The organism is Bacillus sp. FJAT-27001 (genome assembly GCF_019039175.1).
In the GTDB taxonomy this organism is placed as follows: domain Bacteria; phylum Bacillota; class Bacilli; order Bacillales; family Bacillaceae; genus Bacillus; species Bacillus velezensis.
In genome coordinates, this window is record NZ_JAHOAA010000003.1 from 17701 (window position 1) to 75371 (window position 57671).

Genomic DNA, 57671 nt, shown 5'->3' on the forward strand with positions numbered 1-57671 from the left:
TTACCCAAACGCATCTGCAATAGTAGGTGCGTTTTTTCTTTTGTTATAAAAAAGGGAGAGCCGGCTTTTCAGCCGGCCCAGAAGAAGACGTCAAACACTAGACGGCGTTTTTTTTCGTGAGGTTTCAAAAAAATATTATTTTTTAAAAGAAAATAAAAAACATGACAAAAGGATGGCAGTTCAATACGTTTTTGCGCTGTTCTCTTTAATTTTTTTATCTTTTGACCTGAAACCGTTATAATAGACGGGGAACGTTTTTCACGATCCGAATTGTGATCATCATGAAACATCAATAGATGAAATGAAGTCATTCTGGCAGGAGGAAAATCAAGATGATGGATAAGAAAATCCTTGTAGTCGATGATGAAAAACCGATTGCAGATATATTAGAGTTTAATTTAAGAAAAGAAGGCTATGACGTGCATTGTGCGTACGACGGAAACGAAGCCGTGGAAATGGTGGAGGAGCTTCAGCCTGATTTAATTCTTTTAGATATTATGCTTCCGAATAAAGACGGAGTTGAAGTGTGCCGGGAAGTCCGGAAAAAATATGATATGCCGATTATTATGCTGACGGCAAAAGACTCGGAGATTGACAAGGTCATCGGGCTTGAAATCGGAGCGGATGACTATGTCACGAAGCCTTTCAGCACGCGTGAGCTTCTGGCCCGCGTCAAAGCGAACCTGCGCCGCCAGCTTACGGTTGCGCCGGCTGAGGAAGAATCAGCTTCTAATGACATTCATATCGGTTCTCTCGTCATCTTCCCTGACGCTTATGTCGTATCAAAAAGAGAAGAAACGATCGAGCTGACTCATCGTGAGTTTGAATTGCTTCATTACTTAGCCAAACATATCGGACAGGTTATGACGCGTGAGCATCTGCTGCAGACTGTGTGGGGCTATGACTATTTCGGTGATGTGAGAACGGTGGATGTAACAGTGCGCCGTCTCCGTGAGAAAATCGAGGATAATCCGAGCCATCCGAACTGGATCGTCACAAGACGGGGTGTCGGTTATTACTTGAGAAACCCTGAACAGGACTAACCGGCGATGAATAAGGTTGGTTTTTTTCGGTCGATTCAGTTTAAGATCACGCTGATCTATGTGCTTCTCATTATCATCGCCATGCAGATTATCGGCGTGTACTTTGTGAAACAGGTGGAGAATTCTCTTCTCAAGTCCTATGAATTATCGTTAAATCAGCGCATTGACAATCTATCCTATTATATTGAGCAGGAATATAAAGGAGATAATGACAGCACCGTCATTAAAGATGACGTCAAACGGATTTTGAATGATTTTACGAAGAATAATGAAATACGGGAAATTACATTTGTTGATAAAAGCTATGAGGTCGTCGGTTCTTCGAGGCCTTATGGCGAGGAAATAGCGGGGAAACAGACGACTGACCCGATTTTTAAACGGATTTTCTCAACAAAACAGGCCTATTCAAAAAAATATTATGATCCTAAAAGTAAAAACAGAGTGCTGATTTCAGCAAAACCTGTCGTCACAGAGAATCAGGAAGTTGTCGGCGCGATTTATGTCGTGGCCAGTATGGAAGATACCTTTAACCAGATGAAAACCGTCAACTCGATTCTTGCTTCAGGAACAGGCTTAGCCCTTGTTCTGACGGCTCTTCTCGGTATATTTCTCGCCCGCACCATTACCCATCCGCTGTCGGATATGCGTAAGCAGGCGATGGAACTGGCAAAAGGGAATTTCTCCAGAAAGGTGCGGAAATACGGGCATGATGAAATCGGTCAGCTCGCAACGACGTTCAACCATCTGACGAGAGAGCTTGAAGATGCCCAAGCCATGACGGAAGGGGAGAGAAGAAAGCTTTCTTCCGTTATCGCGTATATGACGGACGGTGTCATCGCTACGAATCGCAACGGGGCTATTATTCTTTTAAACAGCCCTGCGCTTGAGCTGCTGAATGTTTCACGTGAAACGGCTTTAGAGATGCCGATTACGTCTTTATTGGGCATAAAAGAGAACTTTACATTTGAGGATTTAGTAGAACAGCAGGATTCAATGCTGCTGGAGATCGAACGTGACGATGAAACGACTGTACTGCGGGTGAATTTTTCCGTTATTCAGAGAGAGCACGGAAAAATCGACGGTTTAATCGCGGTTCTTTATGATGTCACCGAACAGGAAAAACTCGATCGGGAACGCAGAGAGTTCGTTGCCAACGTGTCTCATGAGCTGCGGACACCGCTGACGACCATGCGAAGCTATTTAGAGGCGCTTGCAGAAGGCGCGTGGGAAAATAAAGATATCGCTCCGCGTTTCCTAATGGTGACCCAAAATGAGACTGAGCGCATGATCAGATTGGTGAACGACCTGCTTCAGCTTTCTAAATTCGACAGCAAAGATTATCAGTTTAATCGAGAGTGGATTCATATGATCCGCTTTATGTCACTGATTATCGATCGTTTTGAAATGACAAAAGAACAGCATGTCGAATTTATCCGCGAGCTGCCGGACAGAAATCTGTACGTGGAGATTGATCAGGATAAAGTGACGCAGGTTCTCGATAATATCATTTCTAACGCACTGAAATACTCACCGGAAGGCGGACATGTCACTTTCTCAGTCGATGTGAATGAGAAAGAAGAGCTGCTTTATATCAGCGTAAAAGATGAAGGTATCGGCATTCCGAAAAAAGATGTGGAAAAAGTCTTTGACCGTTTCTACAGAGTGGATAAAGCGCGCACGAGAAAACTCGGCGGCACCGGACTCGGCCTTGCGATTGCAAAAGAGATGGTTCAGGCGCACGGCGGAGACATTTGGGCCGACAGTGTAGAAGGCAAAGGAACGAAGATTACATTTACTCTTCCATATAAAGAAGAGCAAGAGGATGATTGGGATGAGGCGTGAAAATATAAAAACAGTCATACTGTCAGTGCTGGTCGTCATTAGTCTTGTTTTAACATGGGGAATTTGGACATTCCAGCCCAATTTTTCAGAAGGCACGGCCTCAACCAAATCGACTGTCCGGGAAAAGCATAAAATTGATAAAACGAGCCAAAAAGTGTCGCAAACGGTAAAACCCCGGGATATGTTTATTCATACAAACGGCTCTCATTATAAAGTGGATGATGAGACGCTCTTTAATGACCTGTGGGCGGATTTGCCGCAATGGGAAGTAAAAGGGATGAAGGATATTTCCGATCAATACGACAAGCTCGGTTTTAAAAATTGGCTTTACGGCAGAAACGGCAATTCGGCAAAGCTCGATCTGCAATTCAATGACACCATTCCGATTGATTTCTTCCAAACAATGTTTAAATGGTCGAATCCGTCAATGGAATACAGCTCATTTGACCATATTGTCATTCCGTTTAATGAGAATAAGACGAATAAGAAGATTTACATGGTCTCGTACAGCAAGCAGCTGATTTTGGAAGTGACTGTGGAATCGGCGAATTACCGCAATCTGATGAATGAGCTGTACAGCAAAAAGTCGAGTATGCCGTTATACCACCTCTATTCGGTCGGAAAAAGCAAAGAATTTCTCATGCCGAATGCGCGGTTTAATATGAAGGAAAAAGAATTTATCACTGAAACCATTAAGACGAACCTGTTTAAGCAGACGCTTTTTAATGATCCGAGCACGGTCAGAGAAGACCCGAATTACAATCGGAATGTGCTGACTGACGGAATCAGCCGTCTGGAAATCAATTCGACACAGCGGCAGATTCAATTCCAGCATCGGAACCTGGCACAAAGCGCTTCTTACCAAACGGGTGAGCTGATTAAGAAAAGCTATAAATATTTAGAGGATACGGGAAGCTGGACGGATCATTATCAATTTTTCAATGTGAGTGATAACCAGCAGCTGAGTTTCTACATGTTTAAAGACCAAATGCCTGTGATCAACAGCACGTCTAAGCCTTTCGGATCCGGACCTGTTTTGACCCTGCAATGGGCCAATGACGAGGTTCTCAGCTACAAGCGGCCGAACTATGTTCTCGGACCGAATCCGATTAAAACAAAAGACGTGAAAATGATGAGCGGCAATGAGGTTGTGTCTTTGCTGGAGCAGCAGGTTAAATACGACGTGAATAAAATCGACCAGATCTTCCTGTCCTATCAAATGGTATCTTCGTCAACGAATGATCTTGTTGAACTGGAACCCGTCTGGAGTATGAAAATCAACGGGAAGATCGTCCCGATTACGAAAGATCTGCTGGGGAAGGAGGAGGACGATAATGGAGTGGAATAAGACAAAAACAATCTTCATCATTGCCTTCCTCATCCTCGATATTTTTCTCGGCTATCAGTTTTTTGAAAAACGCTCGAGCAGTGAATACGAAGTGATTAAAAATTCAAATGTGGAAAAAGACATGGAGATGGATCATATCACATTCGGCAACCTGTCTTCTGATTCCGCGACGGGCTACCGGCTGACGGCGGGCCAAAAGGTATTTACCGCTGAAGATATTGATGCTTTGAAAGATCAAAAGCCTTTAATGGAGATGCCGGCGGAGGATCACAAGGTTACCACACTGAAAATGAAATTTACCGATCCGGTCGGTTTATCGAAGCAAAAACCGCAGGAGGATGCGGAATCGCTCGTCAGCTCTAAAATAACCGGCGGTGAAAAATATAAACTGTGGAAAGTCGACAAGGATCAAAAACAGATCATTTTTTACCAGATGTATGACGGCCAGTTGATTTATCAGGATTTTGACTCGTCCACGGATGCGATCGGACAGGTGATTCTGCATCTGAACGATAAAAACGAGGTCGTATCTTACGAGCAGACCATGCTGGAGTCATTCAAGCGGATCCAGACGGAGAGCCTGATTCCTGAGCTGGATGCGGTCGAATTATTGTATTCTCAAAATTACTTAAAAGCGAATTGCGCCGTTAAAAGCGTCAAGTTCGGCTATATTGCCCAATACCCGCTGACAAGTACGCAGGTGCTGGCGCCGGTATGGAGAATTACAATTGAAGATAAGTCAAAAGGGACGAAGAAAAAGACACAGCAAACGTACACTGTGAATGCATTGGAAAGCACAGTCATTGATAACAATCAAAATAAATAATGGAGTGAGACACAATGGGCTTGCAATTTAGCGTGCTTGCGAGCGGGAGTACCGGAAACGCGTTTTATCTGGAGACAGAGGAGCACTCTTTTCTGGTGGATGCCGGCCTGAGCGGTAAAGCGATGGACGGGCTGATGGAGAAAATCGGCCGCAAGATAGACGACGTCGACGGCATCTTTGTCACTCACGAGCACAGCGACCATATTAAAGGGCTCGGCGTCATTGCGAGAAAGTACGGACTTCCCGTCTACGCCAATGAAAAGACGTGGAAAGCGATGGAGAATCAGATCGGCAAGCTGGATACCGGACAAAAGTTTTTGTTCCCGATGGAAAGCGTAAAATCCTTCGGCGGGCTTGATGTTGAGTCATTCGGCGTCTCTCATGACGCGGCCGAGCCGATGTTTTATGTTTTCCATTACCAAGGCAGAAAGCTCGCGCTGATGACGGACACCGGATATGTGAGCGACAGAATGAAAGGCATTATCCGTTCGGCCAATGTATTTGTGTTTGAAAGCAACCATGATGTCGGCATGCTGCAAATGGGCAGATACCCTTGGAGCATTAAGCGGCGGATTTTAAGCGATGTCGGCCACGTCTCGAATGAAGATGCGGCGCTCGCCATGACTGATGTCATCGGCGACGGCACATCGCGCATCTATTTGGCGCATCTGAGCCAAGACAACAATATGAAGGAACTGGCGAGAATGTCCGTGCAGCAGACATTGGCTGCGAAAGGATTTGTCGCCGGGGAAACGTTTCAGTTATTTGATACCGATCCGAAAATTCCGACGCCGCTGTGCGCCGTGTAATTTTTCCAAATGAATCATGATTATTAATCCGCGATCTGACCCACACTATAAGCAAATCGAGTACTCTTGAAAGGATTTGAGATAGGGTGGATTATAATCGCGATGATGAACAGTACGCCTCCGAACAGCCCCGCCGCAGCAAGAGAGGGTACTTTCTATCAAGTCTGATCGGCGTCATCGTCGGGGCCGCGCTCATGGCTTTCCTGCTGCCGTACTGGACAGGCGGAGACCATGGAGAAAGCAGCAAAAGCACCAGCCAGCGTCTCGGCAGCGAACAGGTGAAAACAGTCAACGTAAATGTCAATGACGCTGTCACGAATATGGTCAGCCGTGTATCAGATTCGGTAGTCGGTGTTCTCAATATCCAAAAGACCGATATTTGGGGAGAGGGCGGCGAAGCGGGAAGCGGGTCGGGCGTCATTTACAAAAAGAACGGAAACACTTCTTATATCGTAACCAATCACCATGTCATTGAAGGTGCGACTGAGATTGAGATCAGCCTGAAGGATGGCTCACGCGTGCCTGCTGAGCTGATCGGGAGCGACCGTCTGATGGATCTCGCCGTGCTGAAGGTGAAGTCTGATAAAATCAAATCGGCCGCCCAGTTCGGCAATTCTGATCAGGTCAAAGTCGGAGAACCGGTCATTGCGATCGGAAATCCGCTCGGGCTTGAATTTGCGGGATCAGTGACACAGGGGATCATTTCAGGCACGGAAAGGGCGGTGCCCGTTGACTCAAACGGCGACGGACAGCCGGATTGGAATGCGGAAGTGCTGCAGACCGATGCCGCGATTAATCCCGGCAACAGCGGCGGCGCTTTGATGGATATATCGGGCAAGGTGGTCGGCATCAACTCAATGAAGATCGCTGAATCCGCCGTTGAAGGCATCGGCCTGTCCATCCCGTCAAAGCTTGTCATTCCCGTTATTCAGGATTTAGAAAAATACGGAGAAGTCAGACGGCCTTTCCTCGGTATTGAGATGAAATCCTTAACGGATATTGCGAGCTACCATTGGAGCCAGACGCTGAAACTTCCGAAAGGCATTAAAACCGGGGCGGTCATTATGGGTGTCGACGCGTTTTCACCGGCCGGAAAAGCGGGTTTGAAAAAGCTCGACGTGATCACCGGGTTCGACGGACATAAGGTCAATGACGTTGTGGATCTCCGTGAGCGCCTGTATCGCAAAAAGATCGGTGACCGTGTGAACATCACGTTCTACCGTTCGGGAAAGAAAAAAACAGCGGAAGTCAAACTGACAGAAGCGGATCGATTACAGAAATAAAAAAACAGCCCGGACAACCGGGCTGTTTTTTATTGATTTATTTGTTAATATTATACTATTATGAAAACGGGAGGTGACACACATGAAAACGGCTGATGTGATCATCGTATTGAATGAAATTGAAGGTGAATGTGAAGGAAGAATTATTTTAGAATGCAGAATTTAAGAACATGAAACATGTCATATCAAACGTCCTTTTTCAGGGCGCTTTTTTTATGCCTTTTTTCAGAAGCCATAAAAAAAGAACTGAACGCGGGTCACAACACGTTCAGTTAAAAATGGGTATATTTAGAAAAAGGCAGACATGAACTTAGAACTGGTGCTGCTGAATTGAAGCGGCAGATAATGATTTTTATTTGCAGATGGCTCCGTTTTCAGCGTTTCCTTTCACCAATTCAGCTTAGATTCCGTTTTGTTTCAGATAAAAGCGAATAATAGAAGGGGAAGCGAAAAAAATAAACACAGGCTGATACATCTAAGGAGAGACTGCATCATGGAAAAGTTGAAAGGCATCAAGCTGAGTGCAGACGGCGAGTCTGCACTCATTGATTCTTTAACGATGGGGCTTCATTACGGAACGGTCCTTAGGGAAGACAATATCGTCGAGGTGTACATCCGTTCTCTGCGCGAAAAGCTGAAGGACAAAGAGCACAAGGTGATTCGCACGGTTCGGGGCGCCGGGTACAGGATGAATCTGGCATGAAACGGCTGTACAGAACCCTGCGGTTCCAGCTCCTGTTCAGGTCACTGGCGATTTTGGCTTTGCTGTTATGTTTCATCGGCGGTACTCAGTACATGTTTATGACACGGACGATGTATGAAAATCAGGCGATCAGCATTCAGAGTGATATCAATTCAATGGATCAAAGCGTATGGAGGTCAATCAAAACCCTTGCCCGTTCCGAAACACCGGCTCATCCGAATTTGATTTACCCCGGGGTGACGGTTGCTTTTATCAATCAATCATACAAGATGTCTGTTTTATCAGAAGACCCGCACGCGGGGGCCGCTCCTTCTTTTCCGAAAAAAGTGTACCGGGATGCGCTGACAGACACCATGGCGCTTCACTATCAGGTGGCTCACAATGAGGCGGGTGAGGAAATCATCGTCGTGTTTCAGGCGATTTCCGTTGACGGAAGGCAGGCGGGAGTTGTGCAGATGAGCACGCTGACCCAGCCTTTGAATGATTCGCTTTTCCGCCAGATCAGCATTTTTGCGGTGCTTTCCTTTGCGGCTTTGGTCATCGGACTGTTTGTTTTCTTGCCGGTGATCCGGCTTACACTCAAGCCGTTATCACGCATTGTGCGTATGATGGATGACATTCATGCCGGCAGTCTCGATAAACGGCTGCCGATTGATAAAAGGCAGGCAGAAATTGAGTCGCTGGGCATCTCCATCAATCAGATGCTGGAACGGATTGAAACCTCTTTTCAGGCGGAAAAAGAAGAGAAGGAGCGCATCCGGCAGTTTGTATCAGACGCATCACATGAGCTGAGAACGCCGCTTACCTCCATTCACGGCTTTATCGAAATTTTAATGCGCGGAGCGGCGGAGAAGCCGGAGCAGAAAGAAAAAGCGCTTCAAAGCATGTACGCGGAATCCGCCAAGGCGAATAAGCTGATAGAGGATCTTCTGTTTCTCGCGAAGATTGACCGGGCGCCGAGCTTTGAAATGAAAAAAGGCGCATTGGGAGACGTCATTTTGGAAATGGAGGCTCAGCTGAAGCTGCTCGCGAGAAACCGGAAGCTCGAGTTCTTTGTCGATCAAAAGATAGAAGCCGTTTTTGACAAAGACAAAATGAAGCAGGCCATTCTCAACCTCTTTTACAATGCGGTGCAGCATACGGATGAAGACACGGGTGTCATCACCGTCTCCCTGCAGAAAGACGGAGGAATCATGCTTATGATTGCGGATAACGGAACGGGAATCGCTCCGGAGCATGTGCCTCATTTGTTTGACCGGTTTTACAGGGCGGAAACCTCCCGATCCCGTCAATCCGGCGGCGCGGGGCTGGGTCTTGCCATTACAAAAACCATTATCGACAGTCACAACGGAACAATTGAAGTGAAAAGTGAGCAGGGAAAAGGCTCCGTGTTCATCATCCGGCTGCCGGGATAAACCGGGAAGCAGGAAGAAATATCACAATTTATATGTAAATTCTAAATTTTCAAAAAATAACTTGTCCTTTTCCAATATTGGTGATAATATCTAGTTATTGGTAAAGGGGGTGTGTACTGATGAAGATTGAAGAACTTGATCTTGATACAGAAACAGCAAGCTTGGTGCATCGTTGCTAGTAAAGCCGTGACTCCCCTCATTGGGGAGTTATTATCTTTCAGGGGGTATGTCATGATGTCAACGTACTGTAAGCGCTGGAAGTTTAAAGACAGCGTGCAGGTGCTGACCTACACGGCGCATATTATCATTCAATATCGAAAGGCGATTAAGCTTGCGCATACGAGTGAGATCAAAGAGGCGGTTGAACGGCTGATCATCGGCTGTGAAAAACAAGAGCTTTCTGATCTTCTGGGAGAGGAAGCGGGAAACCAGTTTTTCGATGCGTTAATGAAATTGGATGCTTTAATAGAGCCATGGCAAAACGGCCGTGAAGGCCGCATCACTGAAAAGCAGCTGTACCATTTTGAGAAATACAACCAAAACCCCAATCTGATCCAAAAGAGATTAGACGGCAGCAGGGCAGCGATCGTGGGTCTGGGGGGCGTCGGAACGATCATTCTTCAAAACCTTTTGGCGGCGGGCATGCAGCATTTTATTCTCATTGATTTCGATGCCGTATCAGTACATAACCTGAACAGACAATTCGTCTATAATCAATCTTCTGTAGGCAAATTAAAGATCTCAGAATGCAGAGATTATATTGCGGGTATCAATCCCCATGCGGACGCAGCACTTTACCATAAGGAAATTACACAGCCGCAGGACCTGCGTGTGTTAGATCCGTACGAAATTGATATCGTCATAAATGCTGCTGACAAACCCCATAACATTTCTGAATGGGTTTACCGGTATTGTAAGGAGCGGAATATCGCGTTTATGACCGGGGGTGTCGGCAGCTTCAGCGGCCAATGGGGGCCTCTGCTCACGCCTGAATCCTATCAATCCGGCGTCACCTATGAAAAAAACATGCCGGCCGGACTTCTGAACTGTTACCCCGATGAACCGATCAAAGGTTCCTTAGGAGCGACAAACGGTATTATATCCTCGTTTATGTCTCATGACATTATCACATACCTTGCAGGCGGAAGCCCGAAATCCCTGAATACCCGCATCGGCCTGGACTTTGACGGCCTTCATATTACAGAAACGAAGCTTTCTCAAAAGGAAAGCGCTTTATGAAGACGATGCATCGTACGGCGAGAAAACCGGGCGACCCTCTGAAAATAGAAATCGACACAAGCCCGATACGCTTGAACCCATTAGATACGCAGGATTACACAAGCAAGATGATGTGCAGCATTATGTATGAAAGTCTGCAGGACGGCTATAACTGCCGGATCATCCGCAAAGATCCCCGCACCTGTCAGGTGGACATTCACCCGGACTATTTAGGCGACGCCGAGGGTGTGGTTCAAACGATCATCTATCATCTGACGAAAGAAAATCAAAGCCCCCATCTCGGCAGTTTCCTGAACATAAAACAGGCCGTTCCGTATGTAAAAGGCCTCGTCTCTTCCGATCAGCTCGGGGTGAACGTAACAGGCGAAAAACGCTTTGAAGTCACCTTGGACGAGCCGTCTGATGAAATAGAAGCCGTTTTGCAGAGCAGCTTTCTGATTCCTGGGACCGCCGGGGGCGATGTGCCGGAAAACGGCCCGTACCGATTCAAGCGCACGTTTGAGAAGGGGCTGGAATTTGAGCGGAATCCGCAATATAAAATGACGCCCGCGGATCACCGCACGGTTCAGACCATCCAATTTATTTTGAATGATGATCTGGAAAAAAGCATCGGGCTGTACGAAGCGAATCAAACGGACGTGACCTGCCACACCCAGTTTCATCATTCAAACATGAGGTATCGGCAGTATGCTGATTTTAAAGAAAATCATTTGCCGATGTTATTTACCTTCAAGGTAAAGGACGACATGCTGAGAACTTTCATTCAGCATTATTTTGATAAACAAAAGCTGGCCGGGGATTTGGGGCATATCATCACGCCGACTGATTCACTGATCGGTATATGGGAAAGCGGGAGGACACCGCAGAAAGATCCGCCCCTTTTGACAAGAGAAGAACCGATCCGAATCGTTTATGCCGATTATTATCCCAACGGAGAGATCATTGAAAGGCTGGCTGATTTGTTTCGGCGGGCCGGAGCGGACGTGTCCGTCTCCCGCGTCAGTCATTTCAATGATTATTACCATATGGATAAAAGCCGGTTTGATATTGAGCTCCATTTGTTCCTGCCGGCTTACATGCATGAGCTGAGCTATATCAAATATTTCATCCGCGACATCAGCGATCCAGGGAAGAAAAAAACGATCATTGATGCCGTAGGATCTGAAAAAAAGAAGGAACTTTTTGGGTTATTCGAGAATACAACTCATTATTGCCCAATTTGTTTTGGGAAAAGTCTGTATCTGCAAGATCCATGTATAGAGGGTTTTAGTGTAAAGACTGACGGGCTCCTTTCTGTTCATGATGTTAAATGCAGATAGCTGGAAAGGGGTATTCATTTGCGGAATCGAAATTTGCTTTACTTCTCCGGTTTTTTCGGAAACTTCTTTTTCGAACGGGGAATTTGGATTTTATATTTAACAAGCATGAATTATTCATTATTTCTTGTGGGCATCCTGCAATCGGTCCTGAATTTGGCGATGTTTCTGGCGGAAGTGCCGAGCGGCGTCATCTCGGACAGAATCGGGAGAAAAAAATCGCTCTTGCTCGGCCATTTTATGGTCATTGTCTATTTGGTGATGTTCCTGAGCTTCCACAACTTCATCGCCCTCTTCATCGCCCATATTATATACGGTATCGGGCTGACGTTTATATCAGGAACGGATCATGCCTTTTTGTTTGATTCACTGAAAGAACAAGGGAAAGAAAAGTGGTACGGCAAATCCATCGGAAATTATAACGGACTTGTCATACTCGGTCTTGCGATCGCCATGGGCATCGGCGGCTACTTGCAGGAAATATCATGGTCGTATGTGTTTATCGCCGGGATTGTCACTCAGCTGATTGCAATGGCGGTCATTACACAGCTGACGGAAATTAAATTTGAAAACAGTGAACACGAAACGCAGACGGTCGGTGACATCTTAAAAGAAGTCAAAGATTTCTTCAGGCTGAACAAAGCCTTTAAATATCTGGTGCTGTCACTCTCCGTTTTCTTTGCGATTACATCGGTTTTTTATATGTACGGACAAGATTTGTTAAGTCAGGAAGGGCTGTCCGTGCGCAATATATCCATTATTTTTGCGGGACTGTCCATCTTGCAGGCACTGTGCTCCATCTTTTCTTCCAAGCCGGCGGAAAAATTCACGCCGAGGCGCGTGCTTCTGCTGACATTCTGCATCATCGGGGCGGCCTATCTGTTTATACCATCGGGCAGTCTGTACGTGACGATTGCAGCTTTTGTCGTCATTAACGCGCTCTATGATGTGATAGAACCCGTATCCAGTCAGGTGGTGAATAATGAGATTCCGTCCAGAACGAGAGCCACGCTGCTGTCCATTATCAGTTTGATGACCTCGCTCTTCATGTTCATTGCCTTTCCGTTTATCGGATTCTTAACGGACTATTTTGATTCAGCTTTGCTGCTGACCGCAATCGGGGTATTATCCATCTTATTGTCGCTGTTTATGATGCTCAGCTTTTACAAACTGAAAGCGAGCGTCGCCATCCAGAATAAAGTCGAGCTTTGAACCAGAATGACAAAGGGATGATGTGAGTTGCTGAATATTCATAATCTTACGGTAAATTTAGCGGGAGATACGATTTTCAAACAAGTTTCTTTTTTCATCAATGAAGGTGAAAAAGTGCTTGTGGCCGGGCCGAACGGTTCCGGCAAAAGCACGCTGTTCAGGGTGCTTTCCGGAGAGCTTGAGGCAGATGAAGGAACGATTGCGATCAACAAAGGGGCGAAGGTCGGTTTGCTGAAGCAGATCGCTGATCCCAATGAGGATCTGACGTTGTATCAATATCTGGAAAAATCGTTTGAAGCTCTCGCGGCGATCCAGAATGAAATGAAGGCCATTGAGCTGAAGCTTTCGGAACCGATGAGTGATGACGAGCTGACTGCTTTATTGGAAAAATACAGTCAATACACGGAAACATTTGAGCGGAACAACGGCTACCAGATGCATGCGATGATTGACGAGGTATGCAACGGGCTCAGCCTCAGCGAATTAAAGGATCAGCCGTTTTCAAAGCTGAGCGGCGGCGAAAAAACAAAAGCCGGCCTTGCCGAAATTTTAATCCGCAACGACGACGTTATACTGCTGGACGAGCCGACCAACCATTTGGATGTCCATGCGATTGAGTGGCTTGAAGGGTTTATTAAAAAATCGAACAAAACCATTCTGTTTACGACCCACGATAAAACGTTTGCCGACCAAACGGCGATGAAGGTGCTCGAGATTGACGATACCGAGGTGAAGATTTGGCCTTACGGATTCAGCGAATACTTGAAAAAGCGGGAAGAATTCATCATCGCCCAGTTTGAGAAATATGAAGAACAGCAGAGAAAAATACAGAAGATGAAGGAATCCATCGCCCAGCTGAGAGATTGGGCCAACCGCTCAAATCCGCCGTCTGTCGGCCTGCACAGACGCGCGAATAATATGGAAAAGGCACTGAAAAGGATCGAGCTGATCAATAAGCCGGTCCGGACGGAGCAAAAATTAAAAAACGCATTTCAGGAAGCGGGCGCCGGTTCAAAAGATATTGTGTTCATTGAAAACGGAAAGGTGACCAACGGATCTTCCCTTTTATATCAAAATGTGAATCTGCGCATAAAGCATAAAGACAGAATCGGCATCGTCGGCAGAAACGGCGTCGGCAAAACAACGCTGATCCGCTGTATCATCGGGGAAAGAGAACTGTCGGACGGCACCATTAAAGTGGGAGAAAATCTTAAAATAGGCTACATTGATCAAAAGAGCCATGTCGGAGATTCGAGTCAGACGATTCTGCAATTTTTTAAAGAAAATCTGCTGACTGAAGAGGGCATGGCCCGGAATATGCTGGCCAAGTACGGATTTTACGGGTCGTCGGTCTTTAAAAAACTTTCCGTCCTGTCGGGCGGTGAGAGAATCAGGCTGAAGCTGTCCATCTTAATGGAAAAAAAGCTGAATGTCCTGATCCTGGATGAGCCGACCAACCACTTGGATATTGAATCTCAGGAAATTCTCGAAAACAGCCTGATGCAGTTTCAAGGCACCATCATCTGCGTTTCTCATGACAGAAACCTGCTGGAGAAGTTCAACAAGATTTTCTGGCTTGAGAATCAAAACGTCACCATCTTTTCAGGTCCATACAGTTACGCCAAACAAAAAAAACGGCAGATTGCCGAATAAAAGGGGAATGGATATGACCATTGACAGACTGACAATCAATGAGTTATCGTACGATCTTTTTGTAAGCGAGTATGCTGATAAGAAACCTTTTATTTTGACGGGGGCAATGGATCACTGGGAATGCAGGCCGTGGACGCTTGAATACATTGACGAACACTATGGAGACAGAATGGTCACCATCCGGAAATCAGATATCGAAGGGGTCAAAACCTTTAAACAAGTAAAGCTTTCCAACTATATCGAGTACATTGATCAGAATGATGACAAATGGTACTGTGACTGGAATTTTACGCAGCTGAACCAAAATGACTTAGACCTTGTCTATTCCGCACCCGAGTATTTTACAAAAGACACATTGAGAGCGGATGAAGAAACGGGACGGGACTGGAAATGGTTCTTTCTCGGTTCTAAGCAGACAGGCACACCGCTGCATCAGGATTTTAACAACACGCACGCGTGGAACGGCGTCATTTTCGGGGAGAAGGAATGGATCTTCTATCATCCGGACGACTCTCCGTATTTGTACGAAGGAAATATCAATGTCTTTGATGAAAAAGACATTGAGCAAAAACCGCTGGTGCAAAAGGCGTCTCCGATCCGCTTCAGACAAAAGGCGGGAGAAATCATTTACGCGCCGCGCCATTGGTGGCATCAAGTCGAGAATACGGAACATACATTGGCAGTGAGTGAGAACTTTTGGTTTACCGGAGAGCGGCTTGCCAATCAGATATAAACGAAAGGCTGAGGAGCATCTCAGCCTTTTTTTGTATGGATTCATTTCATCCGGTCCAGACCGAATTTTTTCAGGCGGTATTGCAGGCTCTGTCTGCTGATTCCGAGCTCGTTTGCCGTTTTGGATATGTTATTGCCGTGTTTTCTCAGGATCTTTTCGATCATGTATTTTTCGAAGTTTTCCATTTTGTCTTTTAAATCGGTGCCGGGCTGGGTGCTTGCGGCGGCTTTGGTTTCCGTGTCAGCCGGTTTGATTTTCATCCGGTATTGGTAAGGCAGGTGGGCCGCCGTAATCGTCGTTTCATCCGTCATAAAGTTCATGGCGCCTTCAATCATATGTTCAAGCTCGCGGATGTTGCCCGGCCAGTCATATTCCAGGAAGAATCGCTGCACATCGTCACTGATCGAATCGACATGCATTTGAAACAGGTGATTGTTTTTCTGGATAAAGACTTCGGCCAGAGGCAGAATATCCTCCTTGCGCTCCCGGAGCGGCGGAATGATCAGCGTGACAACGCTTAAACGGTAGTATAAATCTTTGCGCAGCCGCTCTTCCGAAATGGCGGTGATCGGGTCTTCATTCATCGTGGCGATGATGCGGACGTCAATCGGTTTGTCCTGCGCTGATCCGATGCGCCTGATTTTCTTTTCCTGAAGGGCGCGGAGCAGTTTTGCCTGCAGGCTGAGATTGAGCGAGTTGATCTCATCAAGGAGCAGGGTGCCTCCCTGCGCCTGCTCAAATAAGCCGGGCTGGTCGATGGCTCCGGTAAAGGCGCCTTTTTTCGTGCCGAATAAAATACTTTCGACCAGGCTATCCGGCAGGGCGGCGCAGTTTTGTGAGATGAACGGGGCGCCTGAGCGCTGGCTGCCGTTGTGAATGCTTTGGGCGAACAGTTCCTTGCCCGTTCCCGTCTCGCCGGCCAAAAGCACCGATGATGATGTGCGGGTTGCCCGTTTCGCGTTTTCGATGACTTCCCGAATGACCGGGCTGTTGCCGAGAATACTGTCAAACGTGTAGCTGTTCTGTTCTTTCCTGTGCATGTTCTCCCTGATCAGCCGTTCGAGCTTGGTGACGTCCTTGGCGATTTCCACGGCTCCCTTGATCTCGCCGTTTTGCACAATCGGGAAGGTGTGGTTGATCGTCGTGATTTCCTGGCCTTTGTTATTGAAATAGCTTTGCTTCACGTTTTTAATCGTTTTGCCTTCTTGAAGGGCCTGAACGAGCGTGCTGTCCTGCTGATTGGAAAACATAAATACATCAGTCAGGTTTTTATGCAGGACGTCCCGTTCATCCATATCTTCAATCTGCATCATTTTCTTATTGTAAATGACGGTGCTGCCCTTCTCGTCCACCACATGCAGCCCGACATCAATCTCTTCCAAAATGCTTTGTAACACGAGTGTGTAAAATTCGCTGGTTGTGTGCAGGTCAATTCCTCCTCTCAATCGTCTTAACATTCATTATTTTAAAATAAATCGAACGGGAAACGCAAAAAAATTTTGCGCTTGGCTGAAGTTTGCACACAAACTGCCGGAAAATTTTGCGGGAAAAGAAAGAATGTTGGCGAAACATCCCGTTTTTTCGGATTGGCACGGAACTTGCTTTATAAAAAGGGAAAGCAAGATCTAATGTTGAATGATTACAAAACAAGGGGGAATCAGATTATGTCAGCTTTCACAAAATCTCAAGAAATTATCAGCCAAACTTCACATTACGGCGCGAACAACTATCATCCTCTGCCGATTGTTATTTCTGAAGCGCAGGGTGTTTGGGTAAAAGACCCTGAAGGCAATCAATATATGGATATGCTGAGTGCTTATTCTGCGGTGAACCAGGGGCACAGACATCCGAAGATCATTCAGGCGCTGAAGGATCAGGCGGATAAAATCACTCTGACGTCACGCGCGTTCCATAATGATCAGCTCGGTCCGTTTTATGAGAAAGCAGCCAAGCTGACCGGAAAAGATATGATTCTGCCGATGAATACGGGGGCGGAAGCCGTTGAATCCGCTGTCAAAGCGGCGAGACGCTGGGCATATGAGGTCAAAGGAGTAGCGGATAATCAGGCGGAAATCATTGCGTGTATCGGCAACTTCCACGGCAGAACGATGCTTGCGGTATCCCTTTCTTCAGAAGATGAGTATAAACGCGGTTTCGGACCTATGCTTCCGGGTATAAAATTAATTCCATACGGAGACGCAGAAGCGCTGCGCCGGGCGATCACGCCGAACACAGCCGCTTTCTTATTCGAACCGATTCAGGGAGAAGCGGGCATCGTCATTCCGCCGGAAGGATTTTTACAAGAAGCGGCCGCCATTTGTAAGGAAGAAAATGTGCTTCTGATCGCTGATGAAATACAGACGGGGCTCGGCCGCACAGGCAAAACATTCGCGGTTGACTGGGAAAACATCGTCCCGGATATGTTCATTTTAGGAAAAGCGCTCGGCGGGGGGGTCTTCCCGATTTCTTGCATCGCGGCGAACCGTGACATCCTCGGCGTGTTTAACCCGGGTTCCCACGGCTCGACATTCGGCGGAAACCCGCTCGCTTGCGCGGTATCGCTCGCATCTCTTGAAGTCCTTGAGGAAGAAGGACTGGCAGAGCGTTCCCTTCAGCTTGGCCGTTATTTTAAAGAAGAGCTTGAGAAAATTGATAACCCGATCATAAAAGACGTGCGCGGACGCGGCCTGTTTATCGGCGTTGAACTGACAGAAGCGGCCCGCCCGTACTGTGAAAAGCTGAAAGGCGAAGGGCTTTTATGCAAAGAAACACATGATACCGTGATCCGTTTTGCACCGCCGTTAATGATTTCCAAGGAAGACTTGGACTGGGCGATCCAAAAGATCACAAACGTGCTTCAAAACGCGTAAACCCTTGATGCGGCAATGCTTTCCCTCGGCTTGTATGGAATTTACAAATAAAAAATTCAGCACACTCTATTTGCGCGGCGACAGTATTTTAGTATAATGTATCTTTATGTACGAAAATGAATTTCATATAACATTCATATACAAATAGAGGCTCTTTGGACAGCAAATCGGTTTCAAAGCACCGGCTTGGTTCCAATACAAGTTGCTGAAGGGGTGCAGAATAGTGAATACAAATCAAAAAGAGAATCAGCTTCAGCGCACAATGAAATCACGCCATTTGTTTATGATTTCTTTGGGCGGAGTGATCGGCACCGGGTTTTTCCTGAGTACCGGATTTACAATTAACCAGGCGGGACCGCTGGGCGCGGTTCTGTCTTATCTGGTCGGCGGTTTTATAATGTTTTTGACAATGCTCTGCTTAGGCGAGCTTGCGGTTGCCCTTCCCGTATCAGGGTCGTTTCAGACGTACGCAACCAAATTCATCAGCCCCGCTTTCGGTTTCGCATTCGGCTGGCTGTACTGGCTCGGCTGGGCGGTGACATGCGCCATTGAGTTTTTATCTGCGGGACAATTGATGCTCCGCTGGTTTCCGCATGTTCCCGTATGGGTGTGGTGCCTCGTGTTTGTCGGACTGATGTTTCTTTTGAACGCTATTACCACAAAAGCGTTCGCTGAGTCGGAATTTTGGTTTTCCGGTATTAAAATTTTAGTCATTCTGCTGTTTATTATTTTGGGCGGCGCCGCCATGTTCGGCCTGATTGACATGAAACACGGCGAGCAGGCTCCTTTCTTCTCTCATTTTTATGAGGATGGATTGTTTCCGAACGGCATTAAGGCTATGCTTATTACGATGATTACCGTAAACTTCGCGTTCCAGGGAACGGAGCTGATCGGGGTTGCCGCGGGAGAAAGTGAAAATCCCGAGAAAACGATTCCGCGCTCTATCCGGCAGACGGTATGGAGAACGCTTGTCTTTTTCGTTCTCTCCATCATCGTCATTGCCGGGATGATTCCGTGGAGGCAGGCGGGAGTGGTCGAAAGCCCGTTTGTCGTGGTGTTTGAACAAATCGGTATTCCATATGCCGCCGATATTATGAACTTTGTTATCTTAATTGCGCTGCTCTCAGTGGCCAACTCAGGCCTGTTTGCATCGACGCGTATCTTATATGCTATGGCGAACGAAGGACAAGCCTTTAAATCGCTCGGCAAAATAAATAAACGCGGCGTGCCGATGAACGCTCTGATCGTGACGCTGGCCGTCGCCTGCCTGTCCCTGCTGTCTAAGGTGGCTGCGCCGGAAGTCGTTTATATGTTTCTCTTATCATTAGCCGGACTAAGCGCGCAGGTCGGCTGGATTACGATTTCCCTGTCGCAGCTGATGTTCAGACGGAGATACATCCGCGAAGGCGGCAAAGTGGAAGACCTGAAGTTTAAAACACCGCTGTACCCGGTGCTGCCTATTATCGGGCTGACGTTAAATACGGTTGTTCTGATCAGCCTCGCATTTGATTCAGAACAGCGGCTCGCCCTTTATTGCGGCATCCCGTTCATGGCGGTGTGCGTTATCGTCTATCATCTGTATGTAAAAAAGCATAAGCAGTCAGAAAAACAGATAGAGCTTTAAATCTTTTCGTGTCCAAGTCATCTTTGAGAAACCCGCACAGGACAACATACAACATGTTGAGGTGGAAAAACGGATGAACAAGAATATCTCAGTTATTGGAATGCCGATGGATTTAGGACAAGCACGACGCGGAGTGGACATGGGCCCGAGCGCCATCCGCTACGCGCATCTCATTGAACGGTTATCTGACATGGGGTATGCGGTGGAAGACTTAGGCGACATCCCCGTCAATCGTGAAAAACTCAAAAATGATGAAGAGCTGAAAAATCTGAACTCTGTGCTCTCGGGGAACGAGCAGCTCGCCCAAAAGGTGGACAGCGTCATTGAGAATGAGCGGTTCCCTCTCGTCTTGGGCGGCGATCACAGCATCGCGATCGGAACGCTGACAGGAACGGCAAAGCACTATAAACAGCTCGGCGTCATCTGGTACGACGCGCACGGCGACTTAAACACCCTGGAAACATCGCCGTCAGGCAATATTCACGGAATGCCGCTGGCCGTCAGCCTCGGCGTCGGGCACGACACGCTGGTGAACCTGGGCGGGTATGCCCCGAAAATCAAGCCGGAGAACGTCGTCATCATCGGCGCGAGATCGCTTGATGAAGGCGAGCGTGAATACATTAAGGAAACAGGCATGAAGGTCTATACGATGCATGAGATTGACCGCCTCGGCATGACAAAGGTCATTGAAGAAACCATTGACTACTTGTCAGACTGTGACGGCGTTCACCTCAGCCTTGACCTCGACGGCCTTGATCCGAGCGACGCACCCGGCGTAGGCACACCTGTCGTCGGCGGCATCAGCTACCGTGAAAGCCACTTGGCAATGGAAATGCTGTATGATGCCGACATCATCACTTCAGCTGAATTTGTCGAAGTCAACCCGATCCTCGATCACAAAAACAAAACCGGCAAAACAGCGGTCGAGCTGGTAGAATCTTTGTTGGGAAAAAAACTGTTATAAAATATGCGCCTCCGCACCTGCGGAGGTTTTTTGTTGCCACGAGGAAACTAGCGGGCTGCCACCCTCTTTTTGAACCTGTAAATATGATATATTTATTACACAAAATGGGAAAGGGAGGTGTCCTGACAGATGGCTGAGGTGATGGCCCACGAAACAGTTGCGAAAAAAATCAGTGACTGGTATGAGGAAATCAAAAAGCACAACACTGAATCGGCTGAGGCGTTAAGAGAACAACTGCTTACGGATCTGCAAAATATGACACAAAATCAAACGGTGCTCCTTTATTTTAATTTAATTGATTCCCGCTATAAGCTTTTGATGGAAGAGTATGAGAAAACAGACGGCATTTTAAAAACGATCCAGCTGAACGCCGATAAAGAAAAAACAGACCAGATGATTCAATACTATTATTATTTCTTTTCCGGAATGCACGAGTTTTACCGTAAACGGTTTATGAACGCCATTAATTTTTACCGGATTGCTGAAAGCAGGCTCCGGCACATACCGAATGAGATTGAAAGAGCCGAGTTTAATTATCAAGTGGCGATTGCCTACTATGAAATCCGCCAAAACTACTTTGCGATGAACCACGCGGAAAAAGCGTTGGAGATCTACAAAGCCAATGAAATGTACGCGGTCAGAGAAGCACAGTGTTTAATGGTGATCGGCTGTAACAGAATGGACTTGTTTCACTATCAGAAAGCCGAAGAGCTCCTGCAGACGGCGGTTCATCAAGCCGCCAAAGCGGGTGATCCGCATATTGAGGCGCTCGCCCACTTTAACGCAGGCATTTGTTATGAAAGACAGGAAAAGCTTGAGGAGGCGCGGGTCGAGTTTGAAACGGCTCTCGATCAAAAGGAGCATTTGCGATCAGCGTATTCGGTGCGGAGTCTGTACATGCTGGCCAGAGTATTGTTGAAGCAGGAAAAGACGGATGAGGGCCGGTTTTGGCTGTATAAAGCGCTGAATGCCGCTGAAGAAAAAAACGAACCCGTATACACCCAAAAGCTGCGCATCTTACAGCATGTCTTTATTGACCGCAATGAAGAAGCGCTTGAATCAGCTTTCGCCGAGTTAAGAAGGAAAGAGCTGTGGAGTGACGTTTCCGACTTGTCGTATCAGGCCGCGGCGCATTTTAAAAAACAGGAGAATTACAAACCGGCGGCGAAGTATTTTCAAGAATCAATTGATGCCAATGACCAAATTTTGAGATTAACGGAGGGGATTCGTAATGAAAACATGTAAATTCATTGTACTCTCAGCAGCCTTGGCAAGTCTCATTTCGATTGGATTATTTGCGCAAACTGGTTCAACGGCACAAGCCGAACAAATCATAAAACCGGCGGAAAACGGAGCCTTCGGATAATACTTCATGATCCCGCTTTCAGTCCGTGTTTTGTAAGGAGTGATTCAATGGCTATCACGCTGCGGCCGATGACAGGACAAGAATTTCAGTCCTATCTCGCCCATTCAACCAAGCATTACGCTGAAGAAAAGGTAAAAGCGGGAACGTGGCTGCCTGACGAAGCGCCGGAATTAGCGGAGCTGGCGTTTGAAGACCTGCTTCCTGAAGGCTTGGAGACGGCCGATCACTATTTATGGACGCTGACATTGGACGGAAAGGAAAATGCCGGCTGGCTGTGGCTGCACGCCGATCCGGACCACCCGCAGCAGGACGCATTTATTTATGATTTCGGCCTTCATCCGCCTTTCCGCGGCAAAGGCTATGCAAAAGAGGCGCTCGCAAGGCTGGAGGACAAAGCCAAAGACCTGGGTGTCCGCAAGATTTCTCTCCATGTGTTCGCTCATAACGAAACGGCGCGGAAGCTGTATGAGAAGACCGGATTTCTGGAGACGGATGTCATCATGAGCAAAAAGCTGTCATGAAAAGAGGCCCGCACGATGGGCCTCTTTTGTTATTCATCTAACAATGTCATCATGTGTTCCGGATAACGCTCGCCGGCCGCCGTGCCGATCGGAAACATCTCATCTAAACGCGCCTTCACATCCTCGGGAAGCACAATGTCGAGAGCGGCGAGGTTCTCTTCCAAGTAGTATTTCTTTTTTGTACCCGGAATCGGAATGAGATCATCGCCATTTGCGAGAACCCATGCGAGCGCAAGCTGAGGAGCAGTGATATTCATTTCCCGGGCAATGGCGGTAAGTTTTTGGACGAGCCCTATATTCACCGCCAAATTGTCTCCCTGGAATCTCGGCGTTCTTCTTCTGTAATCATCGGCATCCAGCTGATCGGTCGACATCATCTTTCCGGAAAGAAAACCTCTGCCGAGCGGACTGTAAGGCACAAATGAAATGCCGAGCTCACGGCAGGCGGGCAGCACATGCTCCTCCGCTTCCCTGCTCCATAAAGAATATTCCGATTGAAGCGCGGCAATCGGGTGAATGCGGACGGCGCGCCTGATCGTTTCTGCGGAAGCCTCTGACAATCCGATATATCTCACCTTTCCTTCGTCTATCAGCTCCTTCATGGCGCCGACAGTTTCTTCAATCGGCACCCGCGGATCAACACGGTGCAGAAAGTAAAGGTCGATATAATCCGTCCCAAGGCGTTTCAGACTGGCGTCACACGCTTTTTTCACATAATCGGGCCGTCCGTTAATTTCGATAAACTCACCCTTTTCGCTTCGGACATAACCGAATTTCGTCGCGAGGTAAAGCTCCTTTCTGAATGGGGCGAGTGCTCTGCCGACAAGCTCTTCATTTGCACCCAATCCATATTGATCAGCCGTATCAAACAAATTCACGCCGAGATGAACGGCATGATGCAGGGTGGAAATCGACTCTTCCTCACTCTGGCTGCCGTAGTATTCCGACATGCCCATGCACCCTAACCCCATTGCGGAAACCCGCATCGAACCGATCGTTCTGTCCTTCATATGTCCTCCCCCTTTCTTGTATGATAACCGGATTTCCTGATATTTGAAAATGTTTTATGCATATGATTTATATATTGTTATAAAATTTTTAAAAATCTGTAAATTATCTATTTTTTTATCGCAATTCCGTCATATAATACAAATGTGGAAAAATTATACTCAAAGAAAAGAGGCGAAGTAATATGTGTAAAAAGCTGTTCAAAGCCGTCCTCCCGTTTGCCCTATCATTCACCATGGTTCTGTCATTCTCCGGTATGAATGTAAAAGCGAAAGAAACAGAAACAGCCCGCTACGCAAAAGAAATCGCAGAGCTTCAGCAGGGCACGACTCCTCAAGACGTTCTCCAATCCGCCAAAGAGCTTGCCAAACAGAAGCACGTTTCAACAGAAGCAATTCTCAAGCAGTTTCATCAAGAAATCACGGCAGACAAGGTGCAGGGAAATGTAATCGCTTCCAAAGAAGGGCTCTCTGCGATGGGCGGATCGTCAGGAACCAAAAAACTTCCGAAAAGCACAAAAGGCAATATTTATTACACGAACTCATACACCGCTTATTACAATCACGGGCATGTCGGCATGTATTCATCCGCTGATAAAATTGTTGAATCCGTGCCGGGAGACGGCGTCCGCCAGATTGCTTATAACGGCAGAGAAGTCGAAGACAATTCAATCGTCCAGACCGTGAAAGTTACCGATGCCCAAAAACAAGCCGCCGCTGACTGGGCTGTATCAAGAGTTGGTGATGAGTACTCCTTCAACTTCGTCAATAACAGAAATACGGGCCATGAAGGCGCCAAAAACTGCTCAAAACTGCTGTGGTCGGCATTCCTCTTAAAAGCCGGGATTGATATCGACTCTAATGGCGGCTTAGGCGTATACCCGCGCGACATCACAAGCTCGTCCTACACAACCACGATTCTGACCATTCACTAAGGAGAACAACGTGAAAAAAATCATCTGGATACCCTTAGTGATCATCGCCGCCGCAGCGGTCTTATGCTTCTTCTATTTCCGCACGGAAGATCCTGCGGAGGTTGCGAGAGACACATTAAATGACCCTGATTTTCTGAAAGATAAAGAGGCGCTGCTGTATTTCTCCACTGCGGCTGACCAAGACACGTTCGGCGGCGGAAAAAGCTACGCCCTCTTCGCCGATGAAAAAGGGCGGATCTCTTCTTATCAAATGAAGGGGCTTGAGCTCGGATCGGCCAAAGTGCATGACGGCAGCGTGCTGCTGGAGGACAAAAAAGGAATCTACACCGTTCAGCACGGCCTTCACACGTATAAAAGAGCGTACCAGCATACGGGAGACAGCGCGGGATATATCGAGCGGGCGAAAGGCTTTTACACGCTGTATAATTCGGGCTACGACAAGAGCGGCGGCAGCTATCGCTCAGAGCTGTACCGCCAGATTGACGGCAGGTGGAAGCAAGACGTCATCCCGCACTATATCCGCGCTTCAGGCTTTTTTAAAGATCATCTTTTCGCACTCACGCCGACAGATGACGAAAAAGGCTATCACGTTCAAGACATTCAGGCTGATAAAGAGAAGCTCCATACAAAATCAATCGCGACATGGACGTATAAAGATGGCACGTCTGTCGAATCCCAGCTCGCCGCGGACGACAGCGCCGTCTGCTTTGTCACCAGAGGGGAAAAAGCAGATCACATCTATCAAATGGTGAAAGTTATGAGAAAGAGCGGCGCCATCAAAACGTATGATATCGCCGCTTATAAAAATGACGAACAGACGATCTATGACTCCATGCCGTTCAGCTTCAAAAAAAGCTTTTTCATGGAGCGGCGCAGCTTCTATTTCGTTGACGGCTTCGGAAACGTGTACCGTATCAACTCTGAGACCGGAAAAAGCAAAAAAGCCTTCAAGCTCCCCGCATCACGAATGAAAGCCGACTTCAAGGAGCTGACCCATCAAAACGGAAAGCTGTATCTGTTCACGTACAGCTACAAAAAGCCTGCCAAAATCGAATCCTTCGACCTGAAAACGGGCAAAAAGCTGAACGGCCTGACCATCCCAAATTTAAAAAACATCGTCACGCCGAAAAGCCATCTCAAGCTGTATGATGTGCAGGTGATGGGTGGGTTTTGAAGAGTATAAACATATCGGAAGAGCTTGCCGTTTTGGTAAGCTTTTTATAATGAAACGTTACTGCAAGAAAGAAGGTGTTCATTTGAAATCATTCAGTATCTTCTTATTGTTGTCCGTCATTTGTATAACCATTGTTTTTGTCATAATGAATATGTTGATTGGATACCCTGATGTGAGCAACGGGGCATTGATTATGATTGTATATATCGTTGTGATCCTTATGATAAGGCTATATAACAAGAGAAAAGCCGACCGAACATAGAGATAGAGGAATTTAGGAGGGAGCCGATGAAGAAAAAGCTTGCCGCGGTGACCGTAACCATTCTCCTGGTTTCCGTAATAACCAACTCTTTTTTAAACGGCGGAAAGCCGGACTGGATTGATGTTTGCTCTACACTGCTGGCGTGTCTATTAGGAATTCTGTTCGTCCTTCGCTTAGAAAAAAGAGAAAACACGTAAAGAGCCGGATGCTGAAAACACCGGCTCTTTTTGCGCGTGATTTGCCGAATTGTGGATAAAACTCAGCCCGAAGCACTACTAACATGTGTATAAATAGGTTATATTGAAAAGAGAACAATTGCCGCGTGCAAAAGAAAACCGGAGGACGTAACGATGAAAACCGCTTATTATTCTTGTGAAGAACATATTGAAACCGTGCTGGACATGTACATAGATGATCATGAGCTTCCGCCCGAAATCAGAAAAATCGAACATACTAACAGTTTATCCACAGCCTGTGAATTATGTGGGGACACTGCAACATATCTAGTAGGGAACGAATGATCCTACACAAAATACAGAAAAGATATCCACAATTGTGGACAATATATATGAATAACTTGTTTCTAAAGTGGGGATGACCTGTGAATATCAATATTGTGACCATTGGAAAGCTAAAAGAAAAATACCTCAAGCAAGGCATTGAAGAATACAAAAAACGACTCTCAGCCTACGCAAAAATCGACATCATCGAACTCCCGGACGAAAAAGCTCCGGAAAACCTGAGCGACCAAGACATGAAAATCGTCAAAGACAAAGAAGGCGAACGCATTCTGGCCAAAATCAGCCCGGACACCCACGTCATCGCCCTCGCCATCGAAGGAAAAATGAAAACATCCGAAGAACTGGCCGATACAATAGATAAGCTGGCGACATATGGAAAAAGCAAAATCACCTTCGTCATCGGCGGCTCACTCGGCCTAAGCGACGCCGTGATGAAGCGAGCGGATGAGAAGCTGTCGTTCTCGAAGATGACATTTCCTCATCAGTTGATGCGGCTTATTCTAGTGGAGCAGATTTATCGGGCATTTCGGATTAATCGTGGGGAGCCTTATCATAAGTGAAGGGGTTTTATATGCGTAAAATATAGTAATTTAATTAAAAAATAATATAAAATTACGCTATACAGGAAGGAGCAATTTTTGTGCTAGAATGGGATCAACTTTTAAATACTGAAAGACAGAGGGAATCCTTAGGGAAAAGTTTGCCACATAGAAATGAATTTGATAAAGATTATGAAAGAATAATTTATTCTTCCTCATTAAGGCGACTTCAAGATAAGGCTCAAGTGTTTCCACTACAGAATAACGACTTTATTCGAACAAGACTTACCCATTCTTTAGAAGTCGCCTCATTAGGACGTTCTCTAGCTTGGAATATAGGAAGTTGGTTGATTGAAGAAAAAGTATTTCCTAATTTCGAAAGGGCAAAAGAATTAGCATCTCTGGTAGAAGTATCATGCTTAGTACATGATCTTGGTAACCCTCCTTTTGGTCACTATGGAGAAGATATTATTAGAAAGTGGTTCGAAAAATGGTTTAATAGTACTTCCTTTGAAAAAGCACAACAAAAATTTGGTGAAATGGATGAACAACAAAAAAATGATTTTTTATACTTTGAAGGTAATGCACAGGCAATTAGGATATTATCAAAGTTACAATTTTTAAATGATCCATTCGGTGCAAATTTTACGTATGGAACTCTAGCCACATTAATGAAATATCCATGGGCATCAAATCATGATAATGTAACCAAACAAGGAAAAAAGAAATTTGGTTATTTTTATGCTGAAAAGGATTTATTTGAGAAATTATCTTCTAAGGTTGGTATTGGTATTTGTAGGCATCCTGCTACATATATATTGGAGGCAGCTGATGATATTGCTTATTTAACTGCAGATATAGAGGATGCAGTTAAAAAAGGAGTATTTACTTGGGAAGAAGAATACATGAAACTTAAAGAAAAGTTTAATAATAAATATGAATCGGTATTTAAAAAATTAGAAGAATACAGAAGACAGGCAATAGAGAATAAGGTACCTAATAAAAGTCTTATTGATGTTCAAAATTTTAAAGTATCTATTCAGGGTATCATGATTTTTGCAGTTGTAGAAAGTTTTAAAACAAATTATCATCAGATTATGAGCGGAGAATTTGACGGAGATTTATTATCTACTTCATCTGCAAATGAAATAGCTGATGATTTAAGAAATTTAGCATTTAAATATGTGTTTTCTAATAAGGAAGTTTTGACTCTAGAGCTAGTTGGAGATAGAGTTATTTCTGACTTATTATCACTATTCATTGAAGCTGTGACTAATGTTAATGGGCTAGAAAAGTCAAAAAGTAAGCATGAAAAATTAGTACATCTAATTTCAGAAAATTTTAGGCATATTCAGCGTTTTTCTGAAGCTGGAAAACCTGAAGTAGACTTTTCAGAGCTTACACTATACAATAGATTATTATTAGTTACAGACTTTATTTCTGGTATGACTGACGGATATGCAGTTAACTTGCATCAAGAGTTATTAGGAGTGAAGTTACCATAACGGTAAGGAGGGTTTATAATGAGTAAAATTGAAGGAAATGTTAAAGTAGAGTTAATTAATTTGCTTGGAAAATACTCAGAAACCCTTGAATTTGTTGAAAAATTAGCGGAAACAGGAGAATTACTCTTTTTTGGTGGTGCTGTTCGGGATATATATTTAAAAAATGACCAATATCCCAGAGACTTTGATATTGCAATAAAGTTTAATGATAAACTAAAGTTTCATAATTTTATTAAAAATTATGAATATAGGATGAATCGATTTGGTGGGTATAAATTTAAAATCTCGGATGTTGATTTTGATATTTGGGATTTAAATAATACATGGGCATTTAAAAACACTAATTTAACACCAAGTGAAGAGAATCTAGCAAGGTCTGTTTACTTAAACATAGATGGCGTAGTATATAATTTTAACTCAAATTGCTTATATGCAGATTTATTAAGGGAATCTTTGATGAAATCTGAGTTGGATATTAGTCTAGAAGAGAACCCACATGTAGAGCTTAACTTGCTTAGGGCTTTAGTATTCAAAAGAAAATACAACCTAAATTTTTCAAGCAAATTAAGAAGAGTCTTCAAATATTATATAGAATCTACAAAGGAAAATAATTTAGTAAATCATTTATTAGAGTTACAATTATCACATTATAGAATAGAAAAAATTTCGAAAGAAGAACTTCATAATGAGTTACTATATATAGGGTGACACTAATATAAATAAGTTTTAATTTAAATAAATAGCACTTAAAATAAACAAGGGAAAAAAGTTAGGTGAATTTATTTACCTAACTTTTTTCCTTGATTCAAAGGGGGGGGTATAACCAAATTTCTATTCTGACTAAAGCTTCAAATATTAATAAATAAACCTCATTTATTCCTATTAAAGTAAGCCTTATCTTAAGTGAGTGAGTTAAAGTGAAAATAAACTATTGAAAAGAAAGACTAGGTTAGACGTTCTTTTAAGTTAATCCTGTATAAAACGGTGAATAAACCATAATAATCGTTGGAAATTTACTGTTTTATATAATTAAAAGTAGTTTATATTACTTAGAGCATTTTTTAATGTATAGGGACAAAAATGACCTGTAACATCATGGTATTCACTATTCAGCCCAAAAGTTAAAGCTAATAAAATTCTGTCGATTGGCATAATATCTGAATGTATGCATAACCTTTTAGCTGCTTCTGAAAAGTAGTAAGATGTTATAAAATATACATATATAGGAGTAAAACTCTTTATTGAAATGTTAGGATAAGGATCGTTTTTTAGAGCAAAACCTTTTGTTTTTAGAAGATAAATAGATCCAGCTAATTCTCTAATTTCATTAGACTTCACTTTATCAGTATCATAGTGTTTTGCTTGACCTATTAAATAAATTTTATTTATATTTGATTTTGAACTAAATAATCTAGAGTGTACTTTTCTCTCTACAATGCCCACAAAGTCAATCCCCTGATCATGCGAATGTTTTGTGATATTTGGAATTCCGGTTGTGCCTAAAAATTTTATATATAAGGCACATAATTTTTCGAAATCATGAGGAATAAGTGCTTTAATCTCTATAAGCGCTTTAGATATATTATTAAGTAAATCAGTATTGAAATTTATATCCAACGTCTCACTATTTATATCAAATATATTAGTTGAAAAAATTTCCTCAATATCTGTCTCATATAAGCTGAGTTCTTCTGCAAAGTCTTTAGCCATTGTTAAGGGATCGTTTGTTTCGTAATTATTATCAATAAAGGTTATAAGGTTATTATAATGTTGATATTGAAGGAATAATATTTCTAAAAGAGACTTAAAAGTGTCTTCCTTGCGTATAATATTGATATCCATACAATTGATCCTTTATTATAAAAACTTTTTAAAAGCTTCTACAGATTTAATTATGCCTTCTAGATCCTCTTTTGTACTCTCATCCATATCGATAAGAGCAGTAATAGAAATTCGACTAATATTGTTTTTTATATTTTTTATATTTCTTTTAAACCCTTCCTTAGTTAAGTAACTACTGCTGTCTAATGCCTCTCCTAAATTTTTGGTATCTTCCATTATTTCTAAAGCTTCTTTATCAAAAATTATTTTGTTTAAATCACGAATATGATCCCGCTTAGTCAATATTCTTTTTCCGTTTTCATCAGCGGAAATCCAACTGAAAAATCTATTTAGATTAACTTTATTTGTAAATGTACCTAATTCCTCATTCCAACCAAGCCAGTTTCGGAGGTTAGGACGGCTCATTAATTCATGGAATAGACCAGCCATATCAGTATTAAAGCTATCTCCGTATTCATCATCATTTCTATAAATGTCCATTGCCTTAAATGAATTCAACTTTCTTCTAACTTCTTGTCTTGATATCCCTAATCTATTGGAAATTTCATGTTGGGACATACCAAAATTTAATTGTAAATTCATGATTAATTCTGCTTGTTCGAAATCATCCCATGGCTTAACACCACTTACATGTCTTAATCCCATTAATAAAAGATAAGATTCTTCATCAAAAGTATCATACAAGATAACCTCAAGGTTGTTAAATTGTTCAGGGTCTAAATTTTCTATATCATAGCCGTTTTCATAATCAAATTTTAAAGATTTTAATGTGGCAATACGTCTATTACCCTCAATAACAACATAATGATCAGGCTTCCCGTCAATTTGTTTCACTAGAATGTTATCAATTTTTAAATAACCATTAGATTTGAAACTAACTAATAAATCTTTTATTCCTTCTCGATTATCGCCGCAAATCATATCAAGTACACGCTTTTGTACTAAGGGGTTGTCAACTTTTGATTCTTGAATTGGGGTATATCTATTATGGCTATGCAGGCGATAATTGTTTGGGTCAAGATACAATTGGTCAATTGAGACTTTTATATTTTTCATAAAGAGCTCTCCTTAGTTAATATATATTACATTTATTATATCCTAATTCAATTGTTTTTATGTGTGATGTGTTAAATTAGGATGAAGAGGAATTCTTTAACCTATGGGGAAATACGTGAGTACTGTTATTCTGTATAATATGACGATTAAAGTATTACAGTAGTACAGGAGCAAAGCTGGTGAGGTTTTTGATAAGGTCTAAAAATTTTATTCTTTTCAAGTTACAATTAGTCATTTTTCGCTAACAACAATTACCTATTCAACTTATTAAATAACTCTCCTTCTCCATTTAGCCATCGAGTTGTGATTAAGTCAATATCATCATTCTCCAGCTTTTCCAGTTTAACATCAAAAAAACTAGTAGCCTGTACAACAAACTGTAGACTGCTCATTATATGAGAGATTTTTGAGAAAGCCGGCAGTCCAGCTTTAAGACCAACGACACTATTTTATTATACTGGACTGTATCCAGAAACAAATAAGAAAAAATCTTCAATTCTAACTCTTCCATATGCAATGGAAAGCTAGGGAGAAATGATTTCTTTGATAATATTATTATTCAAAACATAAGCTTTGGCGTTTGTGTAGCAGGAGGGCTTGAAATTGACGCCTCAAAAGTCATGGTGTTACTTTTTCTATTGAAAAGAAGTTTTTTCTAATTATATGATTACCTTATTATTTTCAGTTTACTGAATTAGCTCTCTGATCACGATTCGAAAGTAAGTTGGTCAAAAACCTCTAAAACAACATATTTTCCATTAAGTGTATTACTGTAGAGGAGACTATCATCATCCCTAAACCATAAATATAACTCACTTCATATACTGATACTCCCACAGTCTCTCCAAAACAGCCATTTTCTTCAGCAGTTTTTCATCGACATTCGTTTCTTTCACTCTACTAATCGTTCATTGTTAACCGATACTCACACTAGCCTTAGAGTCAAAGTGTTTATCGGCAACTAGCTTCATGCCGTAGGAGTTGTATAATAGCCTGTAAACGGCAATGCCTGTTGTGAATTGACACGCTTTGGAGAAGCCGCCGTCGATGACGATCATTTTTCCGTTTCCTAATGTCTGCCCCTCCCCAAAAAGAAGCCATCATTCAAGAATCCCCATTCGAACAACAGCTCCTTTCCGCTTTTTCCATACGACAGTATAAATCCCTTTGCGTCACGGAAACCTAGTGGAAAAGGTTTCTGAAAGGAGGGGGCGTATGATGAAAAGTAAAAAAATTCAAAACAAAACATCTTTGGTTTGGAAGATGGCGATTGCATCTGCTGTTTCTTGGGAAGCGGCAAAACTGGCGGGCTCTGATCACCCCTATTTAGCGCCTCTTTCTGTTATTTTATGTTTGCAGCCAACGATAGATCAGTCAATTCGCTTTTCTTTTCATCGTATTGCGGGAACTGCGATTGGGATCATGCTAACGTCCTATCTTGTCAGTCACTTGCCAATGAATGGCTGGATACTGGGGCTGTTCCTATTAGGCGGAACCTACATTGCGAAGTGGTTACGAATAGATGTAACGGTTTTACATCAGGTAGCGCTCACCATTTTGTTGGTCTTTACGTTTGAACGAAACGCTAAAGATTATGCATTCGACCGAATCATCGATACGGTGATCGGCGTCATCATCGCCATTCTGGTTCACATGTTCCTTTTTCCGCCGGACTACACAAAAAAGGCAGCGGACTCTTTTCAAACATTGGCTCGTCAGCTTTCTGGCACACTTTCAGACCTTTCCAAATGGGTGCAATCAGAGTGGGGACAAGGAAAAGGAAACCTCATGGCGTATAGAATGAACAATCTTCTGCAGGAGCTGCATACGGCAAAAGAGATGCTGCAAACAGCCTCTGACAGCTTAAAATTCAACCCCGTCAGAAAAAAACATAAAATCATCATTTCAAGCTATCAAATAGAGATGCAAAAGTTGAACGCCGGATTTGAGTATCTATCAAATATAGTGAAAACGTTAAAAGAATGGGAAAAAGAGGGGGAGTTATCTTCAAGTGACAAAATAGAGCTGGGGAATGATTTACAAGTGTTAAGTGAATACTTTGCGGGTTTTAAAGGCATACAGCAGGGTGAAACAGACAATTGGAAACAGAAGGAACAGAGCGTGTTATTGGAATCTCTCCGTTCCGACATGCTGTCGCATCCGCCGCCCGGTCATAAGGTCTATAAAGACTCTTTTTTTTTTAGAAACGAAGAAATTGCTGAAGCGTTTGTAATGTTTTCTGGAATTAAAGAATACGGATATACAGATGCAGATATGATCAGGTAAAACGGGGGACATGAAATGGATGATATACACCGGATTTTGGATGTCATCGCCACTTCTAAAAAAGCTAAGGTACTGGCTACCATTATTAAAACAGAGGGGTCCGCTTATAAGAAAGAAGGGGCTTCGATGTTGATTTTAGGGGATAAAACAAGAGTCGGAATGTTATCCGCCGGCTGTCTGGAAGAAGACCTCGTTGAACGGTCGGAACAGGTCTGGGCTGCAGGAGAGCCGGTGATTGTCCGCTTTGATATGAGCGCGGAAGACGATTTATCCTGGGGACAGGGCATTGGCTGTATTGGTGTTTTGACGGTTTTACTTGAGCCTGTAAAAGGGGAATTGGAACGAAATCTGATGACAGTCAAGACATGCTTAGATGAAAAAAAGTCTGTGACCCGAATGAAACGATTCACTAAAACGTTAGAGCCAAAGGAAGATCTGTACATAGTGGAAGATGGCGAAGTGTTTGGAACCGGGGATGTTATGGAACAAGGCCGTATTCAAAAACTGAGACAGACGGAAAAGGGAATCAAGAGGGATGAACATACCTCTGATTTATTTTTTATCCATCAGATGGTGCCAAAACCTTGTTTATATGTCTTCGGAGCAGGGGAAGATGCGAAGCCGTTAGTTTCGTTGGCAGCTGGCACTGGCTTTCATGTGACGGTGATTGACTGGCGTCCCGCTTTATGTCATCACGGCCATTTCCCTGAAGCCGGCCATTTGATAACAGGAGCACCGGAAGAAGTCATGGAAGGCCTGAGCATGACCCAAAGAGATTTTGTTGTCATTATGACACACAGCTTTCAAAAAGATCAGATCATTTTACATACATTAAAAAAAAAGAATGTGTTTTATAAAGGTGTATTAGGCCCCAGAAGGCGCACTGAACGGCTGTTAGGCGGAGCTGAGATTCCGGAGGATATTCATTCCCCTATCGGACTTCCCATCGGGGCACAGGGCCCTGAAGAGATTGCTGTAAGTATTGTCGGCGAGATGATTAAAGAAATGCGAAAGCAAAGGTCTGCTTTATGAAAACAGCAGCCATTTACCTGGCAGCCGGTACAAGCAGACGCATGGGGACGGATAAGCGAAGTTTGTTTCTCAATGGAGTTTCCCTTGGAAGTATGGCTCTTAAAAATGCCTTGTTATCTGAATTAGATCATATTTTCGTTATAACGGGAAAGGGAGATCCACTGCATTGGCTTTCGGATTTTTTCTTTTTAGATCCCATATCAAATAAGTGGAGTCAGGCAGAATGTGAGCAAGCGGATAAGGGCCAAGGCCATTCCATACAATGCGGTTTACAAAAAGCGGCAGAGTACGAGGCTGACGCCGTTATCATTCTCCTTGCAGATCAGCCGTTTGTCACCGCAGATATCATCAATACGTTAATTGATTCCTATCAGAAGGAGCACCGTTATTTATTTATCGCCGCTGAAAATCAATATCTTCCTATGCCCCCCATTTTATTCTCAGATCAATGTTTTCCAGTATTGCTTCAGTTAAAGGGAGATCAGGGCGCCCGGCATGTCATCCGTGAAAGTATGATCAATATGGGAAAAATGATCAGCTTTCAAGACCCTTTGCTTTTTTATGACGTCGATACAGTTGAAGATTATACGCTGCTGCTGAATAAATTCGGGGAGTGAATGAGTTGGAGTATATCGGGAAGAGTGTCATTCGAAAAGAGGCCCTTGAAAAAGTGACGGGTAAAGCGAAATATACGGATGATTTTCAAGAAACAGGCATATTACACGCAAAAATGCTGGTCAGTCCATATGCGCATGCCGATATTGTGTCTATGGACTTTTCAGAAGCTTGGAAGATTCCCGGCGTGAGAGCGATATTGGGTGATGAACCTTTTCCGCTTGCAGGTGAAGAAATTAAAGACAGATCGCCGATTGCCTATAAAAGGGTCAGATACCATGGTGAGCCGGTTGCTGTTGTTGTAGCGGAAAATCCAATTACAGCTAAAAAGGCAGCGGATGCCATCAAAGTATCCTATAAACCTCTTCCCGTCGTCAATTCCCCCCGTGAGGCCTTTCAAAAGGATGCGCCGCTCGTCCATGAAAATGCGGACCGCTATGAGAAGACAAAAGGTGTATTCCCGGTTCCGAAGACAAATATCGCAAACCTGGATAAGGTTAGAAAAGGAAATATTGAAGATGGGTTTAGGGAAAGTGATGTGACAGCAGAATTCCAAATTTCCTTTAACCCTTCTGATCACGCTGCGATGGAAACAAGATGCTCGATTGTTGAAATTCGGGCGGATGAGGAGATTATCATTACCACATCCTCTCAAGCTCCTTTTGCCATTAAAAAATTAATGGAGTGGTATTTTGGAATTGAACCCGGAAAGGTGATCGTCAAAACGCCTTTAGTAGGAGGAGCGTACGGGGGAAAAGCAGCCGTTCAGTTAGAGGTGATTGCCTATTTGGCATCAAAAGCAGTCGGAGGCCGGCCCGTCAAATTGTTTAATACGAGAGAAGAGGATCTGATCACATCTCCCGTTCATATCGGGTTGGATGCCATTGTCAAATTAGGGGCTACAAAGGATGGAATCTTAAAGGCGGCGGACATTCAGCTTTTATTTGATGGCGGAGCGTATTCTGATAAAGGAGTGGACATCAGCCGGGCTGCGGTGGTTGATTGTACGGGTCCGTACGCGATCGATCATATACGGTGTGATTCATATTGTATGTATACGAATCATCCATATCCAAGTGCATTCAGGGGCTACAGCCATGCTGAAGTGTTATTTGCCTTTGAGCGGACGATGGATGTATTGGCGGAAAAGCTGAACATGGACCCATTAGAACTCCGCTATAAAAATGCCATTCGCCCCGGTGACACCACACCGACTCAAGTTCTTCTCAATTCAAGCACGGTCGGAAATGTGCCGAAGTGCATTGAAAGATTGAAGGAATTAATGAATTGGGACGAGGGACAGCGAATTGAAATCGATGGCCGGAAGATACGGGCGAAGGGAATCAGCTGCATTTGGAAAACCTCAACATTTGATACAAATGCAACGTCCGGGGTGATTCTAACCTTTAATCCCGATGGAAGCATTAATTTGATGTCAGGGGTAGTGGAAATTGGAACAGGGACAAAAACAGTGCTAGCCCAAATCTTAGCGGAACGAATGAAAATGGATATAAGCAAAATTCACGTAAAAATGCTTATAGATACACAAACAACACCCGAGCATTGGAAAACCGTGGGGAGCAGAGGGACGTTAATGGCCGGAAGAGCCGTACTGAATGCAGCGGAGGAAGCCATTCGAAAGCTGAAAGACGTGGCATCATGTGTATTGCGGGTTCCTGTCGAGGAATTGGAAGTGGCCGACGGAAAGGTTTATTTTATAGATCATCCTTCTGTACATGTTGAAATAAAAGACATTGCTTACGGATATACCTTTCCAAATGGAAATACCATTGGCGGCCAAATCATTGCGAGCGGCAATTACACATTAACCCGGATGACGAATTTAGACCGGGAAACGGGAAGAGGGAAGCCGGGACCCGAGTGGGCTGTCGGTGCTCAGGGAATTGAAGTTGAGTTGGATAAACGGGATTATACGTATCGAATTACAAAAGCCTATTCTGTTGTGGATATAGGAACTGTACTGAATGAAAAAGCTGCTAGGGGTCAAGTGATGGGGGGGATGAGTATGGGAATCGCATTTGGAGGAAGAGAAACCTTTGTATTTGATTCATATGGCAGAGTATTAAATCCTCAGCTTAGAACATACCGCCCCCTTCACTATGGAGAGCAGCCTGAATATATCATTGAATTTGTTGAAACCCCGCATGTGATTGCGCCTTATGGGGCGCGCGGCGGCGGGGAACACGGACTGTTGGGGATGCCGGCAGCATTGGGAAATTGCCTTTCCGCCGCTTTAGGTGTCCAATTGAATCAACTTCCTCTCATTCCCGAACGATTATGGAGGACGCAAGAGGGGTGGAAAGATGATACCGTTTGATTTTGATTATTTTAAACCGAAGACCATTCAAGAAACAATCAATCTATTTCACTCGCTTGCGGCCGAAAAGAAAACACCAATGTATTATTCCGGCGGCACGGAAATTATCACGTTAGGAAGGCTGAATATCATCTATACGGATGCGGTGATAGATCTGAACGCGCTTCCGGAATTTCAAACCATCCGCTTTTATGAAAATGATTTGGTGATCGGAGCGGGCGTGTCATTAACGAAACTGGAGGAAGAAAATCCATTTCCGCTATTAAGTAAAACAGTAAGTGAAATAGCCGATCGGACGACTCGAAATAAGATCAGCCTGGGCGGAAACATTTGCGGGGGCATCTATTACCGTGAGGCCGTGCTGCCGTTGCTGATTTCTGATAGTTTGATAGGGATTGCAGGGAGAGCGGGGATTCATTACCGTCCCATAAATAAAGTATTTAACAAGGAAATACAGTTGCAAAAAGGTGATTTTTTATTTCATGTCGTTGTCGATCGAGCGTACGTTGACCTGCCATTTGTCAGTATCAAAAGAAGACAGCAGTGGAATGTCGGATATCCATTGGTGACAGTCTGTGCGCTGAAAAAAGATGATGAGATCAGAATGGCCTTCAGCGGCGTATGTCCATTTCCGTTTCGTTCTGCTGAAATGGAGGCTGTGCTTAACGATAAAAACCGATCAGCAGAAGAAAGAGTGCGCAGGTCTTTACAGTATGTACCCAAACCCGTTCTTGATGACGCAGAAGGCTCAAGTGAATACCGAATATTTGTCTTGCAAAATACAATTTTAGATGCCTTACGGGAATTAGAAGGAGGTCCAAATGTCTGATCCTATTACGTTGAAAGTAAATGGCGAGGAAAGACAGATTACGGTCAGGCCGGCTGATACTTTGTTAATTGCTCTTCGTCTTCGTCTCGGATTAACTGGTGCAAAGCCGGGCTGCTTAAATGGGGATTGCGGCGCCTGTACGGTATTAACGGACGGGGTGCCGATGAAATCTTGCTTAATGCTTGCGGCAGAAGGGGAAGGAAAGGACATTACGACGATTGAAGGACTGATCAATACGCCGATTCAAAAGGCCTTTATTGAAAAATTCGCGTTTCAATGCGGTTATTGCACACCGGGTTTTCTCATGAATTGTCATGCTTTAGTGAATACTGAGCCGAATGCAAGTGATGACACGATAAAAAATTGGCTGGAGTCCAATATTTGCAGATGTACGGGTTATAGGGAGATTGAAGAAGCGGTTAAATCGGTTTTACATACAGGGAAACCGTAAAAAAAGAGCCCAGAGAATCATCCCTGAACTCCATATTCTTCACTTCATATACCGATACTCCCGCAGTTTCTCCAAAATCGCCACTTCTTTCATCAGTTCTTCACCGACGTTTGTTTCTTTCACTTTCTTCCGCTCCAGCTCTTTGTCGACTAATCGTTTCACTGTTAAGACGTCGGTTCCGGTGCTCAGCACTTCGGCCTTGGAGTTAAAGTGTTTATGGGCGACGAGCTGCATGCCGTAGGAGTTGTATAAGAGCGTGTAGCCGGCGATGCCTGTTGTGGATTGGTAGGCTTTGGAGAAGCCGCCGTCGATGACGATCATTTTTCCGTTTGCCTTGATCGGATCTTCGCCTTCGATTTCTTTTACCGGTGTATGGCCGTTGATGATATGGCCGTGATCCGGGTTGAGGCCGAATTCCTTCAGGATGTTTCGGCAGGCTGCTTCGTCTTCACGCAAATAGTAATACGGGTTTTTCTTTTCTTTATGCGTTTCCTTCTCTTTAATGAAATACCGCTCAAAGGTTGTCATGGCGCGTTTTCCAAAGAGGGAGGAGTATTCGCCTGTCCATAAGTACCAAGTCATATCTGTCGCCAGATCATCGGTTTCTTCCGGATGGGCAAACGCTTCCCGTAAGAACCGTTCAAATACATCGAGCAGCTCACGGCCCGCATAAGCTTTATCCTCTATCATCATCGTTTCCATGCTGCCGTTTTCATCGACGGGAATACAGCCGTGAATCAGCAGGTTGCCGTTATATTTTAAATAAAGGCTGCCTTTTTTCATCATAAAATTCATATGACGGCCCAGCTTTTCGGAGTTCTGAACAGAGAACAGCAGCTTGTCCATGACTTCTGCTTCTTCTTCTAACAGCTCGTCAGGCTGTTTAGGATTCACCGTCGCAAAGCAGGTGTTTTCCAGCTGATATGTTTTTCCGTTCAGCGTGATTTCATTGCGGTCATAATCGATCTTTTCCAGTAACAGCCGTTCCTCCATATTAAAATTCGGCCGTCTCTTTATAATCGGGCTCTCAAGCTTGAATTGGATCATCGCGATCGCCTGATGAATTTTTGTGATTTGTTTAATCTCATCTTCCGGTCTGTTTTCGTCCGCTTTCGGGCGGAAAGACGGGTTATCATCGTAATATTTTTCGGCAAGGTTCAATAGCGGTCTCAGATTGATGCCGTAAACGTCTTCAATAATATCCAGATTGTCATAGCGGGCACAGATGCGGATAATGTTTGCCAGGCATACTTTTGAGCCGGAATAAGCGCCTATCCAGAGAACATCATGATTCCCCCATTGAATATCCACTGAATGATAGTTGATCAGTTCTTCCATGATCTTATCCGGCTGCGGTCCGCGGTCATAAATATCGCCGACAACATGCAGATGGTCGACCACCAAACGCTGCGTGCTGTAGGCAAGGCCGGTGATCAGCTTATCGGCCTGGCCGAGCGCAATGATCTGTTCTATGATTTCAGAGTAGTATTGTTCTTTGTTGGCGGCTTGTTCTGTTTTGTACAGCAGCTCTTCAGAAATATAAGCAAATTGGGCGGGCAGCGCTTTGCGCAATTTGGAGCGGGTGTACTTGGAAGAACAATAAGAAACGAGCTTAATCATCCGGTGAATCGTTTCTTTATACCACTCGTTTAATGCCTCTTTCGTATCAAAGTCATGTTTGATCAGCTGCAGTTTGTCCTCAGGATAATAGACTAAAGCCGTCAGTTCATCAATTTCTCTATCGTAAATGACGCCGCTGAAAATATCGCGGATCTTCTCTTTTACCCTTCCTGAACCGTTCCGCAGCACGTGCTGGAATGCCTGATACTCCCCGTGCAGATCACTGACGAAATGCTCGGTTCCTTTCGGCAGGTTCAGTATCGCTTTCAGATTAATGATTTCCGTGACCACTTTTTCTTCACAATCGTATTTTTGTGCGAGCAGATCTAAATATTTCGTTTCCAATCTCGTCCATCCCCTTTTTATTTACGAGCAATTGTATGATAAAGTGAATTTAAAGTATGACATAATGTTTAAATGATTAGACCTTATATGATAGTACCGCATAACGCCTTTTTGAGACAATGAAAACGGAAAATACGGCGCTTCAGGCATCAAAAATTGGACCGGGATAACGCCGTGCAGCTCATCCCTCTATTGACAATGCATTCAAGTTCCATTAAAATAAAAAGTTAGCTGATAGGTATTTCTATCAGAAACTCAATACGTAGCAGGCTATGATTGCTGTGGGTCGAACTACAGCAGGAGCGGCTTCTGGAGAGACCGCGGGTTTTCCGCGGCGCCGAAGGGTTCACAATCTCAGGCAAAAGGACAGAAGAGTACCGAATATGTATTTGTCATGCTGTTGATTGTCAGCGGCGCAGATATAATTTGATATTCTTATGACCATGAGATTGGAGGGCATCCAATCTCTTTTTTTATTGGCTTTTTTTGCTCGTCGTTCACTAGAGAGGTAAGGAGGAGTCAGATGTGGAGCAGCGAGAGCTAAAGAGGGACTTATCGAATCGGCACGTGCAGCTGATCGCCATTGGCGGCACGATCGGCACCGGATTGTTTTTAGGGTCCGGTAGGGCGATTCAGCTGGCGGGTCCTTCTATCATCTTTGCGTATTTTATTGTAGGTATTGCGCTTTTTTTCGTCATGCGGGCGCTGGGAGAACTGCTGTTATCTAAAGCGGGATACCAATCATTAACGGATATTGCCGAGGCGTACTTAGGGCCGCGTGCAGCGTTTGTCACCGGCTGGACCTACTGGTTTTGCTGGATTATGACGGCTATGGCTGATGTGATCGCCGTCGGTGTGTATGTGAAATATTGGTTTGATATTCCGCAGTGGATTCCGGCACTTATCTGTTTGCTCATTTTATTAGGGCTTAATCTGTTAACGGTTAAGATTTTTGGAGAATTGGAGTTTTGGTTCGCCTTAATTAAGGTAGTCACGATTCTCGCGTTAATTGTCATCGGTGTAGTTCTGCTGGTGATTGGGTTCAAAACGCATACCGGAACGGTTTCAGCGGCGAATCTGTGGGAGCACGGCGGCTTGTTTCCGAACGGATTTTCAGGCTTTTTGCTTTCGTTCCAGATGGTGATCTTCGCCTATGTCGGTGTGGAATTAGTGGGTGTGTCGGCGGCGGAAACGTCAAATCCGAAAAAAAATATTCCGTCCGCTATCAATAAAATTCCATTGCGGATTTTATTTTTCTACGTCGGGGCATTGCTCATTCTTTTATGTATTAATCCGTGGATGCAGCTGAATGCGGCGGAAAGTCCTTTTGTAAAGACCTTCAGTCTGGTCGGCATTCCGTTAGCCGCGGGAATCATTAATTTTGTCGTATTAACGTCTGCCGCTTCTGCTTGTAACAGCGGGATGTTTTCAACAAGCCGGATTTTGTATAACTTAAGCAAAACGAAACAAGCGCCTGCAAGTTTTGCGAAGCTGAATAAAAATCATGTGCCGAGCCGCGCATTATGGATATCGGTTATTGTGCTGTCAGCTGGCGCTCTTTTAAGCAAATTGATACCGGAAGCGGCTTTTGGCATCGTGACCACCATCAGCGCGATTTGTTTCATTTGGGTGTGGGGCGTGATTCTTGTCTGTCATATCAGATACAGGAAAACCCGTCCGGACTTACATGCAAGCTCGTCTTTCAAGGCGCCGTTTGCGCCGTTTATCAATTACGCCGTGCTGGCGCTGTTTGCCGTCATTCTGGTGATTATGCTGTTTGCGGATGCAACGCGCCCGGCTTTGCTGCTGACGCCGCTGTGGTTTATTGGATTATTTCTTATCTATCGGGCGAGAGGGAGAAAGACAGATTGAATTGCTTCAGACGGTGTACTGCCATGCAGTATGCCGTTTTTTGTTTTGATTGGAAAGCGAGAATATTTGTTAGAAATCAGGCTATAATGATTGTATAATTTAAAAAAGTGTATAATTTTAAATTAAGCGAGGTGATGATATGAAGTATGAGAAGTTATCTAAGCTTTTTTATAAAATGGATGCTGATTCATATGAGAAAGAATTTAAAAAGAGAACAAGCAGCTATGGCAGTTATTCAACATCATTAAACATACGGGGGTTCCGAAAAGGCCGACCCACGGACGATTCATTTGAGCTATTTTATGTGAATACACATAAACTCATGAAGCTGAATAATGAAGTGTTGTTAAACAGTTCCAAAATTTCATCCCTTATCAGTCAGCTCCCCGAATTTGCCGTCAAACCTTATTTTGATAAATTAATTATTAATGAAGCACAGAGTAATAATGAAATTGAAGGAATCCGCAGTACAAAAAAAGAATTGAAAGAGGCTCTTAAAGCGTTAGAACAATCCGAGCCCTCACATAAGCGGTTTGTCGGATTGATGAAAACATATCAATTTATAGACCGAATTCCGTCGTTTACAAGCATTCATGACTTTAGGGAATTATATGACGAGCTGGTCGCAGATGAAATCGGAGCAGAAGATGCGCCGGATGGTGAGCTATTCAGAAAAGGCTATGTTGAAGTGAACGATGGGAACATGACCACCCATATCGGCGTTAATTCTGAACAGAAGATAACAGAAGCGCTTGAGGCTTTAATTGCTTATCTTCACGATGAAACACATCCCCAGCTGTATCGTTACATGACAGCTCATTACTACTATGAATACATTCATCCTTTTTATGACGGCAATGGAAGAACAGGACGCCTTATCGTTGGGAGTTATTTGTCCCGATACTTAGAAAAATATTCAGCCATCACTTTTTCTTACGCAGTTAATAAGAATAAAGATAAGTATTATAAGGCATTAGAGGAAATTCCCGCACCTTTAAACCGGGGAGAGTTGACTTTTTATTTAATGGATATGCTGGAATTGCTTCTGTCAGGACAAAAAGGAATTATTGAGGATCTTGAATTTAATTTAATGAAACTGAAACGAATTAGGAACTATATTGATAGCGATCAATGGGCTGATTATAAAGATGAACGTGATATTTTTAATATCATTATCACGATTAATGTATTTGTAAATGATCAGGTTACGCTGTCGGTGCAAGATTTAATGGAGCTCTCAAATAAATCGAGACATAAAATTAACAGAGTAATGGATTATTTAGAACAGCAAGGATTTGTTGAGCTGGTAAGCAGAAGGCCAAAATCTTATAAAATCAGCGAGGATTGTTTAGAGGAAATACTGCCTTCTTAATTAGTATATTTAAAAAAGCCGCCATTCATATGGCGGCTTTCACATTAATTCCGGATCAAATAATCAAATGCGCCTAAAGCGGCAGTTGCACCTGATCCCATGGAGATAATGATTTGGTTGTACGGGCCGTCTGTGCAGTCCCCTGCGGCGAATAGGCCGGGAATGCTTGTCGCGCCGCTCTTATCAACGATGATTTCGCCGATGCGGTTGCGTTCGACCGTTTCGTCTAACCATTCTGTATTCGGCACGAGACCGATTTGGACGAATACACCTTGAAGTTCAACGTGTTTTTCTTCGCCTGTTTCACGGTCAACGAACGTAATGCCGTTTACGTTTTGGTCGCCTGTGATTTCTTTCGTTTGTGCATTTTTGTGCACAGTGACGTTTGGCAGGCTGTAAAGACGTTTTTGCAGGACTTCGTCTGCTTTCAGTTCAGGCGCGAATTCCAGCACAGTCACGTGATTAACGATACCTGCAAGGTCAATCGCCGCTTCGATTCCGGAGTTTCCGCCGCCGATAACCGCTACGTCTTTGCCTTCAAACAATGGTCCGTCACAGTGCGGGCAGTATGCAACACCTTTGTTTTTGAACTCTTGCTCACCAGGTACGTTGACATTGCGCCAGCGGGCACCTGTTGACAGGATCACTGTTTTACTTTTCAGTACAGCGCCGTTTTCGAGTTCAAGTTCGAAGAGGTCTTTTTTCTCAAGGCGTTTCGCGCGCTGAAGGTTCATGACGTCAATATCATAATCTTTCACGTGCTCTTCAAGGCTTGCAGCGAGCTTCGGTCCTTCAGTCGCTTTGACGCTGATGAAGTTTTCGATGCTCATGGTGTCGAGTACCTGGCCGCCGAAGCGTTCAGCGACGACACCGGTGCGGATGCCTTTACGCGCCGTGTAGATGGCCGCGCTTGCGCCGGCAGGTCCGCCGCCGACAACAAGAACGTCAAACGGCTCTTTGTCGGCAAACTCAGACGCATCTGCGCCGCTGCCCATTTTTGCGAGAATCTCTTCGATGGTCATACGGCCGCTTCCGAAAGATTCACCGTTTAAGAATACAGTCGGAACAGCCATAATGTTTTTGCTTTCCACTTCTTCTTTGAATGCCGCGCCGTCAATCATTGTATGAGTGATATTCGGGTTGAGCACGCTCATCATGTTTAATGCTTGGACGACATCAGGGCAGTTGTGGCACGTCAGGCTGATATAAGACTCGAATCGGTATTCTCCGCTGATGTTCTTAATCTGGTCAATGACCTTTTGATCAGCCTTAGGCGCTCTGCCGCTGACTTGAAGCAATGCCAGCACTAATGATGTAAATTCGTGGCCGAGAGGAACACCGGCGAATGTAACGCCTGTGTCTTCTCCGGTACGATTAACGCTGAAGCTCGGTGTTCTGTTTAATTCAGTTTTTTCAACTGAAATTTTAGATGACATGGAAGCCAGCTCGTCAACGAGAGCCAGCATGTCCTTAGAAGTGTCATCGTCACCGGCGCTTACTTTGAGAACAATGTCGTTCTCAATTAGCTGCATGTATTGATTTAATTGTGCTTTGATATTTGCATCAAGTACCAATGGAATGCACTCCTTAGATTTTACCTACCAAATCAAGGCTAGGTGTAAGTGTTTCGCCGCCTTCTTCCCATTTAGCCGGGCAGACTTCACCTGGGTTTTGACGAACATATTGAGCTGCTTTTACTTTGTTTACAAGGTTGCTTGCGTCACGGCCGATACCGCCTGCATTGATTTCAACTGTTTGGATGACGCCATCAGGATCGATGATGAATGTTCCGCGGTCAGCAAGACCAGTTTCTTCGTCAAGAACGTCGAAGTTGCGGGAGATCGTTTGAGATGGGTCACCGATCATTGCATAAGTGATTTTGCCGATTTTTTCAGAGCTGTCATGCCAGCCTTTGTGTACGAAGTGAGTATCTGTAGAAACAGAGTATACTTCAACACCTAATTCTTTCAGTGCAGCGTATTGTCCTTGAAGATCTTCAAGTTCAGTCGGGCAAACGAAAGAGAAATCCGCTGGATAGAAGCAGAAAACGCTCCATTGACCTTTCAAATCTTCGTTTGTTACATCGATGAATTCACCGTTTTTGAAAGCTTTTGCTTCGAATGGCAGTACTTCTTTTCCGATTAAAGACATAATATCTTCCTCCTGAAATGTGATTTGAAATATATTAAAAAGACAAAGCATTCACTTTATCTTTCAATAATAATTCTAATTATATATAGATTATTAAATAACATTTATTTTTTGTCAAGCTATATGGGGTATTATTTTCTGCTTTTTTTGCTTTAGACGTCTAAAAACGCCTGGTATAAGCGGTTTGGCGCTGTTTGTCATGTTTAGCGCCGGGCGAAAGGGGGATTCTCAATTGGTGAATCGAAACAGTGGGAATCAACCCTTCTATATGGCAGTATAAACCAAAGGGGGTATGATCATGCAAATAAATAACATTACTTTGTACAGTTGTGCGTTGGAGGAGACGAAACACTTCTATGAACGGGTGTTAGGTTTTCCTTTAATTGATGAGTCCGGTGATTCGTTTACCATCAAGGCGGGAGAAAGTGAGTTGAAATTCAGGCGCGCCGATTCTCACTCTCATCCGACGTATCATTTCGCGTTTAACATTCCGAATAATCGTTTTGATGAGGCGAAGGCGTGGATGAAGGATAAAGTCGTTTTTCAAACGGAAGATGGGGAGGATGAGGTGTATTTCTCTCATATTCAGGCGCGTTCCTTTTATTTCAAAGATCCGTCCAACAATCTGGCGGAATTCATCGCGAGAGAAACATCGCCGCCAAGCGCGGAACATTTTTCGATTGAGTCCGTTCTGAATATCGGCGAGGTGAATCTGACGGCTGCCGAAGTCGTATCAACCGGGAGGGAGCTGCAGCGTTTCGGCATTCCGGTGAGAAAGCATGCGCCTCTTAGGGAAAATGGGTTTCATTTTATGGGTGATTACAATGATGGGGCGTTTTTGCTTTTAGGGCCGAGCGGCCGCCGCTGGATTTTTTCTGATCAGCATGCGGAGTTCCATCCGCTGTCTGTTATTGTGAACGGGACGATCCGCATTGAGGCTGACGGAAAGGGCGGCATTGACATCAGGCGGGCACAGCCGTCATAAAAAAGCCCGGGCTCAAAAGGCCCGGACTTGGGGACATTATTTATAGACAACACGGGTGCTGCACATGATGTCGTGCAGCGTTTTTTTCTCTCCGAAGGCGCCCATGATGAATCCGATATAAAGAATGAGCTTAGATATGATATATGCGAAAGCGCGTCCGAAGGCCTGGCCGATGGAAATCCTTCCGCCATCCTCATTGACGACCTTAAGGCCGAGCAATGCTTTTCCCAGTGTCCCCTGCATCTTTGAGGTCGTGAGCAGGCTGAAATATAAGATACTGATCACAAAAGAGCTCACAAGAATCGGGATGACGCCGAACACCAGAAAAGAGATGTTAAACTGATTTTCGGTCATGAAGGGGTCAGCCGCCGCAACGCCTGCCGCAAATAAAAAAGAGACCATAAATTGAATGATAAAAATCGGAATTCCTATGATGATTTGATCAATGACGTAAGCCAGAAACCGAATCCAAAATCCTGCCGGTCTTTCCATGTATCTTTTTCTCTCCCTTGCTTTAATCTGGAATATTATACGTAATCATTCCGGATTTTGCAACGGAGCTTAAGCTTCTGCGAGCAGCCTCTTTCCCAATGCCAAGCGTCCCATGATCAGCCCGAAAGCCAGAAGGGCAAACATGATGCCGCACCACATCAGCTGATGGATTCCCAAATGTGAAATAAACCAGCCGCCCGCCGCCGTTCCGATGGTGATGCCGAGGTTGGAAAAAGAGACAAACAGGCTGTTGCCGAATTCGGGCGCCTCCTTTGCTTCCGCAGTAAGCCATGTCTGGCTGACAATGAGACCGCCGGAATGAACGGCGCCCCATACGAAGACGAGGGCGGCCATCGGCGCGAAAGACGTCCCAAACCCGTATATGAGCAAGTAGGCGGCTGTATAAAGAAGCGGAAACAGGATGACGGTCTTTTTCATATTTTTATATAACAAAGCGCCGAAGACGAAATTACCGGCTATCATAATCACTCCGAAGCTCATCAGCATAAAGCTGACCCATGTGCCGTTCATATGGGACACTCGTCCGAGGTACTCCGCAAAATAGCTGTAGACAGAAAACATGGCCGCAAAGAGACAGGTGACGGCAGCGATATTGAGCCACAAAGCCGGTTTGCGAAGGATGCCGAGCTGACTTCTGAAAGACATTTTTTCTGTGACCGGCATGGATGGCAAAAAGAGAAGAATGCCCGTGAATGCGATGAGACTGATGATAGCGCCGAATAAGAAGGCGGCTTCAAGGGAGAGACGCTCCGCCAGATAAGACGTGAAAGGCACGCCGAACGCAAAGCCGGCGGTGATGCCTGAAAAGACTTTCGTTACGGCTTTTCCGGATTGGCCGGCGGGGACAAGCCGGGCCGCGGCCGCAAGCGCTACAGAAAAGAACACCGGGTGGCATAAAGCCGGAATGATCCGAAACGCCAGCATGACACTGAAATGCGCCGTATACGCGTAGACCGCATTTGAAACGGCAAACATCAGCACCGCCAAAAGCAGAATGACTTTCCGGTTTATGCCTGAAGCAAGCAAGGTCAAAAACGGTCCCGACACAGCGACGATGAACGCGAAAATACTGACAAGCCACCCCGCTTTTGAAGCAGAAATATGAAATCTGTCCGCCACTTGCGGAAGAACCCCGATAATGCCCATCTCGGTCGTAATAATCCCGAAAACCCCTAATGCCAAAAATAGAATGAAGACGGAACTGCTTTTTTTCATTGTTATGTATGCCTCCTTTTATAACTACATATACAGAAAAATAGATATGTTATAACAAAAAAATCCCTCCTTTCATGGTTATAGCTGGTGCTGAACATAGTCAGCAAAGGCTTTAATTTGTTTTTCATTCCTTCTGTAATAGGTCCACTTTCCGATTCGTTCGGATTCCAGCAGGCCGGCTTTTTGCATCGTCAGCAGGTAGCTGGAGATGACGGACTGCGCAAGCCCCGACTTTGCCTGAATATCACCGACGCAAATTCCGGTGCGGAAACTGAGTCCCTGATCAAGATAAGGTCTTTCATCAAAATGGTCTTCCGGGTGTTTAAGCCACGTCATAATATCACTTCGTGTTTTGTTAGATAGCGCTTTATGAATCAATATCGGTTCCATAACGTTTATTATATCTATTTTTCTGGATTTGTAAATTCGTTTTTAACAAAACATTCTCAAAGTAACTAAATATCGTGCTAAAATATAACATATTATCAGATTACCGGTAAAAAAGCCGGGTTATTGTCAGGAGGATATTCACATGAATCAAAAGAAAAAAGGTGCGGTTGCGATGACCTTGCTTTCCGCTCTGCTGTTTTGTTTATTGCCGGTCATCGGCTCGCTTTCTCCGTTTGCAGAAACGGGGCCGAACGCGAATCGTTTTAATTCCGCGGGCATGTGGGCCGCCGTCGGTCAGATCCTTTTTATATATGCGGTCCCGCTCATTATGTATATTCTCGGTGTTCGTGTCATGAAAATCATCATGGCCGTTTTTTGCGGAATCGGGCTTCTCATTTGCGCGGCTGTCTTTTTGGTAACGTTATTGGTCGTAACTTCTTTGGAACAGGAGCTGTCTCTTTATTACGGCCTTCTCGTTTGGTCAGGCGCGGCTTTTATCGTCAATGTGGTGTGGTATATTGCCGCGTTTCGATCATCCCCGAAGCATCAGCAGGCTATGTGACATTTGTTCTATAAATCTGCCGAAAATACAAATATTTCATAGGTTAATTATGGTATGATCGAAGTGATATAGCAGCTTTTAATAGAAACGGGAGGAACTGACATTGAAAAAAAAGACAGCTTCATTGCGAATGAAAACATTGGCGGCCGGCGCTGCGGTTGCTGCGGCTTTATCTGTGGGAGCGGTTTCTGATCTGCCGGGGGCAAAATGGCTGCATCCGGCGGCTGCTCAAGCTGCGGAAACGGTATTTAAACAAAATCATGCGGCATCCGGTTTCTTGGCGGGACGGTATGACGCGCAGGCGATGTCTCCGACGATGTTCAACTGGTCAAGAGAAAGCCGGTTTACAAGCACTGCCGATGGCGCGTTAAAATGGGAAAAGAATGTTCCGGCCAATCCTCAAAACGGTGCGGGAGCCGCGGTTGACAGGGACGGCACCGTATTTATTCAATCAAAAGACGGGAAGCTGACGGCGTATCATCCGGACGGTACTGTGAAATGGGTGACGGAAAACCTCGGGACGACCTATACGCTGACTCCGGTGCTCGGAACAAACGGTGTCATTTATCTTCCTTCTCACGATAAAAAACTATATTTCATCGACAAAGAAACCGGAAACATTTTAACATCGGTTCCGCTGAGCGGAGCGCCTAGTTCCGATGCGGCTATCGGCTCTGACGGCACGCTGTATGTGTCGACGCTGGATAACTATATCTATGCGATTAAACCGACGTCGCCTTCGACATGGACGCAAAAGTGGAAGTTTAAAACAAACGGCGTGGTCGGTTCCGCTCCCGTGTTAGCATCAAACGGAACGCTGTATACGGCAACGTACAATAATATCTTTTACGCGATCAATTCCGGAACGGGCCAAGTGAAATGGTCAAAAACGACGTCCAACGGGTTTAAAGGCTATCCGGTTATTGATAGAGACGGCACCGTTTACGCCGGAAACCAGGACGGCAACTTATACGCCTATACATCAACGGGTGCTGTAAAGTGGACGTTCCCGTTAAACGGTTTCTCCAGCTCTTCATTAGCGATCGACCATAACGGCAATGTGTATATCGGTTCCGGAAGCGGCGAGCTGTTTTCCATCAGCAAAACCGGCAATATGAACTGGTCTTTCTATACGGACGGGCCTGTGAGAACGGCGCCGCTGATTGATGCGGACGGCAATGTGTACTTCGGTTCTGACGATAAAAATGTCTATGCGGTTGACGCTGACGGTAATGAAAAATGGCGCTATCAAACAGACAGCAATGTCATTTCCTCCCCGGTTCTGGCTGAAGACGGCACGCTTTACGTCGGCACTTATACGAAACTGCTCGCATTCGGGGCAAAAAAATAATAAAAAAGAATCCGCGTCATCTGCGCGGATTCTTTTTTTATTTAGAGGCTTGTATAAATACGCCTTTTTCATGAGAAAATTCTTTAAAGCCGTACACACCGTGATATGAACCGATCCCGCTCGTATTGACACCGCCGAACGGAAGGTTGACGTCAGTGAAATGAACGACGACATCATTGACAGAAGCATTGCCGGATGTCGTATGCTGCAGCACATAATCGATCAGCTCCTGATTATGGCTGAATACATACAAGGCAAGCGGCTTGTCCCGTTCAGTGATGTAATCAACGGCTTCACTGATATCTTCGTAATTCATAATCGGCAGAATCGGTGCGAAGATTTCTTCCTGCATGATCTTCATATCAGGCGTGACGTTTGTCAGCACGGTCGGAGAAATCGTGCGGTCATGCGCATCGAATACGCCGCCGAACGCCGTTTTCGCCCCTTTTTCAATGGCGTCATCATACAGGGCTTTGACACGGTTAAAGTTGCGGTCGTTGACAATCTGCGTGAATTTGTTGCGGTCAACCGTATGATCATCCTCCATAAAACCTGCATTGACAATGGTTTGCAGGAGATCTGTAAAGGTGCTCTGCACTTCTTTCTTCATAAGGAGATAGTCAGGTGCGATACATGTTTGCCCCGCATTGACAAATTTGCCGACGGCGATTTTTTTCGCCGCGTCCATCAAATCATAGTCGCTGTCGATGATCGTCGGGCTTTTTCCGCCAAGCTCAAGCGTGACGGACGACAAGTGCTTCGCTGCTGCCGTCATGACGATTTTACCGACATTCGTGCTTCCGGTGAAGAAAATGTGGTCAAACGGCTGGTCGAGCAGTTCTGTGGCGACATCGACCTCACCTTCAAAAATGGCGACTTCTTCTTCGTGAAATGCCTCGCGAATAACTGTCGCGGCGATATGGCTCGTCTCCATTGTAAAATCGGACAGCTTCACAATCGCGCTGTTGCCGGCCGCAATGGCAGCTGCAAGCGGAGCCATCGTCAGCATAAACGGATAATTCCACGGGCCGAGAATTAAGGTAAGGCCTTTTGGCTCGTACATTAATACGCCGTCAGCGTCGGGACTGACGGATGAGCCGACGCGTTTCGGCGCCATCCAGGTGTCGAGATTGTTCATATTATCTTTAATCGCCTTAATCGTTCCCTGCGTTTCCGCTCTTTTTACCTCATGATAAGGCTTGCGGACGTCCCGTCTGATCGCCTCGATGATTTCTTCTTCATGTGCGGTGACGGCATCTAAAAAGCGCTGAAGCTTTTCTCTGCGCTGCCCGGCTGTTGAAGCACGCAGCGTTTTTTGATTTTTTTTCTGAAGCTCAAAGACGCGTTTGATGTCTGCTTTTATATGCTGATCCATCGGTCTTCCTCCTCTGGTTGCTTTTTTGTTTCTTCAGGGCCTATTATAATGTGGTGTGTTTTTGCGGCAAAGACAGCGTAAACACATCTATACGTTACCGTACAAATTGCGGTGATCTGTCTAATGAAAGGAGTGTCTCTTATGCCGGATTCTGTGACAACTGACATCAAACAAGCGCTTTTGGCCATGCTTGGAGAGCGGGATATCCGCCGTGTGACCATGAAGGACATCGCCGAACGGGCGCGTGTGAGCCGGGGGACACTGTACCTTTATTACGAAGATAAATATGCGATTTTAGAGGATATAGAGGAAGAAATGAAAGACGGGCTGAGCGAAGCGCTGTATGATTCACTGAAGAATAAAGATGTGCTTCATTTACATGGCGGATGGCAAAAAGTGCATCCGACCCTGTCTTTTGTTGACCGGCATCGGGTGTTTTTCCAAACGATGATGGATCGCAATAAAATGCCCTATTTTCACTTTCATGCTTTTTTAAAAGATGTGTTCCGGCATGATGTGCTGCTGTCACCGGTCAATTCGGATTTCTCACCGACTGAACAGGATATGTACATTCATTACCGCGCTTTATACACGTATGCCATTGTGTTGTACTGGCTGAATGAGGAGCCCGGGGCATCCCCGGAAGCGATCAGCGGACAGGTGTGGGATTTGATTTCTCAAAAACGGTTTTACTGGCTGTTCGGCCGCCGGGTGCCGGAACAAGAAGAAAAAAAGCCCGCCGACCGCCGGGTGACAAGGACGAGGCAGGCCTTGCAAGAAGCCATGATCGGCTTAATGGCGGAAAAAAAAGAGTACGCGGCAATCACGATTTCCGATATTGCCCGTCAAAGCAACCTCCGCCGTGCCACTTTTTATGACCATTACGCCAACAAAGAAGCATTGCTGAAAACGATCATCCATCAATCATGCCGGGATCTGATCGGATTATTGACGGTAAAAGGAGAGCCTGCCGACTGTTCCATGGAAGAAGCGGAATCCGCGCTCGTCGGTCTCTTTTCGGCGCTGTCGGACGGCCTGCCGCTCGTTCATTTTCTGAGAGAGGGTTCGGGAGTGCCTGACGTCATCCCGGAAATGTTCAGAGCGCTGCAATCGTTTTATCTTCATCAGCCCCTGCACATTCAGGCGGGCAAAAAACTCTATGCATATTATGTCGCGTCCATGCTCGCCGGTTTGATTCAATATCGTCTTCATGAAGGAAAAGACCACGCGCCGGATATGCTGGCCCGGGAGTTTCTGCAGTTTTTGGATGTAAAGAAGTATCGGGTGATTTTGCTGTGAGGATGATGAAAAAGAACTCAGCCGAAAACAGGCCGGGTTCTTTTTTGCTGTTTTCTCTTTGAGAAGCGCCGATATGAAGTGTCCGGCTTTATCCCTTATAAAAAAGATACCTTCCATATGACGCCTGATCAGCATTCTGCCGCCAAACATGACAAATGTCATATTCGGGGCATGATGGCTGCTACTACAAAAGCGTCTGGCGCCCCGTTATACTTGGGATCATAATGAAAAAGAAGGGACATGACATTCATGACCAATCACACCGCAACTCAAAAACAAGCATCTTTAAAAAAGCAGGTTGCCGCATTTTCCGGTGCCGATACAAAGCATAGTGTCAATCAGCTTTTCAACACGTTTGTGCCGTTTTTTGCCCTTTGGTTTCTTGCTTACTTCAGCCTCAATGTCTCCTATCTTCTGACCCTCGCTTTTACTGTTATAGCAGCGGGATTTTTGACAAGAATCTTTATTATTTTCCACGACTGCTGCCATCAATCCTTTTTCAAACAAAAGAAGCTGAACCGGCTGTTCGGGTTTATTTCAGGTGTACTGACACTGTTTCCGTTCCTTCAATGGCAGCGCAGCCACTCCATTCATCATGCGACGAGCAGCAACTTAGATAAACGGGGCACCGGCGATATTTGGATGATGACCGTCAAGGAATACAACGAAGCGTCAGCTTGGACAAAAGTACGCTACAGACTTTATCGCAATCCGTTTATTATGTTTATTCTCGGCCCGATTTACGTATTTCTGATTAAAAACCGTTTCAATGTAAAAGGCGCCCGCCGCAAGGAGCGCTGGAACACCTATTTCACGAACGCGGCGATTGTCTTATTGGCTGCTGCGACGTGCCTGCTTGTCGGCTGGGAAAACTTTTTGCTTGTTCAGGGTCCGATTTTCCTTATTTCGGGGTCAATCGGCGTCTGGCTCTTTTATGTTCAGCACACGTTTGAGGATTCTTATTTTGAAGCCGATGAGCATTGGGATTATGTGCAGGCCGCGGTAGAAGGAAGCTCCTTTTACAAGCTTCCGAAGCTTTTGCAATGGCTGACAGGCAATATCGGCTACCATCATGTTCACCACTTAAGCCCGAAAGTGCCGAACTACAAGCTGGAAGCCGCTCATGAGGGGCACGAGCCTTTAAAAAACGTGCCGACCATTACGCTTAAAACAAGTCTTGAATCCATGAAATTCCGTCTGTGGGATGAGGACGAAAAGCAATTTGTCACCTTTCGGGAGGCGCGGAAAAAACCGGCGCCCCATCCGGTGCCGAAAGAACCTTTGAAGAAAAATGCCTGATATGGCGCGCGGCTCTTTCTCTTATCAGAAAGGGCCTTCTCTTCATGCGTGAGGATGCAATGAAGGCGGTGTTTTGATAAAGTGATGGTAGACACAAGCAGCAGAAGGTGGAATAAGGATGAAGAAATATTTTAAATTTCAAAAACTGAACGGGATTTCTCCTTATATATGGATGATTTTTTTCATCTTGCCTTTTTATTTTATTTTTAAAAGCTCTTCTACCTTTGTCATCGTGGCCGGCATCATTTTCACACTTGTTTTCTTTGGCGCATACCGCTTCGCATTTGTTGCAAAAGGCTGGCCGCTTTACTTATGGGCGCTTCTTCTGATCGGCATTTCGACCGGCTCAGTTATGCTGTTCAGCTATATTTACTTCGCCTTCTTTATCGCCTACTTCATCGGCCATATCCGAGACAAAGTTCCTTTTTACATCTTATATTACATTCATATCATCAGTGCGGCGGTTGCCGTCAACTTCAGCCTTGTTCTGAAAAAAGGGTGGTTTTTGACACAAATTCCGTTTATCGTCATCACTCTGATCAGTGCCATCCTGCTCCCGCTCAGCATTCGAAGCAGAAAGGCACGGGAGCGCCTTGAGGAGAAATTAGAATATGCAAATGAGCGAATCGCCGATCTTGTGAAGCTGGAAGAAAGGCAGCGCATTGCCCGGGACCTTCACGATACACTTGGACAAAAGCTCTCCTTAATCGGATTGAAAAGCGACCTCGCCCGAAAGCTGATATACAAGGACCCTGAACAGGCCCGCACTGAGCTGAAAAGCGTGCAGCAGACGGCCCGCACCTCCTTAAATGAGGTCAGACAAATTGTCTCGTCGATGAAAGGCATCCGATTGAAGGATGAGCTCGGCAATGTTCGGCAAATTCTTGAAGCGGCAGGAATTGATTTTGTGTATGAAGAAAAAGAAGCGCCCAAACATATCTCTTTGCTGAACGAAAACATCGTCAGCATGTGCATTAAAGAAGCCGTCACCAATGTCGTGAAACACAGCGGCGCCAAAGTATGCCGCATCACCATTCAGCAGCTTTGGAAAGAGGTTGTCATTACGGTAGAAGATGACGGCAGCTTTCAATGCAAAGAAGACCGCTTTTTTTCAAAGGGGCACGGCCTGCTTGGAATGAGGGAACGTCTTGAATTCGCAAACGGCAGTTTAGCCATCGATACAGCCGCCGGAACAAAGCTGACCATGAGAATCCCGAATGATTCAAAATCAAAAGAAAAGGATGGTAGCAGATGATCAACATCTTCATTGCCGAGGATCAGCAAATGCTGCTCGGCGCACTCGGTTCGCTGTTGAATTTAGAAGAGGATATGACGGTTGTCGGTAAAGGCACAAGCGGCCAGGATGCCATCGATTTCGTGGAAAAACATGCGCCCGACATCTGTCTGATGGATATCGAAATGCCCGGGAAATCAGGTCTTGAAGCGGCAGAAGAACTCAAGGACAGCGGTGTGAAAATCATCATTTTGACGACCTTTGCCCGCTCCGGCTATTTTCAGCGGGCGCTAAAAGCAGGCGTCAGCGGGTACATGCTCAAGGACAGCCCGAGCGATGAGCTCGTCAGCGCCATCCGCAGCGTCATGAAAGGAAGACGCGTCTACGCACCTGAATTAATGGAGGACATCTATAGTGAAGAAAACCCGCTGACCGAACGGGAAAAAGAGGTGCTCGAGCTTGTCGCAGACGGGAAAAACACGAAAGAAATCGCAAACGCCCTCAGCATCAAAAGCGGCACAGTCCGCAATTACGTTTCGATGATCCTGGATAAATTAGAAGTGAAAAATCGAATTGAAGCCATTACCCGATCAAAGGAAAAGGGCTGGTTTAAGTAACCCGCCCTCAGCTTGTTCAGCCAGTGTTTTTGCACTGGCTTGTTTCTTTTTCGCCGTCACTCCGTCTCTTCCTTCCACTTCTTATCAATCAGCATTTTTCCCGGCCAAGTGTATGCCATGATGCCGCCGTCTGCGGTGATGTCTTCTCCCGTGACGTAAGAACTGTCGTCTGAAGCGAGGAAGAGCGCGACGGCTGCCATTTCTTCCGGTTTTCCGAGCCGGCCGAGCGGCGTGATCCATTTGTTGGCTTCACGGAACGCTTCGCCCATTTCGTCTTCTGTCGTGCCTGCCAATTTATCAATGAGCGGCGTT

The 57671-nt window shown here is 44.9% G+C and carries 52 protein-coding genes, 2 pseudogenes and 1 riboswitch (1 of these 55 running past the window's edge); of the genes and pseudogenes, 41 read left to right on the forward strand and 13 right to left on the reverse strand.

Annotation, left to right across the window (positions count from 1 at the left end; all coding sequences use genetic code 11):
* The first annotated feature begins 335 nt into the window (after positions 1 to 335).
* The 13 genes from walR (at position 336) to BGM27_RS10400 (ending at position 15422) form a co-directional block, all read left to right on the forward strand.
* A complete protein-coding gene (gene walR / locus BGM27_RS10340) occupies positions 336 to 1043 on the forward strand; it encodes a cell wall metabolism DNA-binding response regulator WalR (protein ID WP_004393104.1) in 708 nt (235 codons plus the stop codon).
* A gap of 6 nt (positions 1044 to 1049) precedes the next feature.
* Entirely contained in the window at positions 1050 to 2885 is a 1836-nt protein-coding gene (gene walK / locus BGM27_RS10345; protein WP_004393106.1) for a cell wall metabolism sensor histidine kinase WalK, read from the forward strand.
* Positions 2875 to 4233: a two-component system activity regulator YycH gene (gene yycH / locus BGM27_RS10350; protein WP_007407897.1), complete on the forward strand. Its 1359-nt coding sequence runs from the start codon at positions 2875 to 2877 to the stop codon at positions 4231 to 4233. Before walK ends, yycH begins: the two co-directional genes overlap by 11 nt.
* Positions 4220 to 5059: a two-component system regulatory protein YycI gene (locus BGM27_RS10355; protein WP_007407896.1), complete on the forward strand. Its 840-nt coding sequence runs from the start codon at positions 4220 to 4222 to the stop codon at positions 5057 to 5059. The genes yycH and BGM27_RS10355 overlap by 14 nt, the downstream gene beginning before the upstream one ends.
* A gap of 14 nt (positions 5060 to 5073) precedes the next feature.
* Positions 5074 to 5868 carry an MBL fold metallo-hydrolase gene (locus BGM27_RS10360; RefSeq protein WP_007407895.1) on the forward strand — a complete coding sequence of 265 codons (795 nt, stop codon included), beginning with the start codon at positions 5074 to 5076 and terminating at the stop codon, positions 5866 to 5868.
* An 86-nt stretch (positions 5869 to 5954) separates the two neighbouring features.
* The gene (locus BGM27_RS10365) at positions 5955 to 7151 is read left to right on the forward strand and encodes a S1C family serine protease (RefSeq protein WP_007407894.1); all 1197 of its coding nucleotides are present in this window, start codon (positions 5955 to 5957) and stop codon (positions 7149 to 7151) included.
* Positions 7152 to 7644: 493 nt separating this feature from the next.
* Complete coding sequence (locus BGM27_RS10370; protein WP_007407892.1) at positions 7645 to 7854, forward strand: winged helix-turn-helix domain-containing protein; 210 nt, start codon at positions 7645 to 7647, stop codon at positions 7852 to 7854.
* The gene (locus tag BGM27_RS10375) at positions 7851 to 9269 is read left to right on the forward strand and encodes a sensor histidine kinase (RefSeq protein ID WP_007407891.1); all 1419 of its coding nucleotides are present in this window, start codon (positions 7851 to 7853) and stop codon (positions 9267 to 9269) included. Before BGM27_RS10370 ends, BGM27_RS10375 begins: the two co-directional genes overlap by 4 nt.
* A 231-nt stretch (positions 9270 to 9500) precedes the next feature.
* Positions 9501 to 10508 (forward strand): ThiF family adenylyltransferase, encoded by a 1008-nt coding sequence (locus BGM27_RS10380; protein WP_020954387.1) that lies wholly within the window; start codon positions 9501 to 9503, stop codon positions 10506 to 10508.
* Entirely contained in the window at positions 10505 to 11827 is a 1323-nt protein-coding gene (locus BGM27_RS10385) for a periplasmic substrate-binding domain-containing protein (protein ID WP_007407889.1), read from the forward strand. Before BGM27_RS10380 ends, BGM27_RS10385 begins: the two co-directional genes overlap by 4 nt.
* A gap of 18 nt (positions 11828 to 11845) precedes the next feature.
* Positions 11846 to 13036, forward strand: coding sequence for an MFS transporter (locus tag BGM27_RS10390; RefSeq protein ID WP_014306161.1), 1191 nt, complete (start codon positions 11846 to 11848; stop codon positions 13034 to 13036).
* A gap of 27 nt (positions 13037 to 13063) precedes the next feature.
* The gene (locus BGM27_RS10395) at positions 13064 to 14689 is read left to right on the forward strand and encodes an ABC-F family ATP-binding cassette domain-containing protein (protein WP_020954386.1); all 1626 of its coding nucleotides are present in this window, start codon (positions 13064 to 13066) and stop codon (positions 14687 to 14689) included.
* A 13-nt stretch (positions 14690 to 14702) separates the two neighbouring features.
* Positions 14703 to 15422 (forward strand): cupin-like domain-containing protein, encoded by a 720-nt coding sequence (locus BGM27_RS10400; protein ID WP_007407887.1) that lies wholly within the window; start codon positions 14703 to 14705, stop codon positions 15420 to 15422.
* 41 nt (positions 15423 to 15463) lie between these two features.
* On the opposite strand, the gene BGM27_RS10405 is transcribed toward BGM27_RS10400, so the two are convergent.
* Positions 15464 to 16879, reverse strand: a complete 1416-nt coding sequence (locus tag BGM27_RS10405; RefSeq protein WP_015418605.1) for a sigma-54 interaction domain-containing protein — start codon at positions 16877 to 16879, stop codon at positions 15464 to 15466.
* Between the two features lie 207 nt (positions 16880 to 17086).
* On the opposite strand from BGM27_RS10405, the gene BGM27_RS10410 reads away from it, so the two are divergent.
* From BGM27_RS10410 to BGM27_RS10430, 6 genes are all read left to right on the forward strand, one after another.
* Positions 17087 to 18292 (forward strand): ornithine--oxo-acid transaminase, encoded by a 1206-nt coding sequence (locus tag BGM27_RS10410; RefSeq protein ID WP_007407885.1) that lies wholly within the window; start codon positions 17087 to 17089, stop codon positions 18290 to 18292.
* A 223-nt stretch (positions 18293 to 18515) separates the two neighbouring features.
* Positions 18516 to 19916, forward strand: a complete 1401-nt coding sequence (locus BGM27_RS10415) for an amino acid permease (protein WP_007407884.1) — start codon at positions 18516 to 18518, stop codon at positions 19914 to 19916.
* Positions 19917 to 19989: 73 nt separating this feature from the next.
* A complete protein-coding gene (rocF, locus tag BGM27_RS10420) occupies positions 19990 to 20880 on the forward strand; it encodes an arginase (protein WP_007407883.1) in 891 nt (296 codons plus the stop codon).
* Between the two features lie 129 nt (positions 20881 to 21009).
* Entirely contained in the window at positions 21010 to 22125 is a 1116-nt protein-coding gene (locus tag BGM27_RS10425) for a response regulator aspartate phosphatase (RefSeq protein ID WP_007407882.1), read from the forward strand.
* Positions 22112 to 22246 (forward strand): hypothetical protein, encoded by a 135-nt coding sequence (locus BGM27_RS20740; protein ID WP_007407881.1) that lies wholly within the window; start codon positions 22112 to 22114, stop codon positions 22244 to 22246. The genes BGM27_RS10425 and BGM27_RS20740 overlap by 14 nt, the downstream gene beginning before the upstream one ends.
* Positions 22247 to 22293: 47 nt before the next feature.
* Positions 22294 to 22767, forward strand: coding sequence for a GNAT family N-acetyltransferase (locus tag BGM27_RS10430; RefSeq protein ID WP_007407880.1), 474 nt, complete (start codon positions 22294 to 22296; stop codon positions 22765 to 22767).
* Positions 22768 to 22796: 29 nt separating this feature from the next.
* Here BGM27_RS10430 and BGM27_RS10435 read toward each other — a convergent pair whose 3' ends face one another.
* Positions 22797 to 23777, reverse strand: a complete 981-nt coding sequence (locus BGM27_RS10435) for an aldo/keto reductase (protein WP_007407879.1) — start codon at positions 23775 to 23777, stop codon at positions 22797 to 22799.
* Between the two features lie 182 nt (positions 23778 to 23959).
* On the opposite strand from BGM27_RS10435, the gene BGM27_RS10440 reads away from it, so the two are divergent.
* The 7 genes from BGM27_RS10440 to BGM27_RS10470 all read left to right on the forward strand — a co-directional run bounded on the left by BGM27_RS10440 (position 23960) and on the right by BGM27_RS10470 (position 29418).
* Positions 23960 to 24709, forward strand: a complete 750-nt coding sequence (locus BGM27_RS10440) for a YiiX/YebB-like N1pC/P60 family cysteine hydrolase (protein WP_007407878.1) — start codon at positions 23960 to 23962, stop codon at positions 24707 to 24709.
* A gap of 10 nt (positions 24710 to 24719) precedes the next feature.
* Positions 24720 to 25883 (forward strand): hypothetical protein, encoded by a 1164-nt coding sequence (locus BGM27_RS10445; protein ID WP_007407877.1) that lies wholly within the window; start codon positions 24720 to 24722, stop codon positions 25881 to 25883.
* 288 nt (positions 25884 to 26171) lie between these two features.
* Positions 26172 to 26342: a hypothetical protein gene (locus BGM27_RS10450; protein ID WP_007407875.1), complete on the forward strand. Its 171-nt coding sequence runs from the start codon at positions 26172 to 26174 to the stop codon at positions 26340 to 26342.
* A 153-nt stretch (positions 26343 to 26495) separates the two neighbouring features.
* Positions 26496 to 26666 carry a CxxH/CxxC protein gene (locus BGM27_RS10455; protein ID WP_004393147.1) on the forward strand — a complete coding sequence of 57 codons (171 nt, stop codon included), beginning with the start codon at positions 26496 to 26498 and terminating at the stop codon, positions 26664 to 26666.
* A gap of 80 nt (positions 26667 to 26746) precedes the next feature.
* Positions 26747 to 27226 (forward strand): 23S rRNA (pseudouridine(1915)-N(3))-methyltransferase RlmH, encoded by a 480-nt coding sequence (gene rlmH / locus BGM27_RS10460; protein ID WP_007407874.1) that lies wholly within the window; start codon positions 26747 to 26749, stop codon positions 27224 to 27226.
* Positions 27227 to 27306: 80 nt separating this feature from the next.
* The gene (locus BGM27_RS10465) at positions 27307 to 28710 is read left to right on the forward strand and encodes a deoxyguanosinetriphosphate triphosphohydrolase (protein WP_007407873.1); all 1404 of its coding nucleotides are present in this window, start codon (positions 27307 to 27309) and stop codon (positions 28708 to 28710) included.
* A gap of 18 nt (positions 28711 to 28728) precedes the next feature.
* The gene (locus BGM27_RS10470; RefSeq protein ID WP_007407872.1) at positions 28729 to 29418 is read left to right on the forward strand and encodes a nucleotidyltransferase family protein; all 690 of its coding nucleotides are present in this window, start codon (positions 28729 to 28731) and stop codon (positions 29416 to 29418) included.
* A gap of 321 nt (positions 29419 to 29739) precedes the next feature.
* Here BGM27_RS10470 and BGM27_RS10475 read toward each other — a convergent pair whose 3' ends face one another.
* From BGM27_RS10475 to BGM27_RS20525, 3 genes and pseudogenes are all read right to left on the reverse strand, one after another.
* Complete coding sequence (locus BGM27_RS10475; RefSeq protein ID WP_007407871.1) at positions 29740 to 30552, reverse strand: restriction endonuclease; 813 nt, start codon at positions 30550 to 30552, stop codon at positions 29740 to 29742.
* Positions 30553 to 30567: 15 nt separating this feature from the next.
* Positions 30568 to 31608, reverse strand: a complete 1041-nt coding sequence (locus tag BGM27_RS10480; protein WP_007407870.1) for a hypothetical protein — start codon at positions 31606 to 31608, stop codon at positions 30568 to 30570.
* An 812-nt stretch (positions 31609 to 32420) separates the two neighbouring features.
* Positions 32421 to 32696, reverse strand: a pseudogene (locus tag BGM27_RS20525) (fructose-bisphosphatase class III); the annotation flags it as partial.
* A gap of 127 nt (positions 32697 to 32823) precedes the next feature.
* Here BGM27_RS20525 and BGM27_RS10490 point away from each other — a divergent pair.
* The 6 genes and pseudogenes from BGM27_RS10490 to BGM27_RS10515 all read left to right on the forward strand — a co-directional run bounded on the left by BGM27_RS10490 (position 32824) and on the right by BGM27_RS10515 (position 39159).
* A pseudogene (locus tag BGM27_RS10490) lies at positions 32824 to 33841 on the forward strand (FUSC family protein).
* A 68-nt stretch (positions 33842 to 33909) separates the two neighbouring features.
* Positions 33910 to 34926, forward strand: coding sequence for an XdhC family protein (locus BGM27_RS10495; protein WP_007407867.1), 1017 nt, complete (start codon positions 33910 to 33912; stop codon positions 34924 to 34926).
* Positions 34923 to 35543 (forward strand): NTP transferase domain-containing protein, encoded by a 621-nt coding sequence (locus BGM27_RS10500; protein ID WP_020954384.1) that lies wholly within the window; start codon positions 34923 to 34925, stop codon positions 35541 to 35543. The genes BGM27_RS10495 and BGM27_RS10500 overlap by 4 nt, the downstream gene beginning before the upstream one ends.
* Before the next feature lie 5 nt (positions 35544 to 35548).
* Positions 35549 to 37879, forward strand: a complete 2331-nt coding sequence (locus BGM27_RS10505) for a xanthine dehydrogenase family protein molybdopterin-binding subunit (RefSeq protein WP_007407865.1) — start codon at positions 35549 to 35551, stop codon at positions 37877 to 37879.
* Positions 37866 to 38708 carry an FAD binding domain-containing protein gene (locus BGM27_RS10510; RefSeq protein ID WP_007407864.1) on the forward strand — a complete coding sequence of 281 codons (843 nt, stop codon included), beginning with the start codon at positions 37866 to 37868 and terminating at the stop codon, positions 38706 to 38708. The genes BGM27_RS10505 and BGM27_RS10510 overlap by 14 nt, the downstream gene beginning before the upstream one ends.
* Positions 38701 to 39159: a (2Fe-2S)-binding protein gene (locus BGM27_RS10515; RefSeq protein WP_007407863.1), complete on the forward strand. Its 459-nt coding sequence runs from the start codon at positions 38701 to 38703 to the stop codon at positions 39157 to 39159. The genes BGM27_RS10510 and BGM27_RS10515 overlap by 8 nt, the downstream gene beginning before the upstream one ends.
* Positions 39160 to 39198: 39 nt before the next feature.
* Here the strand turns inward: BGM27_RS10515 and fbp are convergent, their stop codons facing one another.
* The gene (gene fbp / locus BGM27_RS10520; RefSeq protein ID WP_007407862.1) at positions 39199 to 41124 is read right to left on the reverse strand and encodes a fructose-1,6-bisphosphatase; all 1926 of its coding nucleotides are present in this window, start codon (positions 41122 to 41124) and stop codon (positions 39199 to 39201) included.
* Positions 41125 to 41423: 299 nt separating this feature from the next.
* Positions 41424 to 41504, forward strand: a riboswitch (glycine riboswitch).
* A 145-nt stretch (positions 41505 to 41649) separates the two neighbouring features.
* On the opposite strand from fbp, the gene BGM27_RS10525 reads away from it, so the two are divergent.
* Positions 41650 to 42996: an amino acid permease gene (locus BGM27_RS10525; protein ID WP_007407861.1), complete on the forward strand. Its 1347-nt coding sequence runs from the start codon at positions 41650 to 41652 to the stop codon at positions 42994 to 42996.
* A 139-nt stretch (positions 42997 to 43135) separates the two neighbouring features.
* Entirely contained in the window at positions 43136 to 44368 is a 1233-nt protein-coding gene (locus BGM27_RS10530) for a Fic family protein (RefSeq protein ID WP_007407860.1), read from the forward strand.
* Positions 44369 to 44412: 44 nt separating this feature from the next.
* Here the strand turns inward: BGM27_RS10530 and ahpF are convergent, their stop codons facing one another.
* Positions 44413 to 45942 carry an alkyl hydroperoxide reductase subunit F gene (gene ahpF / locus BGM27_RS10535; protein ID WP_007407859.1) on the reverse strand — a complete coding sequence of 510 codons (1530 nt, stop codon included), beginning with the start codon at positions 45940 to 45942 and terminating at the stop codon, positions 44413 to 44415.
* Positions 45943 to 45955: 13 nt separating this feature from the next.
* Positions 45956 to 46519 carry an alkyl hydroperoxide reductase subunit C gene (gene ahpC / locus BGM27_RS10540; protein ID WP_004393188.1) on the reverse strand — a complete coding sequence of 188 codons (564 nt, stop codon included), beginning with the start codon at positions 46517 to 46519 and terminating at the stop codon, positions 45956 to 45958.
* Between the two features lie 298 nt (positions 46520 to 46817).
* Here ahpC and BGM27_RS10545 point away from each other — a divergent pair, with 298 nt between their 5' ends.
* Positions 46818 to 47504 (forward strand): VOC family protein, encoded by a 687-nt coding sequence (locus BGM27_RS10545; protein WP_007407858.1) that lies wholly within the window; start codon positions 46818 to 46820, stop codon positions 47502 to 47504.
* Positions 47505 to 47540: 36 nt separating this feature from the next.
* On the opposite strand, the gene BGM27_RS10550 is transcribed toward BGM27_RS10545, so the two are convergent.
* From BGM27_RS10550 to BGM27_RS10560, 3 genes are all read right to left on the reverse strand, one after another.
* Positions 47541 to 47996, reverse strand: a complete 456-nt coding sequence (locus tag BGM27_RS10550) for an RDD family protein (protein WP_007407857.1) — start codon at positions 47994 to 47996, stop codon at positions 47541 to 47543.
* A gap of 69 nt (positions 47997 to 48065) precedes the next feature.
* Positions 48066 to 49232 (reverse strand): MFS transporter, encoded by a 1167-nt coding sequence (locus BGM27_RS10555; RefSeq protein WP_007407856.1) that lies wholly within the window; start codon positions 49230 to 49232, stop codon positions 48066 to 48068.
* Between the two features lie 78 nt (positions 49233 to 49310).
* Positions 49311 to 49622 carry an ArsR/SmtB family transcription factor gene (locus tag BGM27_RS10560; protein WP_007407855.1) on the reverse strand — a complete coding sequence of 104 codons (312 nt, stop codon included), beginning with the start codon at positions 49620 to 49622 and terminating at the stop codon, positions 49311 to 49313.
* Between the two features lie 142 nt (positions 49623 to 49764).
* Here BGM27_RS10560 and BGM27_RS10565 point away from each other — a divergent pair, with 142 nt between their 5' ends.
* Positions 49765 to 50184, forward strand: coding sequence for a DUF5391 family protein (locus tag BGM27_RS10565; RefSeq protein WP_007407854.1), 420 nt, complete (start codon positions 49765 to 49767; stop codon positions 50182 to 50184).
* Positions 50185 to 50314: 130 nt separating this feature from the next.
* Entirely contained in the window at positions 50315 to 51535 is a 1221-nt protein-coding gene (locus BGM27_RS10570; protein WP_096335161.1) for an outer membrane protein assembly factor BamB family protein, read from the forward strand.
* Positions 51536 to 51572: 37 nt separating this feature from the next.
* Here the strand turns inward: BGM27_RS10570 and BGM27_RS10575 are convergent, their stop codons facing one another.
* On the reverse strand, positions 51573 to 52910 hold the full coding sequence (locus tag BGM27_RS10575; protein WP_007407852.1) for an aldehyde dehydrogenase family protein: 1338 nt from the start codon (positions 52908 to 52910) through the stop codon (positions 51573 to 51575).
* Positions 52911 to 53051: 141 nt separating this feature from the next.
* Between BGM27_RS10575 and BGM27_RS10580 the strand changes: the two genes are divergently transcribed.
* From BGM27_RS10580 to BGM27_RS10595, 4 genes are all read left to right on the forward strand, one after another.
* Positions 53052 to 54209 carry a TetR/AcrR family transcriptional regulator gene (locus tag BGM27_RS10580; RefSeq protein ID WP_007407851.1) on the forward strand — a complete coding sequence of 386 codons (1158 nt, stop codon included), beginning with the start codon at positions 53052 to 53054 and terminating at the stop codon, positions 54207 to 54209.
* Positions 54210 to 54458: 249 nt separating this feature from the next.
* Positions 54459 to 55508: a Delta(5) desaturase DesA gene (gene desA, locus BGM27_RS10585; protein WP_007407850.1), complete on the forward strand. Its 1050-nt coding sequence runs from the start codon at positions 54459 to 54461 to the stop codon at positions 55506 to 55508.
* 118 nt (positions 55509 to 55626) lie between these two features.
* Complete coding sequence (locus BGM27_RS10590) at positions 55627 to 56763, forward strand: sensor histidine kinase (protein ID WP_007407849.1); 1137 nt, start codon at positions 55627 to 55629, stop codon at positions 56761 to 56763.
* Positions 56760 to 57359 (forward strand): response regulator transcription factor, encoded by a 600-nt coding sequence (locus BGM27_RS10595; RefSeq protein ID WP_007407848.1) that lies wholly within the window; start codon positions 56760 to 56762, stop codon positions 57357 to 57359. Before BGM27_RS10590 ends, BGM27_RS10595 begins: the two co-directional genes overlap by 4 nt.
* A 56-nt stretch (positions 57360 to 57415) precedes the next feature.
* On the opposite strand, the gene BGM27_RS10600 is transcribed toward BGM27_RS10595, so the two are convergent.
* Positions 57416 to 57671, reverse strand: the 3' end of a protein-coding gene (locus BGM27_RS10600) for an SDR family oxidoreductase (RefSeq protein WP_007407847.1). 566 nt of this gene lie beyond the right edge of the window; 256 of the gene's 822 nt are visible here — the last part of the coding sequence; its start codon lies off the right edge, out of view; its stop codon occupies positions 57416 to 57418.

Excerpts from the sequence above, each read along its gene's own strand:
- walR (WP_004393104.1), top strand. The coding sequence starts at position 336 with ATGGATAAGAAAATCCTTGTAGTCGATGATGAAAAACCGATTGCAGAT.
- walK (WP_004393106.1), top strand. The coding sequence starts at position 1,050 with ATGAATAAGGTTGGTTTTTTTCGGTCGATTCAGTTTAAGATCACGCTG.
- yycH (WP_007407897.1), top strand. The coding sequence starts at position 2,875 with ATGAGGCGTGAAAATATAAAAACAGTCATACTGTCAGTGCTGGTCGTC.
- BGM27_RS10355 (WP_007407896.1), top strand. The coding sequence starts at position 4,220 with ATGGAGTGGAATAAGACAAAAACAATCTTCATCATTGCCTTCCTCATC.
- BGM27_RS10360 (WP_007407895.1), top strand. The coding sequence starts at position 5,074 with ATGGGCTTGCAATTTAGCGTGCTTGCGAGCGGGAGTACCGGAAACGCG.
- BGM27_RS10370 (WP_007407892.1), top strand. The coding sequence starts at position 7,645 with ATGGAAAAGTTGAAAGGCATCAAGCTGAGTGCAGACGGCGAGTCTGCA.
- BGM27_RS10375 (WP_007407891.1), top strand. The coding sequence starts at position 7,851 with ATGAAACGGCTGTACAGAACCCTGCGGTTCCAGCTCCTGTTCAGGTCA.
- BGM27_RS10380 (WP_020954387.1), top strand. The coding sequence starts at position 9,501 with ATGATGTCAACGTACTGTAAGCGCTGGAAGTTTAAAGACAGCGTGCAG.
- BGM27_RS10385 (WP_007407889.1), top strand. The coding sequence starts at position 10,505 with ATGAAGACGATGCATCGTACGGCGAGAAAACCGGGCGACCCTCTGAAA.
- BGM27_RS10400 (WP_007407887.1), top strand. The coding sequence starts at position 14,703 with ATGACCATTGACAGACTGACAATCAATGAGTTATCGTACGATCTTTTT.
- BGM27_RS10405 (WP_015418605.1), bottom strand. The coding sequence starts at position 16,879 with ATGTTAAGACGATTGAGAGGAGGAATTGACCTGCACACAACCAGCGAA.
- BGM27_RS10410 (WP_007407885.1), top strand. The coding sequence starts at position 17,087 with ATGTCAGCTTTCACAAAATCTCAAGAAATTATCAGCCAAACTTCACAT.
- rocF (WP_007407883.1), top strand. The coding sequence starts at position 19,990 with ATGAACAAGAATATCTCAGTTATTGGAATGCCGATGGATTTAGGACAA.
- BGM27_RS10425 (WP_007407882.1), top strand. The coding sequence starts at position 21,010 with ATGGCTGAGGTGATGGCCCACGAAACAGTTGCGAAAAAAATCAGTGAC.
- BGM27_RS20740 (WP_007407881.1), top strand. The coding sequence starts at position 22,112 with ATGAAAACATGTAAATTCATTGTACTCTCAGCAGCCTTGGCAAGTCTC.
- BGM27_RS10430 (WP_007407880.1), top strand. The coding sequence starts at position 22,294 with ATGGCTATCACGCTGCGGCCGATGACAGGACAAGAATTTCAGTCCTAT.
- BGM27_RS10435 (WP_007407879.1), bottom strand. The coding sequence starts at position 23,777 with ATGAAGGACAGAACGATCGGTTCGATGCGGGTTTCCGCAATGGGGTTA.
- BGM27_RS10440 (WP_007407878.1), top strand. The coding sequence starts at position 23,960 with ATGTGTAAAAAGCTGTTCAAAGCCGTCCTCCCGTTTGCCCTATCATTC.
- BGM27_RS10450 (WP_007407875.1), top strand. The coding sequence starts at position 26,172 with ATGAAGAAAAAGCTTGCCGCGGTGACCGTAACCATTCTCCTGGTTTCC.
- BGM27_RS10455 (WP_004393147.1), top strand. The coding sequence starts at position 26,496 with ATGAAAACCGCTTATTATTCTTGTGAAGAACATATTGAAACCGTGCTG.
- BGM27_RS10470 (WP_007407872.1), top strand. The coding sequence starts at position 28,729 with ATGAGTAAAATTGAAGGAAATGTTAAAGTAGAGTTAATTAATTTGCTT.
- BGM27_RS10475 (WP_007407871.1), bottom strand. The coding sequence starts at position 30,552 with ATGGATATCAATATTATACGCAAGGAAGACACTTTTAAGTCTCTTTTA.
- BGM27_RS10480 (WP_007407870.1), bottom strand. The coding sequence starts at position 31,608 with ATGAAAAATATAAAAGTCTCAATTGACCAATTGTATCTTGACCCAAAC.
- BGM27_RS10495 (WP_007407867.1), top strand. The coding sequence starts at position 33,910 with ATGGATGATATACACCGGATTTTGGATGTCATCGCCACTTCTAAAAAA.
- BGM27_RS10500 (WP_020954384.1), top strand. The coding sequence starts at position 34,923 with ATGAAAACAGCAGCCATTTACCTGGCAGCCGGTACAAGCAGACGCATG.
- BGM27_RS10510 (WP_007407864.1), top strand. The coding sequence starts at position 37,866 with ATGATACCGTTTGATTTTGATTATTTTAAACCGAAGACCATTCAAGAA.
- BGM27_RS10515 (WP_007407863.1), top strand. The coding sequence starts at position 38,701 with ATGTCTGATCCTATTACGTTGAAAGTAAATGGCGAGGAAAGACAGATT.
- BGM27_RS10530 (WP_007407860.1), top strand. The coding sequence starts at position 43,136 with ATGAAGTATGAGAAGTTATCTAAGCTTTTTTATAAAATGGATGCTGAT.
- ahpC (WP_004393188.1), bottom strand. The coding sequence starts at position 46,519 with ATGTCTTTAATCGGAAAAGAAGTACTGCCATTCGAAGCAAAAGCTTTC.
- BGM27_RS10545 (WP_007407858.1), top strand. The coding sequence starts at position 46,818 with ATGCAAATAAATAACATTACTTTGTACAGTTGTGCGTTGGAGGAGACG.
- BGM27_RS10550 (WP_007407857.1), bottom strand. The coding sequence starts at position 47,996 with ATGGAAAGACCGGCAGGATTTTGGATTCGGTTTCTGGCTTACGTCATT.
- BGM27_RS10555 (WP_007407856.1), bottom strand. The coding sequence starts at position 49,232 with ATGAAAAAAAGCAGTTCCGTCTTCATTCTATTTTTGGCATTAGGGGTT.
- BGM27_RS10560 (WP_007407855.1), bottom strand. The coding sequence starts at position 49,622 with ATGGAACCGATATTGATTCATAAAGCGCTATCTAACAAAACACGAAGT.
- BGM27_RS10565 (WP_007407854.1), top strand. The coding sequence starts at position 49,765 with ATGAATCAAAAGAAAAAAGGTGCGGTTGCGATGACCTTGCTTTCCGCT.
- BGM27_RS10570 (WP_096335161.1), top strand. The coding sequence starts at position 50,315 with ATGAAAACATTGGCGGCCGGCGCTGCGGTTGCTGCGGCTTTATCTGTG.
- BGM27_RS10575 (WP_007407852.1), bottom strand. The coding sequence starts at position 52,910 with ATGGATCAGCATATAAAAGCAGACATCAAACGCGTCTTTGAGCTTCAG.
- BGM27_RS10580 (WP_007407851.1), top strand. The coding sequence starts at position 53,052 with ATGCCGGATTCTGTGACAACTGACATCAAACAAGCGCTTTTGGCCATG.
- desA (WP_007407850.1), top strand. The coding sequence starts at position 54,459 with ATGACCAATCACACCGCAACTCAAAAACAAGCATCTTTAAAAAAGCAG.
- BGM27_RS10590 (WP_007407849.1), top strand. The coding sequence starts at position 55,627 with ATGAAGAAATATTTTAAATTTCAAAAACTGAACGGGATTTCTCCTTAT.
- BGM27_RS10595 (WP_007407848.1), top strand. The coding sequence starts at position 56,760 with ATGATCAACATCTTCATTGCCGAGGATCAGCAAATGCTGCTCGGCGCA.